The organism is Dokdonia sp. Asnod2-E02, assembly GCF_045063915.1.
Lineage (GTDB): Bacteria > Bacteroidota > Bacteroidia > Flavobacteriales > Flavobacteriaceae > Dokdonia.
In genome coordinates this window covers 461,373-518,046 of sequence record NZ_JBEFNX010000005.1, presented here as the reverse complement: position 1 = coordinate 518,046, position 56,674 = coordinate 461,373, and the positions used below count along the sequence as shown (strand labels likewise).

At 37.4% G+C, this 56,674-nt stretch carries 60 protein-coding genes (2 of these 60 only partly in view); 27 read left to right on the top strand and 33 right to left on the bottom strand.

The window, feature by feature from the left end:
• Both ACJJVM_RS02280 and ACJJVM_RS02275 read right to left on the bottom strand, forming a co-directional pair.
• Window positions 1–369: the 5' portion of a hypothetical protein gene (locus tag ACJJVM_RS02280; protein ID WP_405210671.1), read on the bottom strand. The gene continues 261 nt to the left of window position 1, outside the view; only the first 369 of its 630 coding nucleotides appear in the window; the start codon lies at window positions 367–369; its stop codon lies beyond the left edge, outside the window.
• A complete protein-coding gene (locus tag ACJJVM_RS02275) occupies window positions 369–1,058 on the bottom strand; it encodes an OmpA family protein (protein WP_299149394.1) in 690 nt (229 codons plus the stop codon). Before ACJJVM_RS02275 ends, ACJJVM_RS02280 begins: the two co-directional genes overlap by 1 nt.
• A 283-nt stretch (window positions 1,059–1,341) precedes the next feature.
• Between ACJJVM_RS02275 and hisG the strand changes: the two genes are divergently transcribed.
• Genes hisG through ACJJVM_RS02240 form a run of 7 tightly spaced genes read left to right on the top strand, consistent with a single transcriptional unit; the run spans window position 1,342 to window position 7,540 of the window.
• The gene (hisG, locus tag ACJJVM_RS02270) at window positions 1,342–2,202 is read left to right on the top strand and encodes an ATP phosphoribosyltransferase (protein WP_035336777.1); all 861 of its coding nucleotides are present in this window, start codon (window positions 1,342–1,344) and stop codon (window positions 2,200–2,202) included.
• 12 nt (window positions 2,203–2,214) lie between these two features.
• Window positions 2,215–3,498 carry a histidinol dehydrogenase gene (gene hisD / locus ACJJVM_RS02265; protein WP_405210670.1) on the top strand — a complete coding sequence of 428 codons (1,284 nt, stop codon included), beginning with the start codon at window positions 2,215–2,217 and terminating at the stop codon, window positions 3,496–3,498.
• A gap of 32 nt (window positions 3,499–3,530) precedes the next feature.
• Entirely contained in the window at window positions 3,531–4,577 is a 1,047-nt protein-coding gene (gene hisC / locus ACJJVM_RS02260) for a histidinol-phosphate transaminase (protein ID WP_405210669.1), read from the top strand.
• On the top strand, window positions 4,577–5,713 hold the full coding sequence (hisB, locus tag ACJJVM_RS02255; protein WP_396596684.1) for a bifunctional histidinol-phosphatase/imidazoleglycerol-phosphate dehydratase HisB: 1,137 nt from the start codon (window positions 4,577–4,579) through the stop codon (window positions 5,711–5,713). Before hisC ends, hisB begins: the two co-directional genes overlap by 1 nt.
• Window positions 5,713–6,294, top strand: a complete 582-nt coding sequence (hisH, locus tag ACJJVM_RS02250) for an imidazole glycerol phosphate synthase subunit HisH (RefSeq protein ID WP_021778957.1) — start codon at window positions 5,713–5,715, stop codon at window positions 6,292–6,294. Before hisB ends, hisH begins: the two co-directional genes overlap by 1 nt.
• Window positions 6,291–7,013: a 1-(5-phosphoribosyl)-5-[(5-phosphoribosylamino)methylideneamino]imidazole-4-carboxamide isomerase gene (hisA, locus tag ACJJVM_RS02245; RefSeq protein ID WP_405210668.1), complete on the top strand. Its 723-nt coding sequence runs from the start codon at window positions 6,291–6,293 to the stop codon at window positions 7,011–7,013. The genes hisH and hisA overlap by 4 nt, the downstream gene beginning before the upstream one ends.
• Before the next feature lie 11 nt (window positions 7,014–7,024).
• Window positions 7,025–7,540 (top strand): DinB family protein, encoded by a 516-nt coding sequence (locus ACJJVM_RS02240; RefSeq protein ID WP_405210667.1) that lies wholly within the window; start codon window positions 7,025–7,027, stop codon window positions 7,538–7,540.
• Here the strand turns inward: ACJJVM_RS02240 and ACJJVM_RS02235 are convergent.
• The 4 genes from ACJJVM_RS02235 to ACJJVM_RS02220 are packed head-to-tail and all read right to left on the bottom strand — an operon-like array spanning window position 7,537 to window position 10,869.
• Window positions 7,537–8,382 (bottom strand): alpha/beta hydrolase, encoded by an 846-nt coding sequence (locus tag ACJJVM_RS02235; protein ID WP_405210666.1) that lies wholly within the window; start codon window positions 8,380–8,382, stop codon window positions 7,537–7,539. The two genes, ACJJVM_RS02240 and ACJJVM_RS02235, sit on opposite strands and share 4 nt — an antisense overlap.
• Window positions 8,383–8,387: 5 nt before the next feature.
• Window positions 8,388–8,747 carry a cupin domain-containing protein gene (locus ACJJVM_RS02230; RefSeq protein ID WP_405210665.1) on the bottom strand — a complete coding sequence of 120 codons (360 nt, stop codon included), beginning with the start codon at window positions 8,745–8,747 and terminating at the stop codon, window positions 8,388–8,390.
• 1 nt (window position 8,748) lies between these two features.
• Window positions 8,749–9,294, bottom strand: a complete 546-nt coding sequence (locus tag ACJJVM_RS02225) for a hypothetical protein (protein ID WP_405210664.1) — start codon at window positions 9,292–9,294, stop codon at window positions 8,749–8,751.
• Window positions 9,295–9,333: 39 nt separating this feature from the next.
• Window positions 9,334–10,869: a helicase HerA-like domain-containing protein gene (locus ACJJVM_RS02220; RefSeq protein WP_299149403.1), complete on the bottom strand. Its 1,536-nt coding sequence runs from the start codon at window positions 10,867–10,869 to the stop codon at window positions 9,334–9,336.
• A gap of 126 nt (window positions 10,870–10,995) precedes the next feature.
• Between ACJJVM_RS02220 and ACJJVM_RS02215 the strand changes: the two genes are divergently transcribed.
• Window positions 10,996–11,484 (top strand): Rid family detoxifying hydrolase, encoded by a 489-nt coding sequence (locus ACJJVM_RS02215; RefSeq protein WP_405210663.1) that lies wholly within the window; start codon window positions 10,996–10,998, stop codon window positions 11,482–11,484.
• A 37-nt stretch (window positions 11,485–11,521) separates the two neighbouring features.
• Window positions 11,522–12,661: a hypothetical protein gene (locus tag ACJJVM_RS02210; protein WP_405210662.1), complete on the top strand. Its 1,140-nt coding sequence runs from the start codon at window positions 11,522–11,524 to the stop codon at window positions 12,659–12,661.
• Window positions 12,662–12,733: 72 nt separating this feature from the next.
• On the opposite strand, the gene ACJJVM_RS02205 is transcribed toward ACJJVM_RS02210, so the two are convergent.
• Window positions 12,734–13,132 carry a PUR family DNA/RNA-binding protein gene (locus ACJJVM_RS02205; RefSeq protein ID WP_298350295.1) on the bottom strand — a complete coding sequence of 133 codons (399 nt, stop codon included), beginning with the start codon at window positions 13,130–13,132 and terminating at the stop codon, window positions 12,734–12,736.
• Between the two features lie 76 nt (window positions 13,133–13,208).
• Entirely contained in the window at window positions 13,209–14,966 is a 1,758-nt protein-coding gene (locus tag ACJJVM_RS02200) for an ABC transporter ATP-binding protein (RefSeq protein WP_405210661.1), read from the bottom strand.
• Window positions 14,967–15,177: 211 nt separating this feature from the next.
• Between ACJJVM_RS02200 and ACJJVM_RS02195 the strand changes: the two genes are divergently transcribed.
• From ACJJVM_RS02195 to yajC, 3 genes are read left to right on the top strand one after another with little or no spacing between them, the layout of a single operon-like run.
• Window positions 15,178–16,089 carry a transcription antitermination protein NusB gene (locus ACJJVM_RS02195; protein ID WP_298350299.1) on the top strand — a complete coding sequence of 304 codons (912 nt, stop codon included), beginning with the start codon at window positions 15,178–15,180 and terminating at the stop codon, window positions 16,087–16,089.
• Between the two features lie 47 nt (window positions 16,090–16,136).
• On the top strand, window positions 16,137–16,595 hold the full coding sequence (locus ACJJVM_RS02190; RefSeq protein ID WP_298350301.1) for a DUF1573 domain-containing protein: 459 nt from the start codon (window positions 16,137–16,139) through the stop codon (window positions 16,593–16,595).
• 5 nt (window positions 16,596–16,600) lie between these two features.
• Window positions 16,601–16,900, top strand: a complete 300-nt coding sequence (gene yajC / locus ACJJVM_RS02185) for a preprotein translocase subunit YajC (protein ID WP_298350305.1) — start codon at window positions 16,601–16,603, stop codon at window positions 16,898–16,900.
• Between the two features lie 199 nt (window positions 16,901–17,099).
• Here the strand turns inward: yajC and ACJJVM_RS02180 are convergent, their stop codons facing one another.
• The 5 genes from ACJJVM_RS02180 to ACJJVM_RS02160 all read right to left on the bottom strand — a co-directional run bounded on the left by ACJJVM_RS02180 (window position 17,100) and on the right by ACJJVM_RS02160 (window position 20,850).
• Entirely contained in the window at window positions 17,100–17,681 is a 582-nt protein-coding gene (locus ACJJVM_RS02180) for a superoxide dismutase family protein (protein WP_405212158.1), read from the bottom strand.
• An 84-nt stretch (window positions 17,682–17,765) separates the two neighbouring features.
• Window positions 17,766–18,512, bottom strand: a complete 747-nt coding sequence (locus ACJJVM_RS02175) for an LVIVD repeat-containing protein (protein WP_405210660.1) — start codon at window positions 18,510–18,512, stop codon at window positions 17,766–17,768.
• Window positions 18,513–18,517: 5 nt separating this feature from the next.
• On the bottom strand, window positions 18,518–19,021 hold the full coding sequence (locus ACJJVM_RS02170) for a hypothetical protein (protein WP_405210659.1): 504 nt from the start codon (window positions 19,019–19,021) through the stop codon (window positions 18,518–18,520).
• A gap of 77 nt (window positions 19,022–19,098) precedes the next feature.
• Complete coding sequence (locus ACJJVM_RS02165) at window positions 19,099–19,530, bottom strand: YdeI/OmpD-associated family protein (RefSeq protein ID WP_405210658.1); 432 nt, start codon at window positions 19,528–19,530, stop codon at window positions 19,099–19,101.
• Between the two features lie 105 nt (window positions 19,531–19,635).
• Entirely contained in the window at window positions 19,636–20,850 is a 1,215-nt protein-coding gene (locus ACJJVM_RS02160; protein ID WP_035336803.1) for a bifunctional alpha/beta hydrolase/OsmC family protein, read from the bottom strand.
• A 135-nt stretch (window positions 20,851–20,985) separates the two neighbouring features.
• On the opposite strand from ACJJVM_RS02160, the gene ACJJVM_RS02155 reads away from it, so the two are divergent.
• On the top strand, window positions 20,986–22,185 hold the full coding sequence (locus ACJJVM_RS02155; protein WP_405210657.1) for a DUF418 domain-containing protein: 1,200 nt from the start codon (window positions 20,986–20,988) through the stop codon (window positions 22,183–22,185).
• 40 nt (window positions 22,186–22,225) lie between these two features.
• Here the strand turns inward: ACJJVM_RS02155 and ACJJVM_RS02150 are convergent, their stop codons facing one another.
• Together ACJJVM_RS02150 and ACJJVM_RS02145 are read right to left on the bottom strand one after the other, a co-directional pair.
• A complete protein-coding gene (locus ACJJVM_RS02150; protein ID WP_405210656.1) occupies window positions 22,226–22,909 on the bottom strand; it encodes a DUF2490 domain-containing protein in 684 nt (227 codons plus the stop codon).
• A 2-nt stretch (window positions 22,910–22,911) separates the two neighbouring features.
• A complete protein-coding gene (locus ACJJVM_RS02145; protein WP_405210655.1) occupies window positions 22,912–26,106 on the bottom strand; it encodes a WD40/YVTN/BNR-like repeat-containing protein in 3,195 nt (1,064 codons plus the stop codon).
• A gap of 249 nt (window positions 26,107–26,355) precedes the next feature.
• Between ACJJVM_RS02145 and ACJJVM_RS02140 the strand changes: the two genes are divergently transcribed.
• The 3 genes from ACJJVM_RS02140 to ACJJVM_RS02130 all read left to right on the top strand — a co-directional run bounded on the left by ACJJVM_RS02140 (window position 26,356) and on the right by ACJJVM_RS02130 (window position 29,680).
• Window positions 26,356–26,949, top strand: coding sequence for a fasciclin domain-containing protein (locus ACJJVM_RS02140; RefSeq protein WP_405210654.1), 594 nt, complete (start codon window positions 26,356–26,358; stop codon window positions 26,947–26,949).
• A gap of 87 nt (window positions 26,950–27,036) precedes the next feature.
• Window positions 27,037–28,158 (top strand): vWA domain-containing protein, encoded by a 1,122-nt coding sequence (locus ACJJVM_RS02135; protein WP_405210653.1) that lies wholly within the window; start codon window positions 27,037–27,039, stop codon window positions 28,156–28,158.
• Window positions 28,159–28,213: 55 nt separating this feature from the next.
• The gene (locus ACJJVM_RS02130) at window positions 28,214–29,680 is read left to right on the top strand and encodes a magnesium chelatase (RefSeq protein ID WP_405210652.1); all 1,467 of its coding nucleotides are present in this window, start codon (window positions 28,214–28,216) and stop codon (window positions 29,678–29,680) included.
• 149 nt (window positions 29,681–29,829) lie between these two features.
• Here the strand turns inward: ACJJVM_RS02130 and ACJJVM_RS02125 are convergent, their stop codons facing one another.
• From ACJJVM_RS02125 to ACJJVM_RS02100, 6 genes are all read right to left on the bottom strand, one after another.
• Window positions 29,830–30,210, bottom strand: coding sequence for a LysM peptidoglycan-binding domain-containing protein (locus ACJJVM_RS02125; protein WP_021778981.1), 381 nt, complete (start codon window positions 30,208–30,210; stop codon window positions 29,830–29,832).
• Window positions 30,211–30,272: 62 nt separating this feature from the next.
• Entirely contained in the window at window positions 30,273–31,088 is an 816-nt protein-coding gene (locus ACJJVM_RS02120; protein ID WP_405210651.1) for a head GIN domain-containing protein, read from the bottom strand.
• Complete coding sequence (locus ACJJVM_RS02115) at window positions 31,085–32,170, bottom strand: acyloxyacyl hydrolase (protein WP_405210650.1); 1,086 nt, start codon at window positions 32,168–32,170, stop codon at window positions 31,085–31,087. The genes ACJJVM_RS02120 and ACJJVM_RS02115 overlap by 4 nt, the downstream gene beginning before the upstream one ends.
• 98 nt (window positions 32,171–32,268) lie before the next feature.
• Window positions 32,269–32,970 (bottom strand): hypothetical protein, encoded by a 702-nt coding sequence (locus ACJJVM_RS02110; protein ID WP_298350332.1) that lies wholly within the window; start codon window positions 32,968–32,970, stop codon window positions 32,269–32,271.
• A gap of 138 nt (window positions 32,971–33,108) precedes the next feature.
• Window positions 33,109–33,690: an adenylosuccinate lyase gene (locus tag ACJJVM_RS02105; RefSeq protein WP_405210649.1), complete on the bottom strand. Its 582-nt coding sequence runs from the start codon at window positions 33,688–33,690 to the stop codon at window positions 33,109–33,111.
• Window positions 33,691–33,698: 8 nt separating this feature from the next.
• Window positions 33,699–34,379 (bottom strand): SIR2 family NAD-dependent protein deacylase, encoded by a 681-nt coding sequence (locus ACJJVM_RS02100; RefSeq protein WP_405210648.1) that lies wholly within the window; start codon window positions 34,377–34,379, stop codon window positions 33,699–33,701.
• Window positions 34,380–34,441: 62 nt separating this feature from the next.
• Here ACJJVM_RS02100 and ACJJVM_RS02095 point away from each other — a divergent pair, with 62 nt between their 5' ends.
• A complete protein-coding gene (locus ACJJVM_RS02095) occupies window positions 34,442–35,098 on the top strand; it encodes a TrmH family RNA methyltransferase (RefSeq protein ID WP_405210647.1) in 657 nt (218 codons plus the stop codon).
• Between the two features lie 37 nt (window positions 35,099–35,135).
• On the opposite strand, the gene ACJJVM_RS02090 is transcribed toward ACJJVM_RS02095, so the two are convergent.
• The 5 genes from ACJJVM_RS02090 to rlmH all read right to left on the bottom strand — a co-directional run bounded on the left by ACJJVM_RS02090 (window position 35,136) and on the right by rlmH (window position 39,899).
• On the bottom strand, window positions 35,136–35,942 hold the full coding sequence (locus ACJJVM_RS02090; RefSeq protein WP_405210646.1) for a carboxypeptidase-like regulatory domain-containing protein: 807 nt from the start codon (window positions 35,940–35,942) through the stop codon (window positions 35,136–35,138).
• 77 nt (window positions 35,943–36,019) lie between these two features.
• The gene (locus ACJJVM_RS02085; protein ID WP_405210645.1) at window positions 36,020–37,948 is read right to left on the bottom strand and encodes a DEAD/DEAH box helicase; all 1,929 of its coding nucleotides are present in this window, start codon (window positions 37,946–37,948) and stop codon (window positions 36,020–36,022) included.
• A 182-nt stretch (window positions 37,949–38,130) separates the two neighbouring features.
• Window positions 38,131–38,706, bottom strand: coding sequence for a non-canonical purine NTP diphosphatase (locus ACJJVM_RS02080; protein ID WP_299149445.1), 576 nt, complete (start codon window positions 38,704–38,706; stop codon window positions 38,131–38,133).
• The gene (locus ACJJVM_RS02075; protein WP_298350347.1) at window positions 38,707–39,327 is read right to left on the bottom strand and encodes a YqaA family protein; all 621 of its coding nucleotides are present in this window, start codon (window positions 39,325–39,327) and stop codon (window positions 38,707–38,709) included. It abuts the gene before it with no gap.
• 98 nt (window positions 39,328–39,425) lie between these two features.
• Window positions 39,426–39,899, bottom strand: coding sequence for a 23S rRNA (pseudouridine(1915)-N(3))-methyltransferase RlmH (rlmH, locus tag ACJJVM_RS02070; RefSeq protein WP_299149447.1), 474 nt, complete (start codon window positions 39,897–39,899; stop codon window positions 39,426–39,428).
• A gap of 81 nt (window positions 39,900–39,980) precedes the next feature.
• Here rlmH and nadC point away from each other — a divergent pair, with 81 nt between their 5' ends.
• From nadC to priA, 5 genes are all read left to right on the top strand, one after another.
• Entirely contained in the window at window positions 39,981–40,841 is an 861-nt protein-coding gene (gene nadC / locus ACJJVM_RS02065; RefSeq protein ID WP_405210643.1) for a carboxylating nicotinate-nucleotide diphosphorylase, read from the top strand.
• Complete coding sequence (locus ACJJVM_RS02060; protein ID WP_298350354.1) at window positions 40,841–41,782, top strand: YihY/virulence factor BrkB family protein; 942 nt, start codon at window positions 40,841–40,843, stop codon at window positions 41,780–41,782. The genes nadC and ACJJVM_RS02060 overlap by 1 nt, the downstream gene beginning before the upstream one ends.
• A 19-nt stretch (window positions 41,783–41,801) precedes the next feature.
• On the top strand, window positions 41,802–42,365 hold the full coding sequence (locus ACJJVM_RS02055; RefSeq protein WP_405210642.1) for a chalcone isomerase family protein: 564 nt from the start codon (window positions 41,802–41,804) through the stop codon (window positions 42,363–42,365).
• 82 nt (window positions 42,366–42,447) lie between these two features.
• Complete coding sequence (locus tag ACJJVM_RS02050) at window positions 42,448–42,879, top strand: DUF2147 domain-containing protein (protein WP_405210640.1); 432 nt, start codon at window positions 42,448–42,450, stop codon at window positions 42,877–42,879.
• Window positions 42,880–42,993: 114 nt separating this feature from the next.
• Complete coding sequence (priA, locus tag ACJJVM_RS02045; protein WP_405210638.1) at window positions 42,994–45,450, top strand: primosomal protein N'; 2,457 nt, start codon at window positions 42,994–42,996, stop codon at window positions 45,448–45,450.
• A 49-nt stretch (window positions 45,451–45,499) separates the two neighbouring features.
• On the opposite strand, the gene ACJJVM_RS02040 is transcribed toward priA, so the two are convergent.
• Window positions 45,500–46,201 (bottom strand): LytTR family DNA-binding domain-containing protein, encoded by a 702-nt coding sequence (locus ACJJVM_RS02040; RefSeq protein ID WP_298350363.1) that lies wholly within the window; start codon window positions 46,199–46,201, stop codon window positions 45,500–45,502.
• A 469-nt stretch (window positions 46,202–46,670) separates the two neighbouring features.
• Here ACJJVM_RS02040 and rpsF point away from each other — a divergent pair, with 469 nt between their 5' ends.
• From rpsF to ACJJVM_RS02020, 4 genes are all read left to right on the top strand, one after another.
• Window positions 46,671–47,012: a 30S ribosomal protein S6 gene (gene rpsF / locus ACJJVM_RS02035; RefSeq protein WP_021778999.1), complete on the top strand. Its 342-nt coding sequence runs from the start codon at window positions 46,671–46,673 to the stop codon at window positions 47,010–47,012.
• Between the two features lie 3 nt (window positions 47,013–47,015).
• Window positions 47,016–47,312, top strand: coding sequence for a 30S ribosomal protein S18 (rpsR, locus tag ACJJVM_RS02030; RefSeq protein ID WP_013752085.1), 297 nt, complete (start codon window positions 47,016–47,018; stop codon window positions 47,310–47,312).
• 14 nt (window positions 47,313–47,326) lie between these two features.
• A complete protein-coding gene (rplI, locus tag ACJJVM_RS02025; RefSeq protein ID WP_021779000.1) occupies window positions 47,327–47,779 on the top strand; it encodes a 50S ribosomal protein L9 in 453 nt (150 codons plus the stop codon).
• A 101-nt stretch (window positions 47,780–47,880) separates the two neighbouring features.
• Window positions 47,881–48,357 carry a DUF6495 family protein gene (locus tag ACJJVM_RS02020; protein ID WP_405210637.1) on the top strand — a complete coding sequence of 159 codons (477 nt, stop codon included), beginning with the start codon at window positions 47,881–47,883 and terminating at the stop codon, window positions 48,355–48,357.
• A gap of 45 nt (window positions 48,358–48,402) precedes the next feature.
• On the opposite strand, the gene ACJJVM_RS02015 is transcribed toward ACJJVM_RS02020, so the two are convergent.
• Complete coding sequence (locus ACJJVM_RS02015) at window positions 48,403–49,713, bottom strand: DEAD/DEAH box helicase (RefSeq protein ID WP_405210635.1); 1,311 nt, start codon at window positions 49,711–49,713, stop codon at window positions 48,403–48,405.
• Between the two features lie 274 nt (window positions 49,714–49,987).
• Between ACJJVM_RS02015 and ACJJVM_RS02010 the strand changes: the two genes are divergently transcribed.
• Complete coding sequence (locus ACJJVM_RS02010; RefSeq protein ID WP_405210634.1) at window positions 49,988–53,170, top strand: carboxypeptidase regulatory-like domain-containing protein; 3,183 nt, start codon at window positions 49,988–49,990, stop codon at window positions 53,168–53,170.
• A gap of 88 nt (window positions 53,171–53,258) precedes the next feature.
• On the opposite strand, the gene ACJJVM_RS02005 is transcribed toward ACJJVM_RS02010, so the two are convergent.
• The 5 genes from ACJJVM_RS02005 to ACJJVM_RS01985 form a co-directional block, all read right to left on the bottom strand.
• A complete protein-coding gene (locus ACJJVM_RS02005; protein WP_405210633.1) occupies window positions 53,259–53,909 on the bottom strand; it encodes a hemolysin III family protein in 651 nt (216 codons plus the stop codon).
• A complete protein-coding gene (locus tag ACJJVM_RS02000; protein WP_405210632.1) occupies window positions 53,909–54,643 on the bottom strand; it encodes a TlpA family protein disulfide reductase in 735 nt (244 codons plus the stop codon). The genes ACJJVM_RS02005 and ACJJVM_RS02000 overlap by 1 nt, the downstream gene beginning before the upstream one ends.
• A 158-nt stretch (window positions 54,644–54,801) precedes the next feature.
• Window positions 54,802–55,350 (bottom strand): DUF1569 domain-containing protein, encoded by a 549-nt coding sequence (locus ACJJVM_RS01995; RefSeq protein ID WP_405210630.1) that lies wholly within the window; start codon window positions 55,348–55,350, stop codon window positions 54,802–54,804.
• 100 nt (window positions 55,351–55,450) lie between these two features.
• A complete protein-coding gene (locus ACJJVM_RS01990; protein WP_405210629.1) occupies window positions 55,451–56,290 on the bottom strand; it encodes a LytTR family transcriptional regulator DNA-binding domain-containing protein in 840 nt (279 codons plus the stop codon).
• 61 nt (window positions 56,291–56,351) lie between these two features.
• A protein-coding gene (locus tag ACJJVM_RS01985; protein ID WP_405210627.1) for an ATP-binding protein crosses the window boundary here: on the bottom strand, window positions 56,352–56,674 show its end. Its footprint extends 898 nt past the window's final position; 323 of the gene's 1,221 nt are visible here — the last part of the coding sequence; its start codon lies off the right edge, out of view; the stop codon is at window positions 56,352–56,354.

Genomic DNA, 56,674 nt, shown 5'->3' with positions numbered 1-56,674 from the left:
GCGCTCCTCGATAGTAGCTTTACCTATACGTTCATAACTTATAGGATCTTTGACGTCTGACTTTATAAGTTTTTCGGTAAGTACATCTTCAGAAAAGGCTCTATTTCGTATTTGAAGATGTTCAAACTCCTCATCCATACGATCTTTTCTAAAAACACCATCTGCCTTTCTATCTAGTTCATCTTGGAGATTGTTAAGCTTGTTTGAAAGTTTTGCAACCTCATCTTTGTGCGCTTGTAGTTTACGTTTTGCTTTAACCTTATTAGATAGCTGTGCGCCTGTATAACCTATTATAAATGCAACAAGCGTCATAACAAAGGTCTCTATGTATGCGATAGGTATTGATATGGCCTCTTGTAATACGAGCATTAATCTACTATAATTTCTATTCTATTGTTTTGACGGCGTCCAGATACAGTATTATTAGACGCTATAGGTTCTTCTTCACCTCTAGAGGTGGCTGTAATTTTACTGCGAGGGATTCCTCTTCTGGCGGTAAGATACCATTTTATCTGTCTAGACTTCTTTAATCCTGTCGTAAAATTGTCTCGATCACTCCCTACATTATCAGTATGACCTAGTATGGTAACTTTTTTATTGGGATTATTTTTGAGTAGTTGTTTAAGTTCAGAAGCATAAGCTACGAGCTCTTTGTCTAGTATAAGATCTGTATTGTTGTATCTAGGGTAAAACACTTTACTTGAAAATGATGGTCCATCTGGAATGTCAAATTCATTTTCAAAAGTAATTATAGGTTCGTCCTTTGTTATGTCTATCGTATCGCTAATAGCGATAGATTTTTGAATCTCCTCTGCTAATAATATTGATGCTTCGCGATCAATGTGCGTGTTTGTAGTGCTATCTATATGTAGCTCGTTTGTGATACTCTTACTTTTATTAATTTTTCCAGTATTGGCAGCGTTGAGTTTAACTTGAGACTCACGAGTAGATGTGGAGTCTAGATCTGCTACAGATGGAGATGTCCTAGTACTTACGTAGTAAATACACGTAAATGACCAAAGCAAAAAAACAAGGAAGGCCCCCAAAAATCCTTTCATAGTAACATATCTGTGCTTTAATTATAATTTTTAAAGCGCTATTTCAAATCTACTAAAAAGTTACGTGTGTTAAGTAATTATTAAATCAGTTTATTCACTTGTTTTTAACAAAAGACTTCTTAAATTTGCTACAGAAATGAAATTGAACAAAACACATCATCACCACACTACAGCAATCGCTCAAGCGAGGTAGTTTGGTATGTAAATAAATCATATAAAACCCGTTTGAGATACTCAAACGGGTTTTTTCTTTTTTGGGTACTTTAAACACAAACCAACAAAAATGAGTCAAAAAATTAGAATTGCTATTCAAAAGTCTGGACGCCTTAATGAGGAATCTCTACAACTATTAAAAAATTGTGGTGTTTCTATTGATAACGGTAAAGATCAACTCAAAGCAACTGCTAGAAATTTTCCGCTAGAAGTTTTATACTTACGTAATGGTGATATCCCACAATACTTAAGAGACGGAGTGGTAGATATCGCAATACTTGGAGAAAATACTCTTATAGAAAAAGGAAAGGATCTTCCTATTATAGAGAGACTAGGTTTTTCAAAATGCAAGGTGTCACTAGCAATCCCAAAAGGACAAGAATACAACTCTGTAAAAGATCTTGAAGGTAAGCGCATTGCAACTTCATATCCTAATACAGTAAGAGAATATCTAGCCGAAAAAGGTGTAAACGCAGAGCTACACATCATTAACGGTTCGGTAGAAATTGCTCCAAATATTGGACTTGCAGATGCTATCTGTGATATAGTTTCTAGCGGTAGTACATTATTTAAAAATAATCTTAAGGAAGTAGAGCAAATGCTCACTTCTGAGGCTGTTCTTACTGCATCACCTACTATTTCTGATGAGCGTAAGGAGCTATTAGAAACGCTTAAATTCCGTATACAATCTGTACTTGCAGGACAACGCAGTAAGTATGTACTTATGAATGTGCCAGATGCAAAGCTTGATGATGTTATCGCAATGCTTCCAGGTATGAGAAGTCCTACGGTTTTACCACTAGCACAAGAAGGCTGGAGTAGTGTACACTCAGTAATAAATAAAGATAGCTTTTGGGATGTGATAGATAATCTCAAAAAAGCAGGTGCAGAAGGAATACTTGTATGCCCAATCGAAAAAATGGTGCTATAATTTTACGTTGCTATGAATAAGATTTATAATCCAGAAAGAAGTGAGTGGGCAGAAATTCTAAAAAGACCTACTCAAACTGTAGATGATATAGAAGCCACCGTCACCGATATTTTTAAGGAAGTAAAGGAGAAAGGAGATACAGCGGTTGCAAAATACACAAGTATCTTTGATAATGTGACTCTTGAGAGCACAGCAGTAACTGATACAGAAATAGAGGAAGCGCAAGAGCTTATATCTACCGAGTTAAAGGAAGCCATACAACTTGCAAAAGGTAATATTGAACGTTTTCACACAGCTCAAAAAACAGAGAGAGTAGCTATTGCTACTACAGAAGGTGTAGATTGCTGGCAAGAAAAAAGGCCTATTCAAAAAGTTGGGCTTTATATACCGGGAGGTACAGCGCCATTATTTTCTACCATCTTAATGCTTGCAACGCCAGCAAATATCGCTGGTTGTAAAGAGATTGTATTATGCACACCACCAGATATAGAAGGAAAGGTAAACCCTGCCATTCTTTATACAGCAAAGCTGAGCGGAGTAACAAAAATCTTTAAAGTAGGAGGTATTCAGGCTATTGCTGCGATGACCTTTGGTACAGAGAGCGTTCCTCAAGTTTATAAAATATTTGGACCAGGTAATCAGTTTGTGACTGTTGCAAAACAGCTTGCTACAAAGCACGGTGTAGCTATAGATATGCCAGCAGGCCCATCAGAATTACTTGTTGTGGCAGATGATGCTGCTCAGGCAAGTTTTGTAGCTTCAGACTTATTAAGTCAGGCAGAGCACGGTGTTGATAGTCAGGTGATTTTGGTTTCTACTTCAAAGGATTTGATAGACGAGGTAGAAAAAGAAGTAGAAGAGCAGATGAGTACGCTTTCGCGAAAGCGTATTGCAGAAAAAGCTATTGATAATAGTAAGCTCATTTATGTAAAAGATGATGAGACGGCACTCGCGCTTATAGATGAGTACGGTCCAGAACACTTTATAGTTTGCACCTCAAATGATGACTACTATGTAGATAATATAGGTAATGCGGGATCTGTTTTCATAGGCAACTATACTCCAGAAAGCGCGGGAGATTATGCATCTGGTACAAACCACACCTTACCTACAAACGGTTATGCTAAGCAGTACAGCGGTGTAAATCTAGATAGTTTTATGAAGTCTATGACATTTCAAAAAATATCTGAAACTGGAATAAAAAATATAGGTCGTGCTATAGAACTTATGGCAGAGGCAGAGGGTCTTGATGCTCATAAAAATGCGGTAACTCTTAGACTTAACGCATTAAAATAAAGCAGTAAAGATTATTAAGTACGTATAGCACAATGAACAAATTTGACATAAATAAGCTCGTTAGAGCAAATGTTGCAAGGATGAAACCGTACTCTTCTGCGCGAGATGAGTTTACAGATTTTGATAAAGAAATGGTTTTTCTAGATGCAAACGAAAACCCTTTTAATAATGGCGTAAACCGTTATCCAGACCCGCAACAGCGTAGTTTAAAGAGTTTGATAGCCTCTCAAAAAAAGGTCTCAGAATCTCAGATTTTACTAGGTAATGGAAGCGACGAGGTGCTCGATCTTATTTTTAGAGCATTCTGTAATCCTGGAGTAGATGGTATTATAACGGTACCACCTACTTACGGTATGTATAATGTACTGGCAGGTACAAATGACGTAGCAAATACAGAGGTACTTCTTACCGAAGATTTCCAACTGGATACTAAAGGTATTCTGAATGCTGTGAGTGATACTACAAAGCTCATTTTTATATGCTCACCAAACAACCCTACGGGTAATATGATCAAACCAGATCTTATTATTGAGGTGTTAGAAAACTTTAATGGGTTAGTAGTTCTTGATGAGGCATATATAGATTTTGCAGCAGCAGAGAGTTGGATATCACAGTTAGAAAATTATCCTAACCTTGTAATCACTCAAACGCTTTCTAAGGCTTACGGTCTTGCTGGTATACGTCTAGGTTTATGCTTTGCAAGTAAAGAAGTTATTGCGATTCTTAATAAAATTAAGCCTCCTTATAATGTAAATGCATTAACGCAAAATCGCGCTTACGATAGATTGAGCGATTTACGTATGATTCATAATGAGGTAGATACCTTACTTGATAATAGAAAAACACTAGCAGCTGTGCTTAAAGATGTGGCTTTTGTGGAAAAAGTATATCCGTCTGACGCAAATTTTATTTTAACTAAAGTAGACGATGCAAACAAGCGTTATAACCAGCTTATAGAAAAAGGAATAGTTGTGCGCAATCGCAGCTCACAGGCGCTTTGTGAGAACACACTACGTTTTACAGTAGGGACCAAAGAAGAAAATACAACACTAATAAACGCATTAAATACAATACAGTAATGGCAAAAAAAGTACTTTTTATCGACCGCGATGGTACAATGATTAAAGAAACGGTAGATGAACAAATCGATGCGTTTGAAAAAATGATTTTTTACCCTAAGTGTTTTACTTGGTTAGGTAAGATTGCTCAAGAGCTCGATTATGAGCTAGTGATGATCACAAATCAAGATGGTTTAGGTACAGATTCTTTTCCAGAAGATACATTCTGGCCAGTGCACAACTTCATTATGAAGTCTTTTGAAAATGAAGGTGTTGTTTTTGATAATGTATTTTTAGATAGAACTTTTCCGCACGAAAATAAAGACACTAGAAAGCCTGGGACCGGTTTACTTACACAATACTTTTCTGAGGAGTATGATCTCAAAAACTCTTTTGTAATAGGTGATAGGCTTACAGATATGCAACTAGCGACAAATCTGGGAGCCAAAGGAATCTATATAAATGATAACACAAACCTCGGTACTGGTGAGATTACCATATCTGAAGATGAGCTCAATAAAGACATTGCGCTAGAGACAAACGACTGGCAAAAAATATACGAGTTTTTAAAATTAGAAAGTCGTGTTGCTACGCTTGCGCGAAAAACTAATGAGACAGACATAAACATCACCCTTAACCTAGACGGTACGGGTAAATCTAGCATAGATACAGGTCTAGCTTTCTTTGACCATATGCTTGACCAGATAGCGCGTCACGGGCAAATGGATCTAGACATCCAAGTAAAAGGAGACCTAGAAGTAGATGAGCACCACACTATAGAAGACACGGCAATTGCACTAGGAGAAGTGTTTGCCATTGCTTTAGGTAATAAATTAGGAATAGAGCGTTACGGTTTTTGCCTGCCTATGGATGACTGTCTTGCACAAGTTGCTATAGATTTTGGTGGTAGAAACTGGCTCGTATGGGAAGCAGATTTTAACCGTGAGATGATAGGTAAAATGCCTACGGAGATGTTTTACCACTTCTTTAAATCATTTACAGACGGTGCAAAGGCAAACCTAAATATTAAAGCCGAAGGAACAAACGAGCACCACAAGATTGAAGCTATCTTTAAGGCATTTGCAAAAGCGATTAAAGTAGCTGTAAAGCGTGATGCAGATAAAATGATTCTTCCATCTACAAAAGGAATGTTATAATGAAAATTGTGATCATTAATTATGGTGCTGGAAATATCCAGAGCATAAAATTTGCGATAGAGCGTCTTGGTTATCAAGCCGTTTTAAGTGATAGTGAAGAAGAAATACGTAGTGCAGATAAGGTCATTTTTCCTGGAGTAGGAGAGGCGAGTAGTGCTATGAGTAAATTACGAGAGACTGGTCTTGATAAAGTGATTCCTACACTCACACAGCCTGTGCTGGGTATCTGTCTGGGTATGCAATTAATGTGTACAGGTTCAGAAGAAGGAGATACTATAGGTCTTGATATTTTTAATGTAGATGTAGTACGCTTTCGCGAAAGCGTAAAAGTCCCACAAATACAGTGGAACACCATTAATAATCTATCATCACCACTTTTTAATCAAGTAGCCGAAGATTCTTTTATATATATGGTGCACAGTTTTTATGCTCCCGTAGTAGAAGATACAATTGCGACTACTACGTACGGACTTCCTTATAGTAGTGCTCTTGCCAAAAATAATTTTTATGGAACCCAGTTCCACCCAGAAAAAAGTAGCGCTGTAGGAGAGCAAATACTTAAAAACTTTTTAGAATTATGAGAATAATACCTGCTATAGATATCATAGATGGTAATTGTGTGCGTCTCTCAAAGGGAGATTATAATACAAAGAAAATATATAATGAAAATCCGCTGGAGGTTGCAAAGCAGTTTGAGGCACACGGGATCACGCATTTACACCTTGTAGATCTAGATGGCGCAAAAAGCAAGCACATTGTAAACCATAAAATCCTTGAGCAAATAGCTACAAAGACTGCGTTAAAAGTAGACTTTGGAGGAGGTCTTAAAACAGACGAAGATTTACGCATTGCCTTTGAGAGCGGAGCTTCTCAAATAACTGGTGGTAGTATTGCTGTGAAAAATCCAGACACGTTTAAAAGCTGGTTGTCAAAATATGGCAGTGATAATATTATCTTGGGAGCAGATGCTCATCATCGTAAAATTGCTATCTCTGGCTGGCTAGAGGAGTCTGATGATGATGTGGTGGAGTTTATAAACGCTTATCAAAAAGAAGGTGTCTCTTATGTAATCTGTACAGATATAAGCAAAGACGGTATGCTAGAAGGGCCTAGTTTTGACTTATATCAAGAAATACTTGCTAGCACACCAGATTTAAAACTTATTGCTTCTGGAGGAATTTCTACCTTTGACGAGTTGCCAAAGCTTGCAGAGATGGGCTGTGAGGGAACCATTATAGGGAAGGCGATCTATGAGAATAGAATCTCATTGAAGCAACTAGAAGATTTTATACTAAGTTAGAATGTATAGATATGATTAATACTTGGCATCAAGATTTTAAGGACAATGCTATTTTTAGACTAGAAGAGAATGTGCGTATGATAAGTATTGCGCTTTCTAAAGTGGTAGAAGAGGAGCTGTGGACAAAGCAAAACCAGAGTCTCAATACACTTGGTAACCAGTTATTACATATCTGTGGGAATATGACACAATATATCGTTTCTGGACTAGGCGGTAATCCAGATGAGCGTAATAGAGAAGAGGAGTTTAATACTGAAGATGGTTTTACAAAAGATGAGTTGCTACAACGACTTTTACTTACGGTTCAAACTTCTACTACTATTATTGATGATGCTACACCAGAAAATCTTTTAAAAAAGAGAAACGTACAAGGTTTTGAGCTTTCTGGTACTGGTATCGTATTACACGCAGTTGAGCACTTCTCATATCACACGGGGCAGATCGCTATGCAAGTAAAACTTGTTATAGACCAGCCCCTTGGATTTTATGAGGGAATGAACTTAAACACCCTTAATGAAGAAGATTAAAAATCTTTCTTTAAAAATTTAATAATTTCAGATCTTACTTCCTCTTGATAGAGTGAGTGACCAAAACCTTCGGTCTCAATGTAGGTGCTTCCTTTCCAGTTTTTATGGATGTTTTGTGAGGCAGATACAGGAGTGATTTTATCAAACTTATCGTGGATTATTAAAGCCGGTAGGGTAAGCTCTTTTGCAAAGGCTGCGCCAGAAAAGCCTTTAAAACCAAAACCAAATAATTCCTTTACGAGCTGTTCAAGAGAATTCATCGTTCTATTGTTGAGTCCAAGTATAGCTCTATAACCTACCATTATCTCACTAAGCTCTGATGCAGATCCTAGTATTACTGCAGATGTAAATTGTGTAGGTTTATAAGTATACTGATGAAAAACCGTAGCTAGTCCACCTATAGAGTGCCCTATAATATGGTCCGGTTGGTATCGTTGTACAGCTTCTTCTATGGCTTTTGCATAACGAGGCACATTGAGCAATGTCCCTGTAGAGTTACCGTGAGCCGGTGCATCTATGGCATAGATGTCATAGTTTTCTTGCTGTAGTTCTTCCACTAGTTTAAACCAGCGATGCGTGTTGCTTTCCCAGCCGTGTATGAGAAGTACTTTTTTACCAGTGCCTTCCCAGCGATATGCTTGTAAATCACACGATCCAGAAGTAAAGCGCTCATAGGTAGCCTTATTAAGGTAATCTATTTGCTCACCATAAGGTTTTCCTTTGCGCGGAGTACAAAATATATTAAAAGCTTGCTGTGCCGCAGCTTTAGGGTTTGCTATACTTAGTGCGTTGATTTTTGCTCCTATTAATTTAGGAATAAATCTTTGTAAAGTCTTTTTCAAAATTTTTATTCTTCTCGGTGAACAGAATCTGGTGAAAACGCAGGAGTACAAATAGCCATATACTCACACTCTGCATCAAAGGGATTGCTGTATTGTACTCTCGTGTTACGATTGATCTTAATACTTTGCCCTGCGTGTAGTACAATAGTGTCTCCGCCTATAATAAACTGTTTTTTACCTTTTATGATATACGTGTACTCATCAAACTCTGGAGTTTGAAATGGCTCACTCCACCCAGGTGGAGCAATCATATGAGCGATGCTTATATCATTATTGCCATCTGTCGCTTTTCCCCAGTGCTCTTCTATGGTTTTACCATCTGTAGTAGGTACAATAAAAGGGCTTTTTTGAATCTTATAACTCATATTACCAGCTTATTTGAATATACTTGATAGGTGCATCATCAGGGATTTGAGTGAGTTCAACCTTGGTGGTTGTATCAAACATAAGCTCTGATGGCAAGTGTTTTTTATCAATAGTAAAATACACATCACTATCTTCTACAAGTACAACTATAGTAGATATAAGGTTTTCTATGCGCTTTATCTCGTGCCCATCTAGAATGTCCTTAAAGGTACTTTTTACAGTAACTCCACCTTCTGTCGTATAGCGCTCGTCATATAAACGTATGTAGTTTATTGTAGCATCAGAGTCGCCTGTGGTAGGTTCTAGTTCTAGTAGTTTTTTACCTCCTTTTTCAAAAACTGAGATGTACTGCACGGGTGCTTTTAGTTCTGTAGATCCATTTGCATCTACAAGACTATCATTTACAAAGGTAGTTTTGAGTTCGCTTACTTTTGTTGTTTTTGTAAGTGGTCCAACACCTTCATTTGTAATAGCAAAGTTTCCAGAGTTACTACAGCTACTAGCTATTAAACCTAGTATAGAAAGGGCGATTATATTTCTTTTCATAAGATTAAATTGAGGGTACACATTTGTTATGTGTCATTATTATTTCAACATTTTACCTAGTATCCCAAAGACACCACGTATAACGGTTGCGCTTGTAAGCACTTTAATTAATGCTTTTGATCCAGCACTTTGAGTTGATCTTGTGCTCTTAGATTTTGATGATGTTTTTGAGGCTTTGGCTCTTTCTTTTTTAGCCTTTTCCTTTGCTTCAGCTTCGTTAGCTTTATCTATTTTCTTTTTGAGTAGCTCGTAGGCACTCTCTCTATCTGAAATTTCGCTATATTTTTCTACAAGCTCAGACCTGTCGTTTATACCGTCTATTTCCTTTTGGGTTAATACATCCATACGTGACATAGGTGCGCGTAGCATTGTAGCTGCAAGGGGAGTAGGGCGACCCTTCTCATCTAGAGCAGATACAAGTGCTTCTCCTATACCTAAAGATGTAAGAACGGTCTTTGTGTCATAATATTCAGAATCTGGATAGTTTTCGGCAGTGAGTTTTATGGCTTTTCTATCTTTTGCAGTAAACGCACGTAATGCGTGCTGCACTTTAAGACCTAGCTGGCTCAATACGCCATCTGGAATATCTGTTGGGTTTTGAGTTACAAAATAAATACCTACACCTTTAGATCGTATTAACTTTACAATACTCTCTATCTGGCTATGTAACGCTTTTGAAGCTTCTTTAAAAATAAGGTGCGCTTCATCTATAAAAATTACAAGCTCTGGCTGGCCGCTATCTCCTTGCTCTGGAAATGTAGAGTAAATCTCTGCAAGTAGACTCAACATAAAAGTTGAGAATAATTTAGGTCTGTCTTGTATATCTGTAAGGCGTATCACATTAATTACTCCACGACCGTCAGAGGTGGTGCGAGTAAGGTCATCTGTGTCAAAAGATTTTTCTCCAAAGAAAATATCTGCTCCCTGCTGTTCAAGTTCTACTATTTTACGCAGGATAGAACCAGAAGAAGCTGGAGAAATACGCCCATACTCTTCTTCTATTTCTGCCTTACCTTCTTTTGTCGCATATTGTAAAATCTTTTTAAAGTCTTTAAGATCTAGCAGCGGTAATTTTTTATCATCACTGTACTTAAAAAGTATAGAGATAATACCAGATTGTGCCACTGTAGCATCAAGTATACGTGAGAACAGTACAGGTCCAAACTCACTTACTGTGGCTCTAAGGCGCACACCATTTTGTTCAGAAAGTGTGAGGAGTTCTACTGGGAAGTCTTTGGCATCAAAGGGTAGGCCTATCTTCTCGTGGCGCTCATCTATCTTTGCGTGACCAGGACTTGCTTTTGCAATACCAGAGAGATCACCTTTCATATCCATAAGTAGTACCGGTATCCCTTTATCAGACAGATTTTCGGCAAGTACTTGTAATGTTTTTGTTTTACCAGTACCTGTAGCACCAGCAATGAGACCGTGACGATTAAGAGTTTTAAGAGGTACTTTTACGTGAGCATTTGTGATGGTCTCGCCATCTAGCATTGCTGCTCCCATAGTGATAAAGTCACCCTTAAAGGTGTTTCCTTTTGTAATAGATTTTAGAAACTCTTCTTTTCTGTCCATAGTAGATTGTTGTGTTTACGCTTTCGCGAAAGCGTACTAAATCGCATTTATCTCAAAGTTTAAAAATACATAATAGTTAAAAAATGTTGCCATCTATCCGTACATTTATTACCAAAATCTACAACTATGAGACCTATTATATTGACAATCTTTGGGATGCTTTTACTCACTTCTTGTAAAGAGGAGTTACAAAGACCCCACACACCACCTCCAGAAGGTCATATGGAAAAGAGAGCACCAGTGTTCCACACGTCTCACGAACCCACTAAGGCAGACGCACCATTTTCTGATGCGGTGCAAGTAGGTGATATGTATTTTCTATCTGGACAAATAGGGATGGATCAAAGCACGAGAACACTCGTAACAGGGGGCATTGAAGCCGAAACAAAGCAAACCTTAGAAAACATAAAAGCGGTGCTTGCACATCACAATCTAGAAATGACAGATGTTGTAAAAGCAATGGTTGTGCTAGAAGATATTGAGGACTTTGCAACATTTAACGCTATCTATAAATCGTACTTGCCACAAAAGCCTGCGAGAACCACCTTTGCAGCAAAGGCACTTGCCGCAGGGGCAAAAATTGAGATTGAAGTTATAGCAGTAAGAAAGAAATAACTTACTTTTACTCAATAAATTAAAACATCATCAATCAATGAAACTTTTTAAATTTTTACCTTTTTTACTTCTTGGCGTTACGGCCTGTAATAATGACGACGATACGGCTAGTATGCCCGAGTCTGATGTAAATACCTCACTGGCTCAAATAGCTGTAATAGGAGACAACCTAGTTACTGGATCTAGTGGTAATGTAGTTACTTGGAATTATCTTAATGAAGAAAGTACAACCATTAATTTACAAGAAGAAATAGGCTTTGAGTTTGGTTTTTTAAGGAATACCATTGGGGATCGACTAGCGATAGCTTCTGGCATACCTACTTCTCAGTTTATTACATATGGTGTCGTTAATGGAGATCAAGAGATATATAGTGATTACTTTACACCATCTAATCCTGTAAATGAATTTGAGCTTTACACAACAAACACCGAAAATAATATTATTACTTATTATGTAGACGGGTCAAGCACCTGTTGTAACCTATATATAAGTACCTATAATAAGACTACTGCTGTAATTACAGAAGCTTATATAGGTAATGTTTCTGTAAGCAATGCAGCATCTAGTATAATGGCAAAGGGTGATAAGACATTTATTGTGGGAACAGACACTCTTACCGGGGTAAAGAAGCTATTTGTTCACAATGCAGACATTGGTGATGCAGTAGGAGTGTGGGATATAGATCAATATGGCGCTTACATATATGATGAGAATCTTGACGTGATGTACTTATTTGATTTTAATGGAACCTCTCTTTCTCACGCCACACTAGATTTTGAAACACTTGCGATAAGTGAGCAGACTTCTTTTCCAGAAGGTTTTACGGTCACTGATGGATTTAATCAAACAAAAGCACTAGCTCAAGAGCTTGCATTTAAAGATGTAACAGATAAAATCACTAATACTTATAATTATAATACAAACAGCATTAGTAATTATACGGAGGTAGGTCTTATCAATACTATTTTAGATCAGACTGGGATGAGTATAAACATACGCAATACAGATATAGCGCAGTTTACATCTTATTATATTGTAATGGGTACTACAGAAGTAGATGGAGAGACTCAAGGGGTGGTGGTAATTCTCAATAGAGATTTAACGGTAATACAAACAGCGAGTACTGGAGACATAAGACCAAATAGTCTTGTGGAAATACCTATCATATTTAACTAAAATATTTTTAACCTAGATCAATAAAAAAGCCACGTCATAAACGTGGCTTTTTTATTTAATTTATGCTAGGGCTTATATATCATCAAAGCTTACATCTGTAAACTTATCTGCCGTTGCAGTAGGCTCTTCTGAGGTTACACCTCCAGAATCTACCACTTCTGATGCTACAGGTCTTGAGTAATCATTCTGGTGACGGTCAGATATTACTTCTTCACCTTTTTCTTCTAGTATGTAAGAAGTCATCTCGTTAAGATTTTCTGTAAATCCAGCAAAGTCTTCTTTATATAAATAGATTTTGTGTTTCTTAAAGTGGAAAGAACCATCATCATTAGTAAACTTTTTACTCTCTGTAATGGTAAGGTAATAATCTCCTGCCTTTGTAGATCTTACATCAAAGAAGTACGTGCGTCGTCCTGCTCTAAGTACTTTTGAAAAAATCTCTTCATTGTCTCTTCCGTCGTAATCACTCATAATGGTCCTTCTTGTTTTGGATTGTGTGTTTGTTGTTTCAAAAATGGTAAAAAATATACCATTGCCCAATTATTTTTTACATTTCTTTCTCGTCCAGCTGCTTTACATACAACTCTTTATAGTAACCCTCTTCTGTTATTAATTGATTATGAGAGCCTTGCTGGGTTATTTTACCATCTTCGAGAATGATAATCTGATCGGCATTTTTTGCAGATGAGATTCTGTGGCTCACGATAATAGTGGTTGTATTTGTTGTGAGCTGCTGTAAATTATTGAGTATTTCTTCTTCTGTCTCGGTATCTACTGCGCTTAACGAGTCATCTAGTAATAAGATTTTAGGAGATCCTATAAGCGCTCTTGCGATAGATACACGTTGTTTCTGTCCTCCAGATAAGGTAATGCCCCGCTCACCAAGTACGGTGTCATACCCATCCTTAAAGTCTATTATGTTGTGGTGTACGGAGGCCGCTTTCGCGAAAGCGTAAACCTCTTCATCACTAGCATCTGTCTTCCCAAATTTTATATTCTCACCTATGGTATCAGAAAATAAGAAAGCATCTTGAGGCACATAACCTATCTCAGAACGAAAATCATTAAGATTAAGGTTTTTTATAGCTGTCCCATCTATGGCAATGTTTCCGTCTGTAACATCATAGAGACGCCCTATAAGTTCTAAAATGGTAGATTTACCAGAACCAGTAGGCCCTATTATAGCAAGTGTTTGCCCTGGTTGTACGGTAAAGCTTATATCCTTAAGAGCGGTAATGAGTGTGTCTTCATACGTAAAAGTGACATTCTTAAAAGCGATAGCACCATTTATAGGTGTGTGCTCTGTAATGGTATTTACGATATCTGGTTCGATTTCTAAAAATTCATTAATGCGTACTTGAGAAGCTTCTGCTGCTTTTATAATAGAGGTTACCCAGCCTACAGTAGCAACTGGCCAGGTGAGCATATTTACATACATTATAAACTCTACAAGCGTGCCTAGTTCTGGTATAGTACCATCTATATACTGTTGCCCTCCTACAAATATCACAATAAGGTTACTCGCACCTATAAGTCCTATCATAAGTGGGAAGAAAAAGGCCTGCACTTTTACAAGGTCAAGATTTTTTTGCTTGCTGTCTTCGCTAAGTGTTGCAAAGTCTCTAAACGTATTAGGCTCTAGTGTATATGCTTTTATGACAGATATACCGCTAAAAGACTCTTGTGTAAACGTAGTAAGTTTAGACAGGTACTCTTGAACTATAGTACTGCGCACGTGTATCGCGCGGCTTAGTTTATAAATAGCGATAGATAAAACTGGTAAGGGTATTAAGGTATATGCGGCTAGTGATGGCGCCATACGCACCATATAAGGTATCACAACTGCAAAGAGTACAAGTGCTTGTAGAAGATACATAATTGCAGGACCTACGTACATACGTACTTTGGTTACATCTTCAGAGATGCGGTTCATAAGGTCACCAGTTCTATTTTTTTTATAAAAACCTAGGCTGAGACGCTGGTACTGTGCATAGACATCATCTTTAAGATCTGCCTCTATAAATCTAGAGACTACAATGATGAGTTGTCGCATTAAGAATGTAAAAAAACCAGAGAGTAGGGCAGCACCTAGAAGTAAACCCAGTTTTAAAAGCATACTATCTTTAAGCCCATCTAGGTTTGTGTCTCCACTTTTTATGTAAGTCTCAACATCATTTACGATATCACCTACAATATCTACATTAAAAACGGCAAAGACACGAGCCGCGATAACTATAAAGAAACCGGCTATAAGACGCCATTTATAACGTAAAAAATATTTGTTAAGAGATTTTAATGCACCCATCACCGTACTGCAATTTTTTTGAAGCGCTAAGGTCGGTTTTTTTTAAGACCTGTGCGAGCCAAATTTTCCTGTAACATAATTGATAATATGTGATGATACTTTTAGAAATACCGTATTTTTGCACCGATTTAAAAATGACCATAATTCGTTTTTATAACTATAAAAGTTCTTTGTTGCTATGTTAAACAGACGCCATATCCGTGTCAAAGTAATGCAAACCATTTACGCCCTTGGGAGTAAGGAGCAGTTTGATCTTCAAAATGAAGATAAATTTACAGTAGAGAGTATGAACCAGATGTACAATCTGTATCTCTTAATGCTAGATTTGATGGTGGAGGTTCACGCTTTCGCGAAAGCGGAACAAGAAAAAATCTCTAAAAAGATTCTAGCTACCGAAGAAGAAAAAAATCCCAACACAAAATTCATTAACAACCAGGTCTTGACTAAACTGTCTGACAATGGTGAGCTACGTGATGAAATAAGCAAGCGTAAACTCAAACACTGGAGACAGAATGATGAGTATGTTGCTATCATATATAACGAGATTGTAGCTAGTGATCGCTATGCCTCATATATGGAAGAGGAGGAGACTACTTTTAAAATAGATCGTAAGCTTATTATAGATTTATATACAGAGATAATAGCGCCTAATGATAAGCTATATGATTATATAGAAGATGCACGCCTTACCTGGATAGATGACTTGCCTATGATTAATATGGCAGTGCTAAGAAGACTGGGCAAGCTAAAACCGGCATCACCAGAGTCTTCATTACTACCTAGCTTATTTAAAAATGAGGAGGATGTACATTTTGGTACAGAGTTACTAGAGAAGACGGTTGCAAATGAGACTTTTCTAGCAAACGAGATTACAGAAAACACACCAAACTGGGATAAAGAACGTATCGCAGATGTAGATATGGTGCTTATAAAGATGGCACTTTGTGAGTTTTTAAAATTCCCTACTATACCTGTTAAAGTGACTATAAATGAGTACTTAGAAATTTCTAAGGAATACTCAACACCTAAGAGTAGCATCTTTATAAACGGTATACTTGATAAGCTTGTAAAACAATATGAGCGAGAAAAAAGGTTAAAGAAAGAGGGTAGAGGTTTAAAATAGTATACTTTTTCTTATTTTTACGAATCATTATTTATAAAAAAACAACAATGAAAAAAGGTTTATTAGTATTAGGAGTACTTTCGGCTATGGTATTTACTTCTTGTAAGGAGGATGCAGCGAGCAAAGTAAAAGAAGAAAATGTTGAAGTTGCAGCGGCAAGAGACGCTCAAGCTACAACATATCCAGTAATCGCTTTTGATGAGACTGAATTTGATTTCGGAAACATTGAAAAAGGAAACACTGTAGAGCACAAATTTACATTTACTAACACAGGTAAAGCACCACTAGTAATTGTAGACGCAAAGAGTTCTTGTGGATGTACAGTACCAGAATATTCTAAAAATCCAGTTGCACCAGGTGAGAAAGGTGAACTTCTTGTAAAATATAACGGTAGCGGTACTAACCAAGTAACTAAAACTGTAACAATAAAAGCAAATACTGAGAGAGGTACAGAGACTGTAAAGATCAAGGCATTTGTAAACCCTGCTGCTGGAGCAGCTAAATAAGAATTATGGGTGAAGGATTGCAGGGCATATTAGGTCCTCTCTTATTGTTTACGGTATTTATTGTATTCTTTATAGTATTACCACAACGTAAGAAACTCAAACAAGAAAAGAACTTTGATAAAGATCTTAAGAAGGGTGATCGTGTAATTACAAAAAGTGGTCTACACGGTAAGATTTTAGAACTTAATGATAATGGTACCTGTGTATTGGAAACAATGTCTGGTAAAATGAAGTTTGAAAGATCTGCACTATCTATTGAGATGTCTCAGTCGCTTAACAAAAGCGTTGTAGAAACAAAGAAATAGTCTTTTCTAATTATTATATATAAGCCCTCGCATTTGCGGGGGCTTTTTTTATGTCTTCTATTATTTGACACTTATATGCTTACAAGCATATAAGTGGGAATGTATAAGCATTAAGTGAGTGACAGTAATAACCTAATATAACCCATAAAAAAGGCTCTTGCGGTAAGCAAGAGCCTTTTTTATTTTATAGTGCAATTAATTATTTAATAATACCACCGCAAGAAATTCTTGCTCCTGCAGCACCACTAGGTTGCGATGTAAAATCATCTGTACCTTGGTGTACGATAATTGCTTTACCTACAACATCTTTTTTAGGATCTCCACAACCTATACACCACTGGTCTGTGCTCATTGTGATGGTTCCGTTTCCGTTTTCATCTGCTGGGAAGTTACCTATATCACCTTTATGATATCCCTCTGTTGCGCCCCACTTACCGTGCTGCTCGTTTGTAGGGTTCCAGTGTCCTCCTGTAGATTTTCCATCTGCGCTTGAACAGTCTGCCTTGTCGTGTATGTGTATGGCGTGCATACCTTCATCTAGTCCACCTATTACTGCTGTAAATTTTACAACACCGTCTTCTTCTTTAAAAACAACACTTCCAGAAGCTTTACTGTCACTTTTAGGTTCAAGTTTTAAAGTGAGTTTTTGCACCTCTGGCATAACTTCTACTTCTTCTACCTCAACAACTTCTATTACTTCTTCGCTTTCTTTTTTATCACCTTTACAACTCGCTAGTGTGGCTAGAGATAGTAAGGCTATTGTCATAAATCTGTATTTCATCATCTTTTGGTTTTGATAATTAGTGATTAATTAGCTCTAATATACCACGACAACTTAAGAAATACTAAGATTTTATAAAACCTTTTAGATACTTATGGTGCTTAATTGTGAAGTGTTTGTGATATTTTGAGCATCAAGACTATATTGATATACACCACTTTCACCTACAGCAATAAGCAAGTCACCTTGAATTATCACATCAAATGCCAGTTTATCAATACTATGCACTAGCACAGATTCTGCAGGGTTTGATACATCAAATATTTTAATCTCATCATCACATACGATAAGGTAATCACCATATAGGCCTAATCCTTTTGGGAATGTGAGCTGGCGAACGTTAACAAGCATAGGATTGAGTACATCTGTCACATCATACACTTCTAGCTGGTTTACAAAACCATTACACCCTAGATCGCTCCATAAGGTTACAAATGCATATTGATCATTTGCTACCACGGGATCACAAGAAGTGAAGTGCTGTACAGAAGATAATTGTTCTGGAAACTCTGGATTATTTACACTATAAATAAACATCCCATTACGAGATCCTATATAAAGATAATCCCTGTAGCTGAATAGTGTTTCAATATCAAAACCTATGCGTACCGTATTAACCAGTACTGGCTCTGTAGTATTTGTAATATTAAATACATTAAGATCTTCATTATCTACCGTATAGAGGTAGTTGCCTTTTATAACAAAGGTTGCAAGTGAGCCGCCTTGACCTACACTATCTGCTGTGCTCAAAGACTCACCACTGCTAGTTCCGTCAGAACTACATCCCAGTGCAACTATCACTAGGGCAATTATGTATATATACTTTTTCATCTTATTTAATCTTCAAGTTCGTAATCAATGATAATTTCTCCATCTGGGATGTCGTGTATAAATCCATCTGGAGACACTTTAGGAGGAAATACCTCTCTAATGCGCTTTGTTACCTGCAAGTTTGCTGTTTGTTTATCATAAGTAACCGCAATAAGGTCTACAGCTTGATTGATGTAATACACATTATTTTTAATTGCGAGATCTGTTGCTCCAGGTGCCTTTATATAGGCAAGAGCAATAGGTGAAGATGGATTTTCATTATCAAAAATGTGAAAACCCTTGTTCTTTTCGTTTACAAATAGTAAACCATTAAGAACATAAATTTTACCTGAGTTTACAATGGTTCTAGCGTCTTCAAGAGTGACGCTTGCTTCAAACGTAGGACGATCAAGTGTAATCGCGTCATAGTTTGTTAATAGGTCAATGGTATCTACATCATCACTATTTCTGTCTGTTACACAGCTCAGTAGTGAGAAAGATACGAGTAGTAGGATACATACGTGTTTCATATAATATAGTTTTGCATAAGATGCAGTAACTACCTATACGTTGCGTGTGCTAAGTAATAGTTTACAATTATTTAATGTTAGAGTGCTTTAAATAAGGTTTTTGGGTCACGTAAGCCACGTTTGAGATTTTCAAAGAGTATAAGCATTTTATCTACTTGAGTTTGCTCATTTTTATAGCGTCTTACTTGATAAATAAGACCTCTTTTTTTACCATCTGTGAGCGATTCAAAAATAGCTGCGCCCTCTGGGTCACTATCATAAACCGCGTCAAATGCTTCTGGAGTGACCACACCGTACTTAGTGGTATCTTCTATGAGCTGAATGCTAAAATTATCCAGCGGCTCAATTTGTAATGTTTTATGGTGTTGCTTCCCAAATAGAACCCAGTAAACGCCTTTCAATTTACGTATTGCTATATGTGTTTCTAGCGTATTTATATCATTACTAGCTTTGAGCAGGACACGCTTATGACCAGCATTAGACCACTCATTACCCTGCTTATTAGGCAATATGAAGCCTCCCTTTTGGAGTTGAACTTGTATGACTTTTGACGTTTTGATTCTTACTAGATAATGAGTGTATGGTTATGAGTGCGCTTTCGCGAAAGCGTAATTCTAACTAAGCGTTGTTATTACCTGTGTCTCGCTGTGTAACGTCTTATGTACTGGACATTTATCTGCAATTTGTAACAGACGATTGAGCTGCTTCTCATCAAGATCTGACGTTATTTTAATCTCACGATGAAAGGTATCAATCTTTGCTGAAGGGTTGTCTTCACAAGCAACACAATCTTGAGCGTGCGTTTTACTGTAACTAGTGTGAACCTCAACGTTTTCTACAAGCCACTTTTTACGCTTTGCATACATCTGTATGGTCATTGCGGTACAGGCAGAAAGACTACCTGCGAGTAACTCATATGGAGTAGGGCCATAGTCGTTTCCGCCTACGCGTACCGGCTCATCTGCCTTCATATGGTGATTACCTAGTTTTAATAAGGTTGTAAAGCCCTCTTCGTCATCTAGGCTTGCCACCACTTGAAAGGTGGTTTTTATGGTCTCTTGAACAGGTTGTGGTATGTATCTCGCAGCCCATCCAGCGATAATTTTACCCACGTAAGCTGCATTTTCTTTATCAATAAGTAAGTGCTCAGATCCATCTAGGGTAACAAAGCTCTTAGGGTGATGCGCGGCGTGGTAAATTTCTTCGGCATTTTTTATAGATACAGTATCGTCTTGGGGTGAGTGGAGTATGAGTAAAGCTTCGTGAAGGTTACGAGCAGCTTCTACACAAGAGTTTTCTTCTAGATTATCTATAAACTGCTTTTTAAAAGTAAAGTCACGCCCTGCGAGTTTTACATTAGCCTGACCTTTATCTTTTATTACTGAAAGCTGAGAGCCTAGTTGCTTTTGTACGTGTACTGGGTTGCTAGGAGCTCCTATAGTTGCGACAGCCTTTATCGTATCAATCTTACCACCTGCAAAAATTGCTGCAGCACCACCTAGCGAGTGTCCCACAAGTAAAGAGGGCGCTTTATATTCTTTGGCAAGAAAATCTGCAGCGCTTATGAGATCATCAACATTACTGGAGAAGTTTGTATCTGCAAAGTCACCATCACTGTCACCTAAACCTGTAAAATCAAAGCGTAGCACGCCAAAACCTTGAGAGGCAAGTGCTCTACTTACATTGCGCACAGCGCTAAAATCTTTTGTACAAGTAAAGCAATGTGCAAAAATGGCAAAGTTATGCGGGTCTTGATTTGCCGGTAGATCTAATCTTCCAGCCAATACTTCTCCGTGTGCATTTGTAAAGTTTATTTTACTCGATCTCATATGGTTGTTTTATGGTTAGATAGTGTAAGTCGTTAATCAAATGATAACCTATCTTAAAAGGTTTTAAATTACAAATATTAAAGAGCAAATAGTACATTTAGAAACGCAAAAATTCTATAAAGTCATCTTACTTTTATGTTATCACCTGTAAATCAAAATCACAGAATAGTATTACTTGATATACTTAGAGGCTTTGCAATCTTTGGAATTTTTGTAGTAAACATAGAGATAATGAATTGCACGTTTATAAATGGTGATGCATTCGCAGAGCAATTTACCAGCGTTCTTGACAGTCTAGCTGTAAGAGTAAAGCAGTTATTCTTTTACTCAAAGTTTTTCCCAATATTTTCATTACTCTTTGGTGTTGGGGTAAGTATCCAGCTCGCAAGTATGAAACGCAAGGGAATAGGCCATTTTTTCTTTTATAGAAGGATGTTTGCCTTATTTGTGTTTGGGGTATTACATATTATATTTCTTTGGAGTGGTGATGTGATACATCTATATGCGATTCTAGGTCTTTTAACACTTGTTGTCTCAAGGTTTAAGAACAACTATTTGGTAATATGTGCAGTGCTACTTTTATTGTTTCCCTTTTATAACTCAGTAGCGACATACTTAATGAAATGGGTAGGTTATGATATGATGTCCTATTTATCTACCTACACACCAGACGATATAAGAGAAACAATAAGAAGCGGAAGTTATTATGATAATGTAATGCTACGTATACAAGAATACAAGAGTAATGTTGGGGTGCTTTATGTGTTTTTAGCTCCTAAGGCTTTCGCAATGTTTTTGATAGGATTACTATTAGGTAGGGAAGGAGTGTTACATAAGCTTCAAGATTTTGCACTTCGTATAAAACGTCCTGTTCTTATAATGTTTGTAGTAATTACCATCTATAGGGTCATATTTTTATTTTTTACTTGGGATACAGCATTTTGGAAAATAGATGTCTGGAGAAGTACACTTATTTATTTTCAAGAACTATGTGATGTTCTCACAGCACTTTTTTATGTCTGGCTTATTATCTCACTTTATAAGAACGTTATTTTCAAAAAGATGATTTTGCCACTTAGACACGTAGGGAGAATGGCATTAACCAATTATATATTACAGAGTGTAATAAGCTTATTTATATTTACCTCTAGCGGTTTAAGTTTATATGAGCGACTAAGTCCTTTTGAAACTTTAGTGCTTGCAATTGTAATCTTTTGCTTGCAAGTGTTATTGAGTAATTTATGGCTCCGTTATTTTAAATTTGGGCCTTTAGAGTGGTTATGGAGATGTGTGTCTTACTGGAAAGTTTTACCGCTTAAAAAAGAAAGAATATAAAAAAGCCTCAATTGATAATTGAGGCTTTTTAAAATTAGTATTATGATTTTGACTTTCGCCGGTCTGTTTTTATAAAAACAGCGAGTTGAAACCTGTCATAGGTGTCTACCGCAAAATCATTTTTGAGATATCCCATTTGTGCACTTAGGTTCTCGCTAAAGTTGTAGCCTAAAGCACCGTACAGTCTATTCTGCCCAAAAAAGTCATTCTGCAGATTTATAAAAATCTCATCATATGCGGTTAGAAACCATTTATCATTAAGAGGATAAGTTACTCGTAAAAAGTAACGCGCTCTATGCTCTGTTGTGTTCTCACCAGCAGGTCTATTTATAAAACGTTGCTCTAGTCGATATCTATGGCTAAAGTTAAACTTGCCAAGACTATTTTTAAGAACAAACTGCTCATACAGACGATTTTCATTTACATTCTCTTCACCTGCAAACTCAAGAAAGTTTGTGTCTGTGGTGATGTTACCATACCCAAAAGAAGCCATAGCCTTGTCTGATATATGGTAGTTAAGAGCCGTACGCAGGAGTAACTGATTAAAGTTACTCCCAAACTCATACGTTCTATACTGTGCCTCTGCGTGTATGCTTAGCTTTTCTGATATTCTATTATTTGTAAATATCATTGCCCACGCGCCTAGATCATCTTCGCCGCGGTCTTGGGCTTGTAATGATACAAGAGATGAGAATAATAGTATTAAGGCTAAAAGCTTTTTCATACTTAGTTTAATTTAAACGTTTTTATCTCTTTAAAGCTACTTACATCCATAGCTTTTAGCGTAGTTTCAAATGGTGTCCACTCCGTGCTAAAGAATGTATTAGTCTTCTCTAGAGCGCTCTGTAGCTCATTACGTGCGTGTGACATAAGAGTAGTCTCTGTCGTAGTAAGTCCGTTAGGGCGACTACGTACATAACCACTGGCAGCACCTATACGATTCATCACTGTGATTTCTGGATTACGAGTGATACCCTGCCTTTTATCTACCTTACCTATGTATAATGAGATTACTTCATCTATGCGCTTATCCATATCTTTTATAGAGGCTAGCTCATCTTTATACGCCTTTTTATCATCAAGCTTGTTAATCATTTTCTTGTAATCATTTGCAAGGTTCTTGCTTTCTACAAGTTGTTTTACAGCATCTGCGGCTACTTGAGTCATCGTTTCAAGATCTTTGGCAGCATTGTAACTATCGTCTATTGCTTTTTGCGGCACATCATACCTTGGGTCGCTCTCTACTGTGATAGCGCTCTCGCTTGTTTGATCTCCATATTGCATTACAAGCTTGTAAGTTCCTGGTTTAACAGAAACCCCTCTAGGTTCATTCTTACGTTTTCTTATACGTCTAGATGGGCGATCACCACCAGACTCATTCATATACCAAGTAGTTTTGTAGATACCTGTACTGTCTGGAGTTTTCCATTTAAGGTGACGTATCTGTCTAGCACCATCATATATTTTAAGGTGGATAGAATCCCAAGTTACTTTTGCTTCATCTGCTTCTTCGGCATCTTTATCGTCGCCTTTTTTCTTTTTATCTACTTTTTGCTTAGTAACATAGTAAGCGATTTGCGCACCACTTTTTCTATTCTCACCGTTATAAATCGCATCTGCTCCAAAACGACTTCCCGTAGGTTGCTGGTAAGATGCGTCATATGCAGTAGGAGGGGGGAAGAGTTGTAGCTTTCGCGAAAGCGTACTTCTATCACTCGCTATCTTACGCAGTGGTCTTATATCATCAAGAACCCAGGCTGCACGCCCAAAGGTCCCAATGACAAGATCGTGCTCTCTAGGGTGAATTACTAAATCTTTTACCGAAGTAGTAGGGAATCCTTTAGTCCACTTTTGCCAGTTGTTACCTGCATCAATAGACACATAAAGACCGTCATCTGTACCTAAGAACAAAAGATTCTTTTCTTCTGAATCTTCTATAATTGATAATGCATAACTCTGCACATCATTCTCATCTACAATGCGCGTCCAGCTTTTACCATAATTTGTGGTTCTGTAGGCATAAGGAGTGTAGTTAAAGCGTCTATAGTCGTTTGCAACTAGAAGCGCTTCACCTTTATTCTTGTCACTTGCTTTAATTTGTACTATCCAGCTTCCTTTTGGTAAACTTTTTAAGTTATTAGACACTTCTGTATATGATGATCCGCCATTTGTAGTATAATGTACACGGCCATCGTCTGTACCTACCCAAAACATATCTTTTTCAAGCGGAGAAGGTTCTATAACAAGAATGGTAGTGTGATTTTCTGCACCCGTGGCATCCATAGTAAGACCGCCAGATTCAGATTGCTTTTGTTTCTCTGGGTCGTTTGTAGTAAGGTCTGGAGAAATTACTTCCCAAGTGAGTCCCTTATCTGTAGACTTGTGTACAAACTGACTACCAAAGTATATGGTACTGTTATCAAAAGGATCGATATTAATAGCACTGTTCCAGTTAAAACGAAGTTTTACATCTGCATCTGGGTGCGTAGGCTTCACACCATAGTTATTTCCTGTTTTGTAATCATAACGGCTCACAAACCCCTGCTGACTCATAGACCACCCGTACTGGCTGTCATCGCGATCTGGCACTACGTCAAAACCATCTCCAAAAGAGATTTCTTGCCAGTAATCGTTACGTATTCCTTGAGCTTTCCATACATAAGCAGGTCCTCTCCACGATCCATTATCTTGCATACCTCCATATACATTATAAGGAAACTCATTATCTACATTAATGTGATAAAACTGAGCTACAGGTAAGTTGCCTATAAAACGCCACGTCTTACCACCGTCTTTTGTGATGTTAAGACCACCGTCATTACCGTCCATCATAAACTTACCGTTATTAGGGTGTATCCACCAGGCGTGGTGATCTGGGTGTACTCCATTATCTACTCCATAAGCGCCCATAAGTTGGTCAAAGTTCTTCCCACCATCTTCAGATACGTTTACATAAGTAAATACAGAAAACACACGATTTTCATTTTGTGGATCTACGTGTATATCACTATAGTAAAATGGTCTGTTACCTATATCACTCTTGTCATTAATCTTTTTCCAGTTAAAGCCACCATCATTAGAGCGGTACAATGCATTCTTCTTTGCTTCTACAAGCGCATAAACCACGTTAGGGCTTCCAGGCGCAATAGAGAGACCTATACGACCTAGTTCTCCTTTAGGAAGTCCATCTTGATCTGTGAGCTCTTTCCAAGTGTCACCACCATCGTGCGTCATATACATACCAGAACCTTCACCACCAGACTTAAAAAACCAAGGGTCACGTTTGTGCTCCCACATTGCTACAATAAGTTTATTAGGATTTGTAGGGTCCATAACCATATCTGCCACACCAGACTTGATGTTTGTAAATAAAATCTTGTTCCAAGTCTTACCACCATCTGTAGTTTTAAAAACACCACGTTCTGGGTGTTCTCCCCAAGGAGAACCTATGGCGCCCACATAAACCACATCTGGATTAGTAGGATCTATAATAACACGGTGTATGTGACGGGTTTTTTCTAATCCCATAGATTGCCACGTCTTACCGCCATCTAGTGATTTATAAACACCATAACCACCATTAAGGGAGTTACGTGGGTTTCCTTCACCTGTACCTACCCATATCACAGATGGGTTAGATTGCTGTATCGCTACAGCTCCTATAGATGCTGTAAGCTCGTTTTCAAAAACAGGATCCCATTTTATTCCGCCAGAAGTAGATTTCCATAAACCTCCAGAAGCTGTACCTACGTACATTACATCTGGATTATCTGTAACCACATCTATAGCAGTCACACGTCCAGACATACCGCCTGGGCCTATGTTACGGGGTTGTACATCCTTGAGCAAGGACATATCAAGTTTTTGAGCAGATACTACTGTGCAGATGCATAGCAGTAGGAGTGAGAAGAGTTGTTTCATTATAAAATTTTGGTTGAATTATAATGACCTTTCGGTCAAGGGACTAAAGTTAATTAAAAGACAATCTTAATTTCTTAAATAGTTGTTAATGGATGCGCTATGTTTTAAAGGTTTTATTCACGCTTTCGCGAAAGCGTAATTGTATCCCTAATAAGGTCTTATGAAATAATTAACAAGACATTGGTATAACATTGGCTTTTTGTTTAAGAATATGGACATATCTTTGAACAAAGAAAAAAACCAATTGTTATGAAAAAGATTTTATTAATGGCAGCAACAGCAGGATTATTATTTGCTTCTTGCGCCGAAGGAACTAAAGAAAAAGCAACAGAAACAAATGAGGAAGTTGCACAAGCAGTAGTAGAACTAGAGGAGCCTGTGGTAGAAGAGCCAGGTACCATAGTAGACATCGCTGTAGGTAATGAAAATTTTACAACACTAGTAACAGCTGTAAAAGCAGCAGGACTTGTAGAGACTTTAGCTAGTACAGGACCATTTACTGTATTTGCACCTACAAATGATGCCTTTGCAAAACTACCTGAAGGAACTGTAGGTACTCTAGTAAAGCCAGAAAACAAAGCACTGTTAACAGATATCTTAACGTACCACGTAGTAGCTGGTGAGTATATGGCTGGAGACGTAGTTGCTGCTATTAAAAAGAACAATGGTTCTTTTAGTACAAACACAGTGATGGGAGAGCAAATTACTTTAATGATGGACGGAGAAAACGTCGTTATTAAGGATGCAAAAGGTGGGACATCTGTAATTATTATGACAGATGTAGATGCTTCAAATGGAGTGATACACGCTATAGACACGGTAATTATGCCTAAAGGGAAGTAATTACCACTCACTTTTAATAAAGAATTAAGAAGCGCCTCTGTCGAGGCGCTTTTTTATTGACCTATTAGGTAGTAATTTTATACAGCTATGAGAAAACAACAAAATAGGAGCGGTTTTGTATTCAAAACCTATGACGCTCCGCAAAAATCCCTTTTTGACCAGCTGCTTGATATATTTCAAGAGCTCATCACCCACACCTCTGGTGATTTTGACGAGGCGATGGACTGGCTTAAAGAGCTTGATAAAGAATATAAACTCACAAATGATGAGTATACCTTAGACGACTTTATACAGGAGCTTAAAGACAAAGGCTACATACGAGAAGAAATTAAGCCAGACGGTAATAACGGCACGGCTATCACAGAGAAGACAGAGCGCGCCATACGTAAGAGAGCCCTAGATCAAATTTTTGGGAAGCTTAAAAAGAGCTCTCAGGGTAACCACAGGTCAAAACTTAACGGTAGAGGAGATGAGCATACTGGTGATTATCGCGAGTATCGTTTTGGTGATGGGCTAGAGCGTATCTCTATGACAGAAAGTTTGCGTAATGCCCAAATTAATAATGGTGCAGAAGATTTCCGCTTACGCGAAAGCGACCTCGTGGTAGAAGAAACCCACTTTAAGGCACAGATGAGTACCGTACTTATGATAGATATATCACACAGTATGATACTCTATGGAGAAGACCGTATTACTCCAGCCAAAAAGGTAGCGATGGCACTTGCCCAGCTCATCACAACGAGGTATCCCAAAGACTCTTTAGATATAATTGTATATGGGAACGATGCCTGGCCTATTAAAATTAAGGATTTACCGTATTTACAAGTGGGGCCTTATCACACTAACACAGTAGCAGGTCTTAATCTCGCTATGGATATCTTGAGACGTAAGCGTAACTCAAATAAACAGATCTTTAATATTACAGATGGTAAACCGTCTTGTATAAAGCTTAAAGACGGGCGCTACTATAAAAACCCAAATGGACTAGACGAGTATATTGTAAACAAGTGTTACAGTATGGCTAGACAAGCACGTAAGCTTCATATACCTATCACCACTTTTATGATTGCAAATGACCCTTACCTGCAACAGTTTGTAGATAATTTTACTGAGGCAAACCAAGGAAAAGCGTTCTATACAGGACTGCAAGGTCTAGGGGAGATGATCTTTCAAGATTATGAAAGCAACAGAAAGAAGAGAATAAAATAATTGTAAAAAAAAGAATAGATACTTCATTGTGAGATGAGATAAAACAAGAATAGCTATGAATCATACAGAAATAAAAACACTAGGAGCTCTTAAAAAAGCATCGTGGACATCTAGAAGTATAAAAGAAGAGTTGCGCGAGCACCTTATATCAAAATTACAAGCCGGTACACCTACATTTACAGGTATACACGGTTATGAGCATACGGTTATACCAGAACTAGAAAGGGCCATATTAAGTAAACATAATATCAATCTTTTAGGGCTACGTGGCCAGGCAAAAACTAGACTTGCAAGACAGATGGTAAATCTGCTAGATGAGTGGATGCCTATAGTAGCAGGATCAGAAATTAATGATGATCCACTTAATCCTATCTCGAGGTATGCTACAGAGCTTATTAAGGAAAAAGGAGATGACACACCTATCGACTGGGTACATAGATCTGAGCGCTTTGCAGAGAAACTTGCAACACCAGATGTAACTGTTGCAGATATAGTAGGTGACGTAGATCCTATAAAGGCAGCAAACCTTAAATTAAGTTATGCAGATGACCGCGTGATACACTACGGAATGATTCCTCGTGCAAACAGGTCAATTTTTGTAATCAACGAGTTGCCAGATTTACAAGCACGTATACAAGTGGCTTTGTTTAATATTCTACAAGAAGGTGATATTCAAATACGCGGCTTTAAATTGAGACTACCACTTGATATGCAGTTTGTATTTACTGCAAATCCAGAAGATTATACAAATAGAGGAAGTATAGTTACACCGCTTAAAGATCGTATAGGTTCTCAAATACTTACTCACTATCCAGAAACAGTGGCTATCGCGCGTACTATAACAGATCAAGAAGCAAATCTAGACGAGCGCCAGAAAACTAAAGTGCACGTACCTAACCTAGTAAAAGACCTTATAGAAGAGATAGGTTTTGTGGCTAGAGAGAGCGAGTATATAGATGAAAAGAGTGGTATAAGTGCACGTATGAGTATAACGGCATTTGAAAACTTAATGAGTACAGCAGAGCGTCGTATGTTGTTATCTGGAGATGCTACTACTGCAATACGATATTCTGATCTTATGGGTATAATTCCTGCGATTACCGGAAAGGTAGAATTAGTATATGAAGGAGAACAAGAGGGAGCAGATGAGGTTGCAAAAATTCTTATTGGTGATGCAACGCGTTCACTTTTTGATGATTATTTCCCAAAGATCGAAAAGCTTGTAAAAGATAATCAAGAAGATCCTTATGGTGATGTTTTGGCTTGGTTCTTTGAGCAAAGTGGTTTTGAACTTGAAGATAATTTGACTGACAAAGAATACAAATTAATGCTAGACAGCATTACTCCTTTAGAAGAACTCGTAAATAAATATCAGCCCGAAACAGTAGAGGAGGACCGCTATTTCTTAAAAGAGTTTATTCTTTTTGGACTTGTAGAATATAAGAAACTGAGCAAGTATAAACTCACCACAGGAATGCGTTTTAATGATCTTTATGGAAATTATATCTCAGGATTAGGATAATTTTAGAATATAAATTATTGATTTAAATAATCATTGTAAGTATTTGATTTTAAGTACTTAAGGTATAATGTTTAGATTAGACTAAAATTTAAAAAGCTCCCAATTTGGGAGCTTTTTTTATGATTGTAATTCAATGTTGTTATTGAATATTATCCTAGATTAGGAATCACAAGATTCTGATCTGGATGTATAACATCTGGGTTTTTAAGGATGTCTTTATTTGCTTCAAAAATCTCTTTGTACTTCATTGCATCTCCATAATAATGCTTTGCAATCTTGCCTAGTGTGTCTCCACTCGCAACTGTATGACGTGCATAAACAGATGTATCTGCGACTTTAATGTCTGCTACAATGTCACCTGGATTTTCTCCTCCGGCCGCTTTTATAGCATCCCAAAGTTGGTTTTTCTCATATTGATTTGTTGCGGTACCTGTTACGTGAAGTACTCCATTTTCTTCTTTTACATCTCCGTTCTGGATGTTAAGTTTTTCTCCTAGGTCAAGAACGTTTTGATATTTTGCTTTTACCATTATTTAAGTATTAGTGTTAATTTATTTTTAATATACAAAGTGTTTAAGATATTGTAATTAATCTAATCCTCAAAAATTAATTGACCTGTAAAAAGCACATCTACATCGACTAGCGGTGGTTCTGTGACAGATATAAGGTCTCCTGTGGCTTTTATAACGCCTTGCAGGCTGTTTTGAGGATTTACGACCATTTGTGCAGCACTGGTATGATTAAAGGTTAAATCGCCTATCTCAAGGTTTCTACCGTTGAATTGCGGAAACTCATCGCTAAAGTTTATTGAGGCCGTTTCAACACTTCCAGACATTGTAATATTACTTGATCCATTTGCAGAAACCACCAGGTTAGTACTGTTTATATGGAGCGTCACAGCACCACTTTTATTAATATCTGTAATGTTAAGGCTATTAGCAGTTGAGTTGCTCACTATAGTTAATGATTCATAGTTGAGTAAACCTTCACTGGTAATCTCAAAGGCAGAGGCCTGGCGTATGCGAGTAATATTTGGTGAAGTTACAGTTACAAGAGTTCTACCATACTCGCGTAAAAAATTACAACCATTTAGGTTTTGCAGTACAAGTGTTTCTTGTTCTACAAAGAGGTTGAGGTCTGGTACTAGATTTTCACCAGTTTCAACGATAACTTCTTGTTGAGGTCCTTCTTTAAGAATAACGCGTATGTCATCTTCCATTTGGATTTTTGAAAATGTATCCACATCAAGAGTATACGTTATGATATCTCCATCTGTTTGAAAACAATCACTTGCATCTTCAGAGTCGCAAGAAATAAAAAATGCTAGCAGTAGGGCGAGTAGGAGGGGGTTACGCTTTCGCGAAAGCGTAGATATAGCCCTTATAAATTTGAAGTTTGTTGTCATCATAATCGTATTCCTAATCCAAATTCTACTGCCTCTGCTTTTGCTCCGTGCGTTTTTACGGCAGCAGAAACAAAGTATTTTTCTTGTATATAGTGTTTAAGCCCCACGCGCTGGTAGAACCTACCTTCAAAATCATAAGGATAGTACACATAATAACCGGCGTGCGTCATAAGTGCGGTTTTATTAAATCGCAATTCGTGACCAACAAATACACCTGCTCGTTTCCAATCTTGGTCTTTTGTAACACCAAATGAGGGGAAGGCTACAGATAGAAACTCAATTTCGTTCTTTAAGAATTTTGAGAAAAAGAATTCTCCTCCAGCAAGAATGGTACTTTTTTTACTCAATCTCTTATCTGCATAAGCAGTCAAGATTAAGAATGGTTCTTGACCCAGCCCAACATAATCACTCTCGTTAAGCCCCATATTAAGAGCAAAATTAAAACCTATAGGCTCTGTATAGCGTTCTCTAGGTACTCTGGGGATATAGTCTGGAATCGGTTTATTTTTATAGACCACACCTGCGTTAATTGCTAGCGTGTTTGTACTTGTATTAGGTGCTTTAAAATTACCATTTGACCCGTGTAAAAAGGTAAGTCCTGTTTGTAATGATATTTGTGGAGTGATAGGTTGTTTGTAGTTAAGCATTACTAGCGTTGCGCTAAAAAATCTTGAGCCATAAGCATTGTTTGCTACATTGGTTTCAATGTCAAATGGATTTGTAGTGTACCCAATACCTTGACCAACTCTAGCCATTAGTTTCCGGTTAAGAAAGTAGAAGCTGTAATGCGCTAGGGCGTTATAGGTTTTGCCTAAGTTGTCATTTTTAAGATCCTGATAGGCAAATGTAAATCCGTAGTCAGGGTAATTATACCTTCTTGACCACTCTTGCTCACCATAAGTTTTCTTGTTATAGCTTAAAATTAAACCTTCTGGATGTCCAGTTATGAGTGACGTGATGTCTTTGTTGTGTCTCAATATACTTCCGTAAAAATAATTGAGCTCAACTTCAAAAGGACTAACCTCTTGTGCGGTTATAAAACTGCAGTAGAGAAGGCTTAAAGCAACAAAACATTTTTTATACATAAAATAACTAGCAAAGTGCGAATGTATGCATTTCTACCAATAAATGTATAAAAGAAAAAACCACCCAGAAGGTGGCTTTTATATAGTAGGATTGTGTGTTAAAGACCTGTATAGAAGTCCATAATTTTATTTATGTCGTCTTCATTTTTATAATTAAGATCATTTTGATCTACAAAGGTTTTTACCTTTTCTTCTTGTGCTGCAAGAAGTTTCAATATTTTTTTCTTTCTGAGACTAAATCTTTCAAAACTATCGTTTTTAAGAAGCATATAGAACTCTCTAGGTATGTAACGAGCAATAGTTGTCCCGCGCATAGGGTTTGAGCTTCCCTCGTTTATATCTACTACGTGATCTTTTAATATTTTAAATTCTGGTGTCTCTACAACAAGTTCGTAAACTTTAATAACAGCACTGTTAGGCGCTTCAATATTTACAAACGTTTTACCATTTATAATGGCTTTATCAATTGCAAGAGAGTTAAAGGTATAAATAGAATCACTATTGATTTTTGCGACAATTTTATTTCTTCTACCGTCAAAGTTTACATTCTCAATTTTTAGATTTTCGCCTGCCTTTGTTACTACAGTTGCAGAACGATCCCAATTTTCAAAAAGGTATGGTGATCCATCTACTTTCTTATCTTCAACTCGGTTTGCTCCGGCTTTGTAACCTAAATTCATTTTCTGATTAAATACTGAATTTGAAGATGTAGAAGAGCCTCCACCTCCAAAGGTGTTCTGTCCTGTTGAAACCGTTGCTGTTAGTAGGAAACCAGCAATAAATAGTGTACGTAAAATCATAAGAAGTTTTTGTGTTTAAAGTTCCAAATATAACAGGATTAAGAAAGTTTTAAGTGTTAAAATGCATTCTTTAACTACATTTAACTTTTCTTTAAACATTACATTATGTAATTCTTGATTTTACTGCTTTTTGTAGTGTTAAGATTGCTTTTTGTTGAATTTTTTAATCCATTTTTTAACGTGTCTGCATCTGGCCTTAAAAGCTGCGCTTCCGGTATGGTATCCATCTTCCATAAAACGCTTTAATTCTGGATGAACCCAATCTGTTTCTGTGCCTAAGTGGTATAAAGAAGTAAGTGTGTATGCTTTTACAGCCACCTTTTGATCTGTGATTAACCAGTCAAAACCACATTCTATAATACAATTCTTGTGGCTTGATAAAAGCATCTTTCTAGTTTCTGGGTGCTTTTCTGTGTAATATGATATTGTAAGGTATTCGCAAATTTTTGCAACAGGTCTCAAGGCGGAGTCTTGATAGACAGTATGCATATGCTTTGTAAAATAATCAAGATGCGGTAAGATAATTGTTATATTCATTTTTGTGGCAAACTCCGCAAGCCATCCGGCACGATTAGATCTAGGGTCGTCTACCATAAATAGAATTTCTAGTACGTGTCTCATTGCACCAGGATTATCAACAATAAGTTGCGCATAGTAGGCGCGCTTCTCACGACTGTGATTGACGTAGTCTAGATCTTTATAAAGCTCGTTAAGTGTCAATTGTTAGTTTATTTAGAAAGAAGTGTATCTACCACCTTTTTGACTCCTGTTGTTGCTCTCTCTGGGAGTATCGTTAGTCCTTTTTTTTGTGAGATAGATGGTGCAGGGTCAATAAAAAACACCTCTGCATCTGGCTGGGCTAGGGTGATAAGTCCAGCTGCTGGATATACTTGCATAGAGGTGCCTACTATGATGATATAATCTGCCTGACTAACAATATTAGCAGCTTCTTCCATAAGCGGTACTTCTTCTCCAAACCAAACAATATGTGGTCTAAGCTGGCCTCCTTGAGGACATAAATCACCAGTTTTTAAATCTTTTTCCCATTCTAAAACTTGAGATGGGTCTTTGCAGCTACGCACCTTAAGTAATTCACCGTGTAGGTGTATAACTTTTGAGCTACCTGCTCTCTCGTGCAAATCGTCTACATTTTGAGTGATGATATGTACGTCATAGGCTTCTTCTAATTTTACAAGATCAAGATGTCCTTTGTTAGGTAATACTTCTAGTAGTTGCTTCCTGCGCTCGTTGTAAAATCTTAAAACAAGCTCTTGGTTTGCTTTCCAGCCTTCTGGTGTCGCCACTTGCATTACATCGTGACCTTCCCAAAGACCGTTTGCATCTCTAAAGGTTTTAAGACCGCTCTCTGCACTCATACCAGCGCCAGATAATACAACAACTTTTTGCATACTCCTCAATAGGTTTTTTACACTTTAAAAGTACAGTATCTTTACCCTGTAAACAATTTTTAATGGATCAAGACCTTTTAACCTACCTGCAATCATTTTTAACCGAACGTCGCGTACAATTATTTGATAAAGTATTACGTGAGCGTACAACACATTTTACCGTGGCTGTAGAGGATGTATATCAATTACACAACACGAGTGCTGTAATACGTAGTTGTGAATCTTTTGGAGTGCAAGAACTGCACGTTATAGAGGAGGTAAATGCAAAGCGTATAGATCGTGAGATTGCTATGGGGGCTCAAAAGTGGGTAGATGTATCTCGTCACAATAGTGCTTCTAGTTGTATCAAATCATTGCGTGAGCAGGGCTATAAGATTGTTGCCACGTCACCACATAAAGATGCACACAGGCTAGAAGAGTTTGATGTGACAGAGAAGGCTGCTATATTTTTTGGTAGAGAGACAGAAGGTTTAAGCGACCTGGTGATGGAGGAGGCAGACGATTTTATTTATATACCTATGGTAGGCTTTACTGAGAGTCTTAACATCTCAGTTTCGGCGGCAATAACATTACAGCATATAATGACTAAGCTCAAATCTTCGGCTGTAGACTGGAAGTTTTCTAAGCAAGAACTTTTTGATAAAAAGCTGGCTTGGACTCGTAAAATGATTAAAGATGTAGAGCGCATTGAGCAGCGCTATCTAGATGAAAGAGGGTAGGAGTACGCTTTCGCGAAAGCGTAATTAAAACAATCTCTTAATCTTTATTTTGTAAGACACGATACTCTTCATAACACTCACTTATGGCATCTAGAATCTGAAGGTCATTTGCAGTCATTATAAAGTTATCTGAATAACTACAATTTTTTAATATAGCATCTATATCTACACGGTCTATTTGAAGTAGAGCTCCTAGTGTCTCGCGGTCAAATTTACGTTCAAGAAGGTTACGCACTTTGTCATCTTCTTTCATCTGGCGTAGCTTGCGCAATTGACCTTTCTTACGGCTGAATATATTGTAAAGAAAATCTGCAGGGTTAAAAATAGAGCTCAGCACGCGTGACACGGCACCAGGCTGTCCTTGACCTACTTCATAACCAGAGTTAAGACCAGAAATGCTATAGCGCTGGTTGCTGTAAATAGGGATTCTCTTTGCATCTATCTCTAAGTAGCCGGTAAGTTCTATCTCTTCTACAACCACTTCTTCTAGTGCAATTCCTATCTCTGTCATTTTAATCTTTACATCTCCATATTTTATCCAGTCAGAACTTACTCTTACTTTGAGCGATTTATAACCTAAATATGAAAAGTATAATGTGTCATTTACGGCAGCCTTAATGTCAAAGTTACCTAGCTTATCTGTAGTAGCTCCTTTAAAGTTTGAAAGGTTGAGAATATTTACGTTTTGTAAAGCAATATCTGTACTGCTGCTTAAAACTTTACCATCTATATATCCATCTTGAAGCTCCTTTGTAGAAGTTTCTCCAGTTGGGGTAGCTGGTTCTTGCGAGTATCCTACTGTGCATACGGCAAGTAGCAATAAAAAAAGTATGGTTTTCATCATATAGAGTAGCAATTTATGCAATCCTATGAGAAAACCATACCAAAATTTAACTTTTACAATAATTCTAACACTTTAGGCTAGCTGCGACGGCGTCTTTTGCCAGAAAATGGGCTTTTATTACCTTCTGTAGCCCTGTCTGGAGTACGACTTGGTCCTCTACGATCTGATCTACCTTCTGATCTACTTGATCTTTCTGAGCGATTTCTAGACCTTCCTTGATCTTCTCCATAACTAGATTTGCGATCACGGTCACCGCCACGACGGTCACTGCGTTTTCTGTCTGATCTGTCTCGATCACCACCGCTACGACGACGATCACCGCCACCGCTACGACCTCCTCTAAAGCCATCATTGCCACCTCTACGGCCACCGCCACTGCGGCCTCTTCCGCCACCGCCACGGTTACCACCGCGACCTCCGCCGCCTTGTGTCTCTTCTACACTTACACGACGACCATCAAGTTGATAATCTTCAAAGAGTGCAAGTACTTTTTCTTTATGCTCTGTATCTGTATTAAAGAATGAGAAGGCGTCTTTACAATCTACACGGTATATCCCGTCTTGACCTAAGCCTGTCATTTCTTTTAAGAAGTCCTTAAGCTTCATCCAGTCAAAATCGTCTTTACGACCTACGTTTATAAAGTAACGTGTTGTATCACCAGACTCTTCTTTAAACGCTGCAACAGCATTTTGATTAAGATCTTTTGCCTTTTTGTAATAATTAAAGAAGCGTGTAAACTCTACAGAAAACACTTTCTTTATAAGCTCTTCTTTAGTATTGTCTTTAAGTACTTCTTCTATTTCTGGAAGATAAGCATCAATCTCTTGGTTGATCTCTGTGTTATTTATGCTATTTGCAAGGTGAAATAACTGTACTTGTGTAATCTCTTTTCCGTCAGGAATTGTTTTTTGATCAAACTTCTTTGCTAAAATCTTTTCGAGCTGCTTGATTTTACGCATTTCACTCTTGGTCACAATAACCATAGAGGTACCAGTTTTACCAGCACGACCTGTACGACCAGAACGGTGCGTATAAGTCTCTATCTCATCTGGAAGTTGGTAGTTTATAACGTGTGTAATATCATCTACATCTATACCACGTGCAGCAACATCTGTTGCAACAAGCATCTGTATTTGATTATTTCTAAAGCTCTTCATAACAAGGTCACGCTGGTTCTGACTTAAGTCACCGTGTAGCGCACCTGCATTATATCCATCTTCTATAAGTTGCTCTGCAACTTTTTGAGTATCTCTCTTAGTACGACAGAATATTACCGAAAATATATCTGGATTTGCATCAGAAAGACGTTTAAGCGCTTGGTAACGATCACGTGTGTGTACAACGTAGTACTCGTGTGATACATTTTTTGCACCTTCATTTTTATGACCTACTGTAATCTCTAGTGGGTCGTGCATAAACTCTTTTGCGATACGTGCAACCTCTCTGGGCATTGTCGCGCTAAAGAGCCACGTAAGTTTATCTTCTGGAGTGTCTGCAAGAATATTTGTAATATCCTCATAGAATCCCATATTAAGCATCTCATCTGCTTCATCAAGAACACAGTAGCTTAATTTTGTAATGTCTACCATACGACGACGCATCATATCTTGCATACGTCCTGGTGTAGCTACTACAATTTGAGCACCACGTGAGATCTCACGAGCTTGCTCTTGTATATTAGAACCACCATAAACAGCTACTACGCGCACACCTTTAATGTGTTTTGCATAGTTTTTCATCTCATTAGTAATCTGGAGACATAGCTCACGAGTAGGGGCTATAATAAGACCTTGTGTGGTCTTGCTTGAAGCATCAATGTTTTGTAATAGTGGAAAACCAAAAGCAGCAGTTTTACCTGTACCTGTTTGTGCAAGTGCAACCATATCGCGATCTTCGGCGAGTAGTTGTGGGATAGCTTCTTCTTGGATTTTTGATGGGGTTTCAAATCCCATATCGGCGATAGCCTGAAGTAAGGGCGCGTTTAGGCCCAGTTGATCAAATGTCATAAGACAAAATTTTAATAAGTTATCGTGCTGTAGGAAGCGCAACGACTTATTAACCAATTGCTTCAATCAACACGTGCCATAAATAGTGGCAGTACCTCACCCTGAGGTTTTTCAAGGTGCAAAAGTACTATATATAATTGAATAATCGTAAAGTGACTTGGTAATTTTTTAAAGAACGTAATTTACTCGTCTCTTAAGTAAGATAAAAACTGCTGCATCGCGCGCCCTCTATGGCCTATTTTACCTTTTAGGGATATTGCCATTTGGGCAAAAGTGGCCTCGTAGCCGTTAGGTTTAAAGATAGGATCATAACCAAAACCGTCATCTCCATAGCGTTCTTTTGTAATCTCTCCCTCACATATACCTGTAAAAGTCTCTATTTTTTCTGCTTTCGCGAAAGCGATAACCGTCTTAAACCTCGCCGTTCTATCTTGTTTAACTGCAAGAGCTATAAGAAGCTTATCCATATTATCTGAAGCGCTTCTTTGAGGTCCTGCATATCGTGCAGAGTATACTCCTGGAGCACCATCTAGCGCGGTAACCTCGAGACCTGTATCATCTGCAAAGCAATCATACCCATAATGATCACGTACGTATTGTGCTTTTATAATCGCATTGCCTTCTATAGTAGGCGCATCTTCTATAATATCTTCATCACATCCTATATCTGTAAGTGATAATATAGTGATATGCTCTGGTACAAGAGCTTGTACTTCCTTAAGTTTATTAAGGTTGTGCGTTGCAAAGACTAACTTCATTTAAGAGACAAGGCTAAAAATGGCTGCTCCATAAATTGCATAGCGTACAAAACGCGCTAGACCAAAGAGTGCCCAATATTTAAAATCAAAACGAATCATACCAGCAGCAAGACTTGCTACGGCAAAGGGTAGTGGGAGCAAGGCTCCTACTAAAATTAAGAATCCACCCCATTTACGAGCATTTTTTAAATGCTTTTCCATTTTTACCTCAAGGTAGTTATGTACTGCTGGGATTTTAAGAGAAGCTCTCCCTGTAAAATAAGATACAGCACCGCCCAGGTAAGATAATAGGGCTATTATAGAAAGGTATAATATAGGGTCACTAGTTTTATCGCTCCAAGCTATAAAAAGTTCTGGAGGGATAATACCGAGTATAGACTCCGAAACAAAGAATAAAGTAAGTACTAAAAAATTAGAGTAATTATCTATCACATATTGTAATGCCGTGTTAAGGTCTATTACAAAGTAGTGTATACATACTATGGCGGCTACAACAAATAGTATAGGTGGTAGCGCTTTTTTAAGTGCATCCTTAAGAAAAGAGTAAAAGCCAGTGTATACATAATACTGGTGCAGTAACTGTAGTCTATTTTTCTTTTTTATGCCTGATTTTGAACTCATTAAATAGTAGTCGTATATGTATTACAAAAATAACGTGAGTACGGCGTCTTAGTATCTTTAGTACTCATAAATATTGGTTAAACTATGTAGGGCTCGGTTTATTGATGATGATAAGGTTCTCCTTTTAAAATGGTAAACCCTCTATAAATTTGCTCTGTGATAAATAAACGTACCATCTGGTGGGAGAAGGTCATTTGTGACAAAGATACTTTACCTATCGCTTTATTGTAAACTTCTTGAGAGAAACCATAAGGACCTCCTATCACGAAGACTAAGGTTTTTATACCACTGTTCATCTTTTTTTGTAAAAACTTAGAAAACCCTACACTTGAAAATGATTTGCCATTCTCGTCAAAGAGCACAAGGTGGTCATAGGGACCCAATTTTGAAAGTATGAGAGCACCTTCTTTAGTCTTTTGCTCTTGCTCACTGAGATTTTTTACATTCTTTATATCTGGAAGAGTCTCAATAGTGTATTTAATATAAAAATTCAAGCGCTTGCTGTACTCATCTACGAGTGCCTGTAGCTGCTTGTTATCTGTCTTGCCTACGCATAGAAGTTTTATATTCATTTTGCAAAAATACAAATCTCTCTATGACGATGGATGTGTTTGTGTTTCCTTATTTTTACAGAAACCGTATTTTATATTTTTATGATAACAGAAGCGCAGTTTCAGCTTGAGATAGATGGTATAATTTCTAATGCAATAAGAGAAGATGTAGGTGATGGAGATCACAGTAGTCTAGCTTGTATTCCGGCAGATGCGACGGGCAAAGCAAAGTTACTGGTGAAGGATGAAGGGATTCTTGCAGGTTGCGCTTTCGCGAAAGCGGTATTTGCCTACGTAGATAACAGCCTCGTAGTAGAAGATGTACTTACAGATGGTGACCAGGTAAAGTATGGAGACATTGCATTTTATGTATCTGGCTCGAGCCAAAGCATCTTAAAGGCAGAGCGACTGGTACTTAACGCAATGCAACGTATGAGTGCCATAGCGACCAAAACAAAGTTCTTTGTTAACCTCCTAGAAGGAACAGGCACAAAAATACTCGACACCAGAAAGACCACTCCAGGTATACGCGCCTTAGAAAAATGGGCAGTAAAAATAGGAGGGGGAGAAAATCATCGTTTTGCATTATATGATATGATTATGCTTAAGGATAATCACATAGACTTTGCTGGAGGAGTGACTAAGGCGATACTTAAAACTGTAGCGTATCTTAAAACTGAAAATCGAGATCTTAAAATAATCGTAGAGGCGAGAAGCCTTGAGGAGATAGAAGAGATTCTTGAAAATCACGAGCACGTATACCGTATTCTTATTGATAATTTTAATTATGAAGATACGCGTAAGGCGGTTGCTCTTATAGGTGATAAATGCCTTACAGAATCTTCTGGTGGTATTAATGAAGAGACCATACGTGAGTATGCACTTTGTGGTGTAGATTATATCTCTAGTGGAGCACTTACACACTCTGTTTATAATCTAGATTTAAGCCTTAAAGCGGTATAATGGCCTCAGACAAGACCTTAGAGCAACGCCTTATGCGGTTCAAGCCTTTTTGCTGGATCGTAGCTATGCTAGATAAGGTCGTTATTCCTGGTTTTGAAGGGATGACATTACTAAACTTGTCACGCGCTTACTTTACTGGTATTATAAAGGGTGCGCTGGGATCTAGAGCAGGATCTATTGCATATAGTTTTTTTATGGCCATTTTTCCTGCGCTTATATTTGTGCTTAATCTTATACCTTATGTACCTGTGCCAGACTTTGATATTAAGTTTATGGCGTTTATTTATGAGCTCATACCATCACAGTCGCTAGATTTTTTTAGGCCTATTATAAGTGATATTGCACAAAATGAGCGTGCAGGTTTGCTGTCTGTAGCTGGTCTTCTTGCTTTGTTTCTTACGGCAAATGGTATTAACTCCATTTTTAGTGGTTTTGAGGGATCTCATTATAATGAGATTAATCGAAGCTTTTTTAGGCAGTATGCTGTGGCTATAGCGACTTCTATTATCTTGGCATTGTTGTTGGTTACTACTATATCAGTAGTTGTTTATTTTGAGTATTTACTCGTTTCTCTCAAGGAGAGAGACTTTATGAGTACAGATTTAGATATAACATTGCTATCGGTTGGAAAAAACGTGTTTGTATTGATAATGATATATGCTGTGATTGCAACGCTCTATTATTTTGGTACCAAAGAGGGGCGCAAAAGCAGGTTTTTTTCACCAGGTGCATTAATGACTACTATATTATTTATGATAACCACGTACCTTTTTGGTATTTATATCGACACTTTTGGGAGATATAATGAGTTGTATGGCTCAATTGGTGCATTATTGATAATGATGCTTTATATTTGGTTGAACTCAAATCTTATATTATTAGGATTTGAGCTCAATGCAACATTGCAAAAACTAAGGATATTACACAAAAACCCTAATTAAATTAACACAAACGTAAATTATGAAAAAGTATTTATTAGCACTAGTAGCAGTATGTAGTCTTACTTTTAGCCAAGCTCAAACAGTTGTAGGTGATGCAACATTACCTAACACAATGACTGTAGAAGGAACAAATCTTGTACTAAACGGTGCGGGAATGAGAGAAAAAGTAATCTTTGATCTATATGCAGGAGGATTATACCTCGCTTCAAAAAAGAGTGATGCCACTGCTATTGTAAATGCAGATGAGACAATGGCTATGAAACTAGATATCGTTTCTGGTATGGTGTCAAGTAAGAAAATGATAGGAGCTGTAGATGATGGTTTTGACGCTTCTATGAACGGAGATACAAGTTCCCTAGATGCACAAATCACAAAATTTAAAGGTTTCTTTAGCGATAAGATTGTAAAAACAAATGTTTTTGATATTGCTTATGTAAAAGGAAAAGGAACTGTTGTTAGTAAAAACGGTAAAGAAGTAGGAATGATACCAGGATTAGAATTCAAAAAAGCACTTTTTGGAATTTGGTTAGGTAGCGAGCCTGCAGATGATGATCTTAAAGAAGCAATGCTAGGTAAAAACTAGTAGATTACAACTTTTATAAAAAAATGGCGATTCTCAAGAATTGCCATTTTTTGGTTTAAAACACAAATACACTTATCACATTATGAAGTATTTAATTAGTTTTTTTATCGTAATACTGTTTACTGCAAGTGCTGTGGCGCAACAAGACGCTGTTTTTGGTAAATGGAAAACTATAGATGATGAGACTGGTGAGGCAAAATCTATCGTAGAGATTTATAAAAAAGGTGATAAAGTTTATGGTAAGATTATAGATATACTTAATCCTCAAGATCGAGATAAACTATGTATTTACTGCGAGGGAGAAGAGTATAACAAGCCTGTACTTGGTCTAGACATTATCAAAAACCTAGAAAGAGATGATGATGAGTATACCGGAGGTACTGTTTTTGATCCAGAAAAAGGGAAAACCTATAAGGCAAAAATCTGGATAGAAAATGATAATCCAGATAAGCTCTATCTTAGAGGTTATATTGCTTTTTTATATAGAACTCAAGAGTGGATACGTGTTAAGTAACATCATTATTATTGACAATGAGAGCCGCTTTTGTAAAGATTGCGGCTCTTTTTTTGTGCTATGCTTTCGCAAAACTTTACTTAACAGTACTTTTGAAGTACACACTGCTCATTTATGCCCCACTTTATAGACGTCATACTTCCTATACCTGTAGAAAATACGTTTACCTACCTCGTCTCAGAGGCAGAATATAATTACATTCAGAAAGGAATGCGTGTTGCGGTTCCTTTCGGGAAAAAGAAAGTGTATGCCTCAATCGTAAAAAATAAGCACACTATTGCTCCTACAATCTATGAGGCAAAGGAAATTCAGCAAATTTTAGATGAAGAGCCTATAGTCACAGAGCAGCAACTCACATTCTGGTCTTGGATAGCAAATTATTATATGTGTACCGAGGGGGAAGTGATGCGAGCAGCATTACCCAAAGCATTTTTATTAGAGAGTGAGACCGTTATAAGGCTCAAGTCTGATGGTCTTGTAATTAATGATGAAGAGCTTCAAGATGATGAGTTTTTAATTTATGAAGCATTACAACATCGCTCAGAGCTTAAAGTGCACGAAGTGATGGATATTCTTGATAAAAAGAAAATACTACCTTCTATACAGCGCCTCATAGATCAAGGGGTTTTAGAAATGCAAGAAGAGATTTACGAGCAGTATGTCCCTAAACTTGTAAAGTTTATTACAATAGCCCCAGAGTATGACAGTGAGGAGGCTTTGCCTGTTATTCTAGAAGAATTATCTCGCGCACCAAAACAAAGAGAGATGGTGCTCACTTTTTTTTCGCTTAAAGCGAAAACCAATAAACCTATATCTTCACAAGAGTTGCAAAAAGCATCTGGAGCAACGGCTAGTCAGCTCAATGCCTTGGTAGATAAAGGAGTTTTTCAAACATATCAAAAACGCCAAGATAGAGTGGGGTTTGAGGGAGAAGTTTTTGAGACGAAGACTCTCAACACTTATCAAGCAACAGCACTGTCTGAGATTAAAACACATTTTGAAACAAAAGACGTTACATTATTACACGGTGTAACTGCTTCTGGTAAGACAGAGATTTATGTTCAGCTCATTGAAGAAATGCTCTCAACTGGAGATCAAATTCTATACCTCCTGCCGGAGATTGCTCTTACTACACAGTTAATAAGCAGGCTGCAAACTTATTTTGGAGAAAGAGTAGCTATATTTCATTCTAAGTATTCTGTAAATGAGCGTGTAGAAGTATGGAATAATGTCCTTAAAAAAATGGACAAGGCCCAAATCGTTATTGGGGCTAGAAGCGCATTACTACTACCGTTTAGAGATTTAAAACTTATTGTGGTAGATGAAGAGCACGAGAGTAGCTTTAAGCAATATGATCCCGCGCCAAGGTATCACGCTCGCGACTGTGCTATTGTGCTAGGGGCGTTTTTTAAAGCCAAAGTCTTATTAGGTTCTGCAACACCATCTATCGAGACCATTTATAATGCCCAGAGCGGAAAGTATGGTTATGTCTCTTTAAAACAGCGTCACGGTAATATTTTAATGCCAGAAATTAACCTTGTAGACATAAAAGAAAAGTCTCGTAAAAGGGAGATGACAGGGCACTTTTCTGATACATTATTACGAGCAATTACAGATGCACTTGCACTTGGTGAGCAGGTTATTTTATTTCAAAACAGGCGTGGTTTTTCTCCTATATTAGAGTGTAATACTTGCGGGCACGCTCCGCAATGTCCTAATTGTGATGTGAGTCTTACCTATCATAAGTATAGATCACAACTTCGTTGTCATTATTGTGGTTATAATATTGCCTTACAGCAAAAGTGTATGGCTTGTGGTAGCACAGATCTTACAACAAAGGGGTTTGGTACAGAACAAATAGAAGCAGAGCTCAAGGAGTTGTATCCAGATAATAATATTGCTCGTATGGACTCAGACACCACAAGAGGTAAGTATGGTTTTGAGAAGCTCATTACAGCTTTTGAGCAAGAGCAGATAGATATTTTAGTAGGCACGCAAATGCTTACCAAAGGGTTAGACTTTAGAAACGTAACCTTAGTAGGAATTATGAATGCAGATAGTATGCTCAACTTCCCAGACTTTAGGGCACACGAGCGTAGCTATCAATTAATTGCTCAGGTATCAGGTAGGGCAGGACGTACCGAAAAGCAAGGTAAAGTGCTTGTGCAGACTTATAATCCTTATCATCAAATATTACAGCAGGTTTCTTCAAATAAATTTGAAGAGATGTATAAAGAGCAATTAGAAGAGCGTCGCAACTTTAAGTATCCACCTTTTCATAGGTTGATACGCATTACATTAAAACATAGAGATTATCAAAAAATAGATGAGTCTAGTATTTGGTTATCTAAGGCATTGCGACAAACTCTAGGTGCAGAGGCGGTACTAGGTCCAGAAACACCATCTATAGCAAGAATAAGAAACCTCTACAGGCGTAATATCCTTATTAAAATAAGTAGAAGACAAAATTTACTCGAAACCAAAAAAACCATAGGTAGAGTAGTAACAAGTTTTAATGCTATTGCTCAGTATCGTAGTGTTCGATTAGTAGTAGATGTAGATTGTTATTAAGCATAAAAAAACCACTCAATGAGTGGTTTTTTTATATTAAAATCTCCTTTTAAGCAGAGAGCGCATCTATAAGCTCAGATTTTTTATGTCTAGATAGTGGTATTTTTTCACCATCTATTTCAATATTTCTACTGTTGTACTTATCTACCTTGTCTATATTTATAATATAAGACTTGTGTATACGCATAAAACGTTCTGGAGGTAATTGCGCTACAAAAGACTTCATCGTAGCAAGTACTACTATAGGGTCGTGCACAGTTACAAGCTTTACATAATCTCCAAGGGCAGTAATATACTTAAGCTCGTTAAGCATCACCTTTTTCTTTTTGAGATTACTTTTTACAAATATGTAATCGTCATCTTCTACAGCCCCTTCGGTTTTTAGTTTGTGAAGGCTTATAGCTTTATAAACAGCGTTTGTAAAACGATCCTTAGTAAGTGGTTTGCGTAGGTAATCTATAGCATTATAGTTAAATGCCTTATATGCATACTTTGTTTTACCAGTCACAAATATAATTTGTGGTTTGTGTATAAGGTCATCTAGTAGGTCAAACCCAGAGAGTATAGGCATCTCAATATCTAAAAATATAAGATCTACCTTAGTGTCTAAGAGACCATTTTTAGTTTCGATGGCATTGTTATATTCAGCTACCAGTCGTAAATTAGGATGATCATTTATCATCTTTACGATTGCTAGTCGTTGTAGGCTAGAATCATCTACAACAGCACAGTCTAATAATACTCCTTCCACAGTGATTTATGTTTAATTAGGTTAAGCAGGTCAATATTAGGTAAAAAACTCCATAATACCAACAAAAAAGTGACTTTCATCGAAGAATTATGTTCTTTATCGACCTAAAATTGACTAATATCTTTATTGTTAAAAACCTTCTAAGTGCAGTCTGTTAGCAATGAGTAGGTTATGTCTATTAGTCGGCATTATCGTATAATTCTTACAAATAGATTACTAAAATTTTAACACATTAGTTTCATAGGGTTTTGATAGTAAGAAGAGTAGGTGAGTTATAGTATGTAATACCTTATTATAATGTCTTACAAAAGAGTTTACAGGTTTACGCTTTCGCGAAAGCGTAATTACATACCGTATTATATAGCATTAGCGAGCATCGAGAAAATTTTAAGAATATATATTAATAGCTATTTGAAAATCAAAAGAGAATCCTTACTTTTGCACTCATTTTTAATTTAACTCATATTATATGAACCATTACGAAACTGTTTTCATCTTGAATCCCGTTTTATCTGATGATCAGATAAAGGAAACAGTAAAGAAGTACGAAGGACTTCTTAAAGAAAAGGGTGCTAAGATGATTAGTAAAGAGGATTGGGGCTTAAAAAAGCTTGCATATCCTATCCAAAACAAGAAAAGCGGTTTTTACCACTTACTTGAATTTACTGTTGATGGACAAGCTATCAATGATTACGAACTAGCTTTTCGCCGTGACGAGCGCGTTATGCGTTACCTTACGGTAGCTATGGATAAGCACGCGATCTCGTGGGCTGAAAGAAGACGTGAAAAACTAAAAAAGCAAAAAGCGTAAGTTATGGCATCTTTACAACAACAAGCAAAAGGAAAGAAGGACGGAGATATCAGATATCTTACTCCTCTTAATATTGAAACTAACAAAGCAAAGAAGTACTGTCGCTTTAAGAAGTCTGGTATCAAGTATGTAGATTACAAAGATGCAGACTGGCTAGCAGGTTTTGTAAACGAGCAAGGTAAATTGTTACCACGTCGTCTTACAGGAACTTCTTTAAAGTACCAACGTAAAGTGTCTGTAGCTGTAAAAAGAGCTCGTCACCTTGCATTGATGCCTTATGTAACTGATTTATACAAATAGAAACTAGATAACAGATGGAACTTATATTAAAGAAGGACGTTGAGAATCTAGGATTTGCAGACGATATAGTACAAGTAAAAAACGGATACGGTAGAAATTACCTAATCCCTAACGGTCACGCAGTACTTGCTACGCCTAGCGCAAAGAAAGTACTTGCAGAAAACCTAAAGCAACGTGCTCACAAAGAGCAAAAAGTTGTAGATGATGCACAGAAGCAAGCAGATAAACTTAACGCTTTAGAAGTTAAGATATCAGCAAAAACTGGAGACGGAGACAAACTTTTCGGATCTATTACAAATGCAGACGTAGCAGAATACCTAGCAAAAGAAGGAGTAGAGGTAGACAAAAAGTATATCGCTATCGCTGGTAACACAGTAAAACGTTTAGGTAACTATGAAGCAAAAGTACGTTTCCACAGAGATGTGGTGGCTACACTTCCTTTTGACGTAGTTGCAGAAGCAAACTAAGTCCTTAGGCACTTTATACAAAACCGTTCTTATCTAATAAGGACGGTTTTTTTATGAAATTTACTTTTTAAATACGCTTTCGCGAAAAAATATCACTCACAATGAAATACGCTCGCCTTACAAAAGAACAACTAGAAGAATTACACCCAGAGTTTATAAACTTTCTAGCTACCCAGTCTATCACTGCAGATGAGTGGGCAACTATTAAAGAAAAACAACCCCTCGTTGCAGAAGAAGAGATAGACGTCTTTTCTGATCTAGTATGGGAAGGTGTACTCACAAAGGCTCAATACCTAGAGCATATCTCGCCTAACCAGATGCACCTTTTCTTTTTAAGAGAAAACAATATGGCACTTATAGCCATAAAAATCAATAAAGAAAACATAGATATCACTACCGCAGAAGGGTATGGATGGCTTAAGGAAAACTTAGGTGATGATGATGTGGTATTTATGAGCGCAAGTAAAGACTATAGTGAAGACCGCAATGCAGATAAGTTTAAACTCATAAGTGAAGGCGCAGTAATCACACGTGGCGATCTTTATAAATGGTTTGAGCGCTTTGTGGATGTGAAGTAATTATAACTACTCATACCAGCAATAAATGTAAAATTGAGGATAAGACTAAGCTAGTCGTATCCTCAATTTTGCTTTTTTAAGGCGTTTGTTATCTAGTTTTTCTATAAAAGATTGAGCAGCACTTTTGTGCACCGCTACAAAAGATTGTGTGTTTTTTACCTCAATGGTTCCTAGTTGCTCGCGTTGTGCATTTCCTTCTTTAAAGAAAAAACCAGCGATATCACCTTTTGATATCTTGTCTTTACGACCACCAGAGAGCTCAAGGGTCGTCCACTGTGATCCTTCTGGTATCTCTCTGTCGTGTAAGTATTCTTCATCCATTACCGGCATAAAGTCTGGTAATCGCTCGTTGCGCCAGTGTAGTACATAAGCCGTACCTTCAGACTGCATACGAGCCGTACGACCATTACGGTGTGTAAACTCTTCTGAGTGTATAGGAAGGTGGTAATGTATAATAAACTTGATTTCTGGTACATCTATACCACGTGCAGCAAGATCTGTTGCTAGCAGTAGTTGGTGTGTACCATTTCTAAATTTAAGAAGTGATAGCTCTCGCTCACGCTGCTCCATTCCTCCATAAAAAGTGCCGTGTGCGATACCGTGATCGTTGAGATAATCACTTATTCTAGAGATGGTATCTTTAAAATTACAGAAGATAATACCCGGTTGATCACCTAAGTGACACAAAGCTTTTACAAGCGTGTCTAGCTTATCTTTTTCTGGTGATATAATCGCTTTTATTTCTAGCTTAGAACCTCCCTGATGTAAATAATCTACTTCTACAGGGCTGTTAAGTCCTACAAATCTTGGTATGTCTATACCTTGAGTTGCAGAGGTAAGTACCTTTTTTTCTAAAGCAGGTAAAAAGCTCATAATCTCTGTCATCTCTCCTTCAAAACCTACTTCTAGCGACTTGTCAAACTCATCAAGTACTAGGGTTTTTATATAGTTTGTAGAGAAAGTTTCCCTGCGTAGGTGGTCTGCAAGTCTACCTGGTGTTCCTATTAATATTGCTGGACGGTGCTTTATGGCTTGTCTATCTGTATTAAAACTTTGACCACCATAAGCGGCGTGTATCTTATAACCCGTACCCATATTGCGGGCAACGTTTTCAATCTGTATGGCAAGCTCTCTAGAAGGTACGACTATAAGTAGTTGTACTTCTTCTATACTTAAGTCTAACTCTGCAATTACAGGTAGTAAAAACGCAAGCGTTTTACCAGTACCTGTAGGAGATAGTAAGATCACTTCTTTTGCTGAGTGTATGGCAAGTTGTGCCGCCTCCTGCATCTCGTTAAGTGAGGTGATTCCTAGTTTAGCTAGAATTTGTTGCTGATTTTTTTGATTACTTATCATAGGGTACAAAGGTAGAACTTTCTTTCAATGCGCGTTGTATGGTAAGAGCGCAAATATTCAACAGCTTGATTGTCTATGTGATAAGTTTTGTGGGGTTTTATTACGCTTTCGCGAAAGCGTAATACCCTTAAATAACATATTCACAATTGTTAATTAAATGTGAAAATTAAATTAACTTAAGGTTTAGTAAGTGTTAACACCTTCTTAAATTCGCGCAAAATAATTTTACAAAAATCTTATGTTCAAAAAACTTTTATTTTTAGTAACACTTCTAATGGCAGTAGCTGTAGGCGCACAGACGACTACTTCTGCTATCTCTGGAGTTGTAAATGCTGGTGAGCAAACGCTTCCGGGTGCAAACGTGGTAGCGGTACACACACCTACTGGTACTACGTATGGAGCGATCACAAACTTTGACGGTCGTTTTAATCTTTTTAATTTACGTGTGGGAGGACCTTATACAATAACAGTAAGTTATGTAGGTTTTCAAGCACAAGAATACACTGGAGTGACTCTTAACTTAGGAGAAACTTATAACGTAGAGGTAACACTATCTGAAGATAGTAATGCTCTTGAAGAAGTTGTAATTACAGGTAGCCGTAACAACACTTTTAGTGATGGACGTACTGGATCTGCTACAAACGTAGGAGAGCGCCAGCTTAAGGCATTACCTACTATATCAAGATCTGCTGCAGATTTTTACCGTCTAGAGCCTAGTGCTTCTAGTAATGGATCTTTTGGAGGTCGTAATGATCAGTTCAACAATTTTAGTCTTGATGGAGCAGTTTTTAATAACCCATTTGGTCTTGATGCTGCTACTCCAGGAGGACAAACAGGATCACAGCCTATCTCTCTTGATGCGATTGAGCAAATTCAAGTAACTACTGCACCTTATGATGTAACTCTTTCTGGATTTACAGGAGCATCTGTAAATGCCGTAACTAAGAGTGGTACTAATGAGTTTAAAGGAACTGTTTACGGTTTTTATAGAAACGAAGATCTTACTGGTGGAAAAGTTGCAGGTGATGACGTTTTTAAAGCAGACTTAAGCCAGAACACATATGGTATAAGTATAGGAGGTCCTATCATTAAGAACAAACTTTTCTTCTTTGCAAACTTTGAAGATGAGAGCCGTTCTGACCTAGGAGCACCTTGGGCACCTAATCGTAATACAGGAGCTATTAATGAGTCACGTGTATTACCATCAGATCTAGATGCAGTCTCTGCAGCATTAAGTAGTATTACTTATGCAGATGGAAGCTCTTACGATCCAGGTAGATATGAAGGATTTAACTTTGACGGAGGTTCTACAAAAGCATTATTTAAGCTAGATTGGAACGTAAATGATAAAAACCGTGTTGCATTAGTATATAACTTACTAAGATCTTCTAAAGACAACCCGGCAAACCCTAATGCAATTGCATTACGTGGACCAAGCCAGTCTACGATACAGTTTGAAAACGCAGGATATGCAATAAACAATAACATAGACTCTTTCCAACTAGAGTGGAATAGTGAGTTTGCACCTAACGTGTCAAACAAGTTTCAGGCAGGTTACACATTCTTTGATGATTTTAGAGAGCCATTCTCTACGCCAGCACCTTCTATAAACATTACAAAAGGTGGTCAGAACTATATCATTGCAGGTCACGAGCCATTCTCAATAGGAAACAAGCTCGAGCAAGAAGTTTTTCAAATCACAAACAACTTAAACATTGTATCTGGTGATCACACAATTACGCTTGGTACTTCTTTTGAAAAATTCAGCTTCTATAACTCTTTTAACCTTACAGGTTATGGTTTTGACTTATTCGGGAGTGTAGCAATAGATCAAGAAACAGATCTTGATGGAGATGGTATCGCAGATACAGATTACATAAACGATGTAACAGGTGAGACAGATCTAGATGCTTTCCAGCAGTTCCTTATAGATCGTTACCAAGATACATTTACTGCTGCAGAGGCAGAGTTTAATGAAAACAATGGTTTACCAATAGGTGATCCAAACGGATGGTCACTTGCAGAGACTAACGTAGGACAGTTTAGCCTTTATGCTCAAGACCAGTGGAAAATGAGTGAAGACTTTACACTTACACTAGGAATGAGATTTGATAAGCCTTTATACTTTGATACTCAAGACAAGATTCAAGAGAATATTGATAGAAAAGGTACTTACCAGCCAGATAACGTATATGTAGATCCATCAACTGGAGAAGATATCTTATTAGACAGTACAGTACTTCCAGACAATGCATTCTTATGGTCACCTAGATTAGGTTTTAACTGGGATGTAAAAGGAGATAAGACGTTCCAAGTACGTGGAGGAACTGGAGTATTTACAGGTCGTTTCCCATTTGTATGGTTAGGTAACCAAGTGCAAGGTGTAGATTTTTTCTTCTATCAGACGGTAGATCAAGATTTTAAATGGCCACAAGTATGGAGATCTAACATAGGAGCAGATTACCGTTTTGATAATGGTATCGTTCTTACTGCAGACCTTTCTTATACAGAAGATCTTAACGCTGCACACGTACAGAACTGGGCACTTAATGATCCATCTTCTACACTAGAAGGTGTAGATAACAGACCTATCTATCAGACGTCAGATTTTGCTACAAACCAGTTTGGAGGTCCTACAAATGCGTATGTATTTACAAACTCAAACTCTGGACGTACGTATAACGCAACGTTTAAGGCAGAGAAGTCTTTCAGCAATGGTTTATTTGCAAGTCTAGCATATAACTACCTTGACTCAAAAGATGTAAACTCTATTGACGCAGAGATTACAGGAGATGCTTTTAACGCAAATGCAATAAGAGGAAACGCAAATGATGATATCCTTGCAAACTCTCGTTATGGTGATCAACACCGTATTATCGCAGTAGCTTCAAAGAAATTTGAGTACGGAGATGGTAAATTTGCAACTACAGTTTCTGCTTTTGGAGAGTGGGCTAGAGGAGGACGTTTTAACTACACTTATGCTGGTGATATAAACGGTGACGGTAGTAACTTTAATGACCTTATCTATATCCCTACTGCAGACGAGCTAGCACAGCAAAACTTTGCTACGCCAGAGCAAGCACAAGCATTTGAGCAGTACATCCAGCAAGATGATTACCTGAGCGAAAACAGAGGTGGTTATGCAGAGCGTTATGGAGCACTTGCACCTTGGAGAAGTCGTGTAGATTTCCGTTTACTTCAAGATTATAACTTTAATGTAAAAGGAAAGAAAAACACATTACAGTTTAGCCTTGACATCCTTAATGTAGGTAACCTTATCAGTTCTGATTGGGGACTTGTAGAGCAGCCTAACAGTATACAGCCAGTAAGTGTATCTGTTACAGATGGTGTTCCTACATATACTTATAATGAGGAGTTAACACAAACTTTTGGTACAGATGCAAGCCTTCTTAACAGATGGCAAGCACAAGTAGGGTTACGTTACATCTTTAACTAGAACCTTACGACCACATATAAAAACCGCCTGCAAGAAATTGCAGGCGGTTTTTTATTTATATAATGTAAAACTACAGGCTCTGTATGGTCTAAACAACTCCTACATAAAAGTAGACCGCCATAAAATGTGCAAAAGATCCTCCCAATACAAATACGTGGAATATAGCGTGGTTATAAGGAATGCGAGATATACTGTAAAGTACAGCACCTATCGTATATAAAATACCTCCTGCAAATAACCATTGCACACCAGCAGGATGAAGATTTGCAAGTAATGGTTTATATGCAAAAACAATAAGCCATCCCATCGCCACATAAAGGATAGTAGAAAGGATATCAAATCGTCCGGTAAAGAAGAGTTTTAATATCATCCCAAAGAGAGCGATAGACCAGGCTATCCCAAAAATCCACCACCCAGTAGTGCCATCTAGAGTTACTAGCGTAAAAGGCGTGTATGTGCCCGCAATGAGTACATAGATCGCCGCGTGGTCAAATATTTTAAGTCTTGCTCTACGTAAAGGTTTTGTCGCGCTATGATACGCTGTAGAGGCAAAGTATAATACACATAAACTTATCCCAAAAACAATAAGACTTATGGTGGCGGTTGTAGTTACGCTTTCGCGAAAGCAAAATAATATCAACCCAAAAACACTTGCTACAAAACCAAAACCGTGTGTCCATACATTAAGTCGTTCCTCTTGTGGGGAGTAATCTGGAGTTGGGGCTGCGGTGTTTTCCATTAGTTATCTGCGAGTAAGTAATCTAGGTGTTCCTTAAGGATTTCTGTAACCTCTGCTGCTGGACCTCTTCCTTGAGCCATCACAGCATTTTCTACAAAGCGCACAGTACCATTGCGATCCATAAATACAAGCTTAGGATACGTATTAGTTTTTAAATCTTGCTTTAAATAGCTAGCACCATCTACTAGGTGTTCAAAATCAAAAGGTTTCTTAGTTAAAAAAGCGTCGATTTTGCTTTTTGGTTCAAAAGTGATGGCTACAAAATTTACGCGACCCTCATATTGCTTTTTAAGGTCATTGAGATATGGGATCTCTGCGATACAAGGAGGGCAGCTCGTAAACCACAAGTTAATGAGTGTAATTTTATCATTATAACTCTCCTTAGACTTGAGCCCGTTTGCAAGATCTTGCAGCTGAAAGTCGGGTAGGGGTTTATTAATTAATCCATTTACACCTACATTAATGTCTAGAGGCGCGCTATTAGATTGCGATAGCATCACTTCTACCTCTTGTATAATTGAGTCTTGACGCACACGCATATGGCGAACTTTAAAGTTGGCTTTTGTGTATTTCCAGCTTCCTTGCGCACCATAAACCTCCTCAATAGATTTTAGTTTGGCTTGAAAAGCCTCCTCATTATAGGTGTCACCTTGAAAAACGTAGTAGTTGTCTTGCGCGTTAAGCGCTAGCGCAAAGAATAATATAAATAAGCATTGTATTTTTTTCATCATCATAGGTATGTGTTACAAAGATAGCTATTGCTATCAAACACGCACCTATATACATTTATCGTGCCTTAGTAAGTTTTAGGGTTGATTTTGTTACTATAGTTTAGGACACTATAAATTTTGATTTTGTTTCTAACTGAGTTATTCTTAAAACAATCAGTAGGCTACTTGTCTTCTAAAATATCACGTATGATTTTAAGGTGATGTTCTGTATGAATAGCGAGAAACTTAATGGTCTTGTCTCTGTTTAGAGTACCGAGTACAGGGTGATTAAAATGTTTCTTTTCTGGGAGATTAGATAGTTTATCAACCGTGGCAAGCGCCTGTTCATAATGCATTTGTATTGTATTGAGATCTATATTATCCTTTGGCCTTGCTGCCTTTGGCGCAGTGGCTTTTCCTCTAGGCATTCTATTAAAAGTAAATACATAGGCACGTTTCATATTAAATTTAGTTTTATATTCACTTTCATTAGATTGCTCTAGTGCTTTTGATACCTGATTTACAACTAGAAAAATGTGATCCATATGCCACGCAACAGCAGCTTCAGACACTTCAAGGTTTTTTGTATCTCGCACATTACTATAGGATGCCACCTCATCGAGTTTTACTTTGAGGTCAGAATTGTTTCTTTTTGATTCTATACTAGCGGCGCTGCTTAATAATAAGATGCCTGCCAGTAAGATTAAAAAGATGTTTATACGCTTTTTCATAAGTCTATGTTTTAAAATTAATTACCCCAAAAATAGACTGTAAATCAATACGTTATGTTAATATGGGACGTATGTGCCACTTTTGTGATGAACGGGAAGGCTAGTAAAAGTCGGCTTTTGAAAAAGATCTAGAGACGGGAATGCTCGTAGGTACTCTATCTAGTTGTATAGTGAGCGATCTTGCATTACCGTCAATAGTTATTATATGTTCCGTATTAATAAGGTATGAGCGATGACAACGTTTTACCTGAGAGTGATTTTTAAATTGTAGTTCAAGCTGTTTTAAAGAAAGTCTAATTAGCTTTCGCGAAAGCGTACTATCATCTAGATAAAATATCGTCACATAATTCCCTTCGGATTGAGCATATACAAACTGCGATAATCGCATTGCAATAGGCGTCGCTTTTACACTCTCTTCTTGTATTTGTACTGTAGCCGTTTCTTCTATAGCTGGGCGTTGTAGCTTAGTAGAAAGTAATTGTGCTTTATTGAGGTTTTGTTTTGAAAGTGTACGTTCTGTAAAAAAGATTAAACCTACAATAGGAAAAATCCCTATCGAAGTAGTGATTTTAAGAAAACTAAAGAAGGTTTTGTAAAAGACACCATCACCCCGCCAATAGTAATAATGAGAGGAATTAAAAGTACTTATTATCAAGATGCAGGTTGATAGTAATATAATTTCCCTTGCTATGGTCCACTTTTCTGGACGAAAAAATATGGGAAATAATTTAGGTAGAACAAAGTAGGTTACACAAACACCCAGAAAAACGGAAACTCCAAAACCCGCCAAGAATACATATTTGTAATTTATAGACTGTCCCGCACCAAAGGGTTCAAAAACAATTAAAAACAGGTAAACAAAAACGCCTGACAATAATGCAAATAACCACTTGTATCTAGTGTTTTGTAACAAAGGATATGGTGATTTGAGCCACTGCATTAGAAACTGTTTTATTTTAGTCTGATTTGAAGTTGCATTTTGTGTGCTTGTTTTCTTTTATTTATTCAGAAATAGACATAGGTAAGGTAAATCTAAAATCACTTCCTTTTTCGACTTTACTTTCAACCCAAAATTTCCCACCAAGCTTTTCAACTAATTCTTTGCAAAGTACAAGACCCAATCCAGAGCCTTGTTCATTATTAGTGCCTGGCAATGGAGTATTATTAGATAAGTCAAAGATTTTACTAATTGTTTCTTCGCTCATCCCAACTCCGTTATCAGAAACTGAAATTTCAATGAGTTCTTTATTTCTGGTGACAGAAATATTGACGTTGCCACCTACGTGAGTAAATTTTATTGCATTTGAAATTAGATTTCTTAAGA

Excerpts from the sequence above, each read along its gene's own strand:
- ACJJVM_RS02015 (WP_405210635.1), bottom strand. The coding sequence starts at position 49,713 with ATGATAAGTAATCAAAAAAATCAGCAACAAATTCTAGCTAAACTAGGA.
- ACJJVM_RS02080 (WP_299149445.1), bottom strand. The coding sequence starts at position 38,706 with ATGAAGTTAGTCTTTGCAACGCACAACCTTAATAAACTTAAGGAAGTA.
- rpsF (WP_021778999.1), top strand. The coding sequence starts at position 46,671 with ATGAACCATTACGAAACTGTTTTCATCTTGAATCCCGTTTTATCTGAT.
- ACJJVM_RS02140 (WP_405210654.1), top strand. The coding sequence starts at position 26,356 with ATGAAAAAGATTTTATTAATGGCAGCAACAGCAGGATTATTATTTGCT.
- ACJJVM_RS02220 (WP_299149403.1), bottom strand. The coding sequence starts at position 10,869 with ATGGACAGAAAAGAAGAGTTTCTAAAATCTATTACAAAAGGAAACACC.
- ACJJVM_RS02275 (WP_299149394.1), bottom strand. The coding sequence starts at position 1,058 with ATGAAAGGATTTTTGGGGGCCTTCCTTGTTTTTTTGCTTTGGTCATTT.
- ACJJVM_RS02115 (WP_405210650.1), bottom strand. The coding sequence starts at position 32,170 with ATGTATAAAAAATGTTTTGTTGCTTTAAGCCTTCTCTACTGCAGTTTT.
- ACJJVM_RS02130 (WP_405210652.1), top strand. The coding sequence starts at position 28,214 with ATGAATCATACAGAAATAAAAACACTAGGAGCTCTTAAAAAAGCATCG.
- hisA (WP_405210668.1), top strand. The coding sequence starts at position 6,291 with ATGAGAATAATACCTGCTATAGATATCATAGATGGTAATTGTGTGCGT.
- ACJJVM_RS02240 (WP_405210667.1), top strand. The coding sequence starts at position 7,025 with ATGATTAATACTTGGCATCAAGATTTTAAGGACAATGCTATTTTTAGA.
- ACJJVM_RS02110 (WP_298350332.1), bottom strand. The coding sequence starts at position 32,970 with ATGATTTTACGTACACTATTTATTGCTGGTTTCCTACTAACAGCAACG.
- ACJJVM_RS02060 (WP_298350354.1), top strand. The coding sequence starts at position 40,841 with ATGGCCTCAGACAAGACCTTAGAGCAACGCCTTATGCGGTTCAAGCCT.
- rplI (WP_021779000.1), top strand. The coding sequence starts at position 47,327 with ATGGAACTTATATTAAAGAAGGACGTTGAGAATCTAGGATTTGCAGAC.
- hisB (WP_396596684.1), top strand. The coding sequence starts at position 4,577 with ATGGCAAAAAAAGTACTTTTTATCGACCGCGATGGTACAATGATTAAA.
- rlmH (WP_299149447.1), bottom strand. The coding sequence starts at position 39,899 with ATGAATATAAAACTTCTATGCGTAGGCAAGACAGATAACAAGCAGCTA.
- ACJJVM_RS02150 (WP_405210656.1), bottom strand. The coding sequence starts at position 22,909 with ATGAAAAAGCTTTTAGCCTTAATACTATTATTCTCATCTCTTGTATCA.
- ACJJVM_RS02225 (WP_405210664.1), bottom strand. The coding sequence starts at position 9,294 with ATGAAAAGAAATATAATCGCCCTTTCTATACTAGGTTTAATAGCTAGT.
- rpsR (WP_013752085.1), top strand. The coding sequence starts at position 47,016 with ATGGCATCTTTACAACAACAAGCAAAAGGAAAGAAGGACGGAGATATC.
- ACJJVM_RS02005 (WP_405210633.1), bottom strand. The coding sequence starts at position 53,909 with ATGGAAAACACCGCAGCCCCAACTCCAGATTACTCCCCACAAGAGGAA.
- ACJJVM_RS01990 (WP_405210629.1), bottom strand. The coding sequence starts at position 56,290 with ATGCAGTGGCTCAAATCACCATATCCTTTGTTACAAAACACTAGATAC.
- ACJJVM_RS02095 (WP_405210647.1), top strand. The coding sequence starts at position 34,442 with ATGGATCAAGACCTTTTAACCTACCTGCAATCATTTTTAACCGAACGT.
- hisC (WP_405210669.1), top strand. The coding sequence starts at position 3,531 with ATGAACAAATTTGACATAAATAAGCTCGTTAGAGCAAATGTTGCAAGG.
- hisH (WP_021778957.1), top strand. The coding sequence starts at position 5,713 with ATGAAAATTGTGATCATTAATTATGGTGCTGGAAATATCCAGAGCATA.
- ACJJVM_RS02000 (WP_405210632.1), bottom strand. The coding sequence starts at position 54,643 with ATGATGATGAAAAAAATACAATGCTTATTTATATTATTCTTTGCGCTA.
- ACJJVM_RS02180 (WP_405212158.1), bottom strand. The coding sequence starts at position 17,681 with ATGAAATACAGATTTATGACAATAGCCTTACTATCTCTAGCCACACTA.
- ACJJVM_RS02230 (WP_405210665.1), bottom strand. The coding sequence starts at position 8,747 with ATGAGTTATAAGATTCAAAAAAGCCCTTTTATTGTACCTACTACAGAT.
- ACJJVM_RS02170 (WP_405210659.1), bottom strand. The coding sequence starts at position 19,021 with ATGAAACACGTATGTATCCTACTACTCGTATCTTTCTCACTACTGAGC.
- ACJJVM_RS02175 (WP_405210660.1), bottom strand. The coding sequence starts at position 18,512 with ATGAAAAAGTATATATACATAATTGCCCTAGTGATAGTTGCACTGGGA.
- ACJJVM_RS02090 (WP_405210646.1), bottom strand. The coding sequence starts at position 35,942 with ATGATGAAAACCATACTTTTTTTATTGCTACTTGCCGTATGCACAGTA.
- ACJJVM_RS02205 (WP_298350295.1), bottom strand. The coding sequence starts at position 13,132 with ATGAGTGATTACGACGGAAGAGACAATGAAGAGATTTTTTCAAAAGTA.
- ACJJVM_RS02200 (WP_405210661.1), bottom strand. The coding sequence starts at position 14,966 with ATGGGTGCATTAAAATCTCTTAACAAATATTTTTTACGTTATAAATGG.
- ACJJVM_RS02020 (WP_405210637.1), top strand. The coding sequence starts at position 47,881 with ATGAAATACGCTCGCCTTACAAAAGAACAACTAGAAGAATTACACCCA.
- nadC (WP_405210643.1), top strand. The coding sequence starts at position 39,981 with ATGATAACAGAAGCGCAGTTTCAGCTTGAGATAGATGGTATAATTTCT.
- ACJJVM_RS02160 (WP_035336803.1), bottom strand. The coding sequence starts at position 20,850 with ATGAGATCGAGTAAAATAAACTTTACAAATGCACACGGAGAAGTATTG.
- ACJJVM_RS01995 (WP_405210630.1), bottom strand. The coding sequence starts at position 55,350 with ATGAAAAAGCGTATAAACATCTTTTTAATCTTACTGGCAGGCATCTTA.
- ACJJVM_RS02145 (WP_405210655.1), bottom strand. The coding sequence starts at position 26,106 with ATGAAACAACTCTTCTCACTCCTACTGCTATGCATCTGCACAGTAGTA.
- ACJJVM_RS02010 (WP_405210634.1), top strand. The coding sequence starts at position 49,988 with ATGGCAGTAGCTGTAGGCGCACAGACGACTACTTCTGCTATCTCTGGA.
- ACJJVM_RS02155 (WP_405210657.1), top strand. The coding sequence starts at position 20,986 with ATGTTATCACCTGTAAATCAAAATCACAGAATAGTATTACTTGATATA.
- ACJJVM_RS02075 (WP_298350347.1), bottom strand. The coding sequence starts at position 39,327 with ATGAGTTCAAAATCAGGCATAAAAAAGAAAAATAGACTACAGTTACTG.
- ACJJVM_RS02210 (WP_405210662.1), top strand. The coding sequence starts at position 11,522 with ATGAAACTTTTTAAATTTTTACCTTTTTTACTTCTTGGCGTTACGGCC.
- ACJJVM_RS02135 (WP_405210653.1), top strand. The coding sequence starts at position 27,037 with ATGAGAAAACAACAAAATAGGAGCGGTTTTGTATTCAAAACCTATGAC.
- ACJJVM_RS02190 (WP_298350301.1), top strand. The coding sequence starts at position 16,137 with ATGAAAAAAGGTTTATTAGTATTAGGAGTACTTTCGGCTATGGTATTT.
- yajC (WP_298350305.1), top strand. The coding sequence starts at position 16,601 with ATGGGTGAAGGATTGCAGGGCATATTAGGTCCTCTCTTATTGTTTACG.
- hisD (WP_405210670.1), top strand. The coding sequence starts at position 2,215 with ATGAATAAGATTTATAATCCAGAAAGAAGTGAGTGGGCAGAAATTCTA.
- ACJJVM_RS02195 (WP_298350299.1), top strand. The coding sequence starts at position 15,178 with ATGCAAACCATTTACGCCCTTGGGAGTAAGGAGCAGTTTGATCTTCAA.
- ACJJVM_RS02085 (WP_405210645.1), bottom strand. The coding sequence starts at position 37,948 with ATGACATTTGATCAACTGGGCCTAAACGCGCCCTTACTTCAGGCTATC.
- ACJJVM_RS02215 (WP_405210663.1), top strand. The coding sequence starts at position 10,996 with ATGAGACCTATTATATTGACAATCTTTGGGATGCTTTTACTCACTTCT.
- ACJJVM_RS02055 (WP_405210642.1), top strand. The coding sequence starts at position 41,802 with ATGAAAAAGTATTTATTAGCACTAGTAGCAGTATGTAGTCTTACTTTT.
- hisG (WP_035336777.1), top strand. The coding sequence starts at position 1,342 with ATGAGTCAAAAAATTAGAATTGCTATTCAAAAGTCTGGACGCCTTAAT.
- ACJJVM_RS02120 (WP_405210651.1), bottom strand. The coding sequence starts at position 31,088 with ATGATGACAACAAACTTCAAATTTATAAGGGCTATATCTACGCTTTCG.
- priA (WP_405210638.1), top strand. The coding sequence starts at position 42,994 with ATGCCCCACTTTATAGACGTCATACTTCCTATACCTGTAGAAAATACG.
- ACJJVM_RS02100 (WP_405210648.1), bottom strand. The coding sequence starts at position 34,379 with ATGCAAAAAGTTGTTGTATTATCTGGCGCTGGTATGAGTGCAGAGAGC.
- ACJJVM_RS02050 (WP_405210640.1), top strand. The coding sequence starts at position 42,448 with ATGAAGTATTTAATTAGTTTTTTTATCGTAATACTGTTTACTGCAAGT.
- ACJJVM_RS02125 (WP_021778981.1), bottom strand. The coding sequence starts at position 30,210 with ATGGTAAAAGCAAAATATCAAAACGTTCTTGACCTAGGAGAAAAACTT.